The 52,660-nt window shown below is 63.8% G+C and carries 60 protein-coding genes and 1 riboswitch (1 of these 61 cut by a window edge); of the genes, 25 read left to right on the top strand and 35 right to left on the bottom strand.

Going from position 1 to position 52,660, the window contains the following annotated elements; genetic code table 11:
- Positions 1-334, bottom strand: the 5' portion of a protein-coding gene (locus tag ACSQ84_RS34170; protein ID WP_436216149.1) for a pyridoxamine 5'-phosphate oxidase family protein. The gene continues 272 nt to the left of window position 1, outside the view; the window shows 334 of its 606 coding nt (coding positions 1-334); its start codon is at positions 332-334; its stop codon lies off the left edge, out of view.
- Positions 335-454: 120 nt separating this feature from the next.
- Complete coding sequence (locus tag ACSQ84_RS34165; RefSeq protein WP_436216170.1) at positions 455-808, bottom strand: hypothetical protein; 354 nt, start codon at positions 806-808, stop codon at positions 455-457.
- A 319-nt stretch (positions 809-1,127) separates the two neighbouring features.
- Here ACSQ84_RS34165 and ACSQ84_RS34160 point away from each other — a divergent pair, with 319 nt between their 5' ends.
- Complete coding sequence (locus ACSQ84_RS34160) at positions 1,128-1,778, top strand: hypothetical protein (protein ID WP_436216148.1); 651 nt, start codon at positions 1,128-1,130, stop codon at positions 1,776-1,778.
- Between the two features lie 37 nt (positions 1,779-1,815).
- Here the strand turns inward: ACSQ84_RS34160 and ACSQ84_RS34155 are convergent, their stop codons facing one another.
- The 3 genes from ACSQ84_RS34155 to ACSQ84_RS34145 all read right to left on the bottom strand — a co-directional run bounded on the left by ACSQ84_RS34155 (position 1,816) and on the right by ACSQ84_RS34145 (position 3,898).
- Positions 1,816-2,904, bottom strand: a complete 1,089-nt coding sequence (locus tag ACSQ84_RS34155) for an alpha/beta fold hydrolase (protein ID WP_436216147.1) — start codon at positions 2,902-2,904, stop codon at positions 1,816-1,818.
- A gap of 67 nt (positions 2,905-2,971) precedes the next feature.
- Positions 2,972-3,571 (bottom strand): hypothetical protein, encoded by a 600-nt coding sequence (locus ACSQ84_RS34150; protein ID WP_436216146.1) that lies wholly within the window; start codon positions 3,569-3,571, stop codon positions 2,972-2,974.
- A gap of 81 nt (positions 3,572-3,652) precedes the next feature.
- Positions 3,653-3,898: a DUF2188 domain-containing protein gene (locus ACSQ84_RS34145; RefSeq protein ID WP_436216145.1), complete on the bottom strand. Its 246-nt coding sequence runs from the start codon at positions 3,896-3,898 to the stop codon at positions 3,653-3,655.
- Between the two features lie 134 nt (positions 3,899-4,032).
- Here ACSQ84_RS34145 and ACSQ84_RS34140 point away from each other — a divergent pair, with 134 nt between their 5' ends.
- Positions 4,033-4,299 carry a DUF2277 domain-containing protein gene (locus ACSQ84_RS34140; protein ID WP_211997302.1) on the top strand — a complete coding sequence of 89 codons (267 nt, stop codon included), beginning with the start codon at positions 4,033-4,035 and terminating at the stop codon, positions 4,297-4,299.
- 166 nt (positions 4,300-4,465) lie between these two features.
- Complete coding sequence (locus ACSQ84_RS34135) at positions 4,466-4,687, top strand: hypothetical protein (RefSeq protein ID WP_436216144.1); 222 nt, start codon at positions 4,466-4,468, stop codon at positions 4,685-4,687.
- Positions 4,688-4,775: 88 nt separating this feature from the next.
- On the opposite strand, the gene ACSQ84_RS34130 is transcribed toward ACSQ84_RS34135, so the two are convergent.
- Positions 4,776-5,282 (bottom strand): collagen-like protein, encoded by a 507-nt coding sequence (locus ACSQ84_RS34130; RefSeq protein WP_436216143.1) that lies wholly within the window; start codon positions 5,280-5,282, stop codon positions 4,776-4,778.
- A gap of 97 nt (positions 5,283-5,379) precedes the next feature.
- On the opposite strand from ACSQ84_RS34130, the gene ACSQ84_RS34125 reads away from it, so the two are divergent.
- Positions 5,380-5,571 carry a hypothetical protein gene (locus tag ACSQ84_RS34125; protein ID WP_436216142.1) on the top strand — a complete coding sequence of 64 codons (192 nt, stop codon included), beginning with the start codon at positions 5,380-5,382 and terminating at the stop codon, positions 5,569-5,571.
- 47 nt (positions 5,572-5,618) lie between these two features.
- Here ACSQ84_RS34125 and ACSQ84_RS34120 read toward each other — a convergent pair whose 3' ends face one another.
- The 4 genes from ACSQ84_RS34120 to ACSQ84_RS34105 form a co-directional block, all read right to left on the bottom strand.
- Positions 5,619-6,788, bottom strand: coding sequence for a cytochrome P450 (locus ACSQ84_RS34120; RefSeq protein ID WP_436216141.1), 1,170 nt, complete (start codon positions 6,786-6,788; stop codon positions 5,619-5,621).
- A gap of 98 nt (positions 6,789-6,886) precedes the next feature.
- Positions 6,887-7,654 (bottom strand): SDR family NAD(P)-dependent oxidoreductase, encoded by a 768-nt coding sequence (locus ACSQ84_RS34115; protein WP_436216140.1) that lies wholly within the window; start codon positions 7,652-7,654, stop codon positions 6,887-6,889.
- A 238-nt stretch (positions 7,655-7,892) separates the two neighbouring features.
- A complete protein-coding gene (locus ACSQ84_RS34110) occupies positions 7,893-8,144 on the bottom strand; it encodes a hypothetical protein (RefSeq protein WP_436216139.1) in 252 nt (83 codons plus the stop codon).
- A 173-nt stretch (positions 8,145-8,317) separates the two neighbouring features.
- Entirely contained in the window at positions 8,318-8,572 is a 255-nt protein-coding gene (locus ACSQ84_RS34105; protein WP_436216138.1) for a hypothetical protein, read from the bottom strand.
- 273 nt (positions 8,573-8,845) lie between these two features.
- Here ACSQ84_RS34105 and ACSQ84_RS34100 point away from each other — a divergent pair, with 273 nt between their 5' ends.
- Positions 8,846-9,283: a hypothetical protein gene (locus ACSQ84_RS34100; protein WP_436216137.1), complete on the top strand. Its 438-nt coding sequence runs from the start codon at positions 8,846-8,848 to the stop codon at positions 9,281-9,283.
- Positions 9,284-9,355: 72 nt separating this feature from the next.
- On the opposite strand, the gene ACSQ84_RS34095 is transcribed toward ACSQ84_RS34100, so the two are convergent.
- The gene (locus ACSQ84_RS34095) at positions 9,356-9,748 is read right to left on the bottom strand and encodes a RidA family protein (protein ID WP_436216136.1); all 393 of its coding nucleotides are present in this window, start codon (positions 9,746-9,748) and stop codon (positions 9,356-9,358) included.
- A gap of 91 nt (positions 9,749-9,839) precedes the next feature.
- Entirely contained in the window at positions 9,840-10,127 is a 288-nt protein-coding gene (locus tag ACSQ84_RS34090; protein ID WP_436216135.1) for a helix-turn-helix domain-containing protein, read from the bottom strand.
- Positions 10,128-10,609: 482 nt separating this feature from the next.
- Between ACSQ84_RS34090 and ACSQ84_RS34085 the strand changes: the two genes are divergently transcribed.
- Entirely contained in the window at positions 10,610-10,834 is a 225-nt protein-coding gene (locus ACSQ84_RS34085; protein WP_436216134.1) for a DUF6429 family protein, read from the top strand.
- An 85-nt stretch (positions 10,835-10,919) separates the two neighbouring features.
- Here the strand turns inward: ACSQ84_RS34085 and ACSQ84_RS34080 are convergent, their stop codons facing one another.
- The 7 genes from ACSQ84_RS34080 to ACSQ84_RS34050 all read right to left on the bottom strand — a co-directional run bounded on the left by ACSQ84_RS34080 (position 10,920) and on the right by ACSQ84_RS34050 (position 17,239).
- Complete coding sequence (locus tag ACSQ84_RS34080) at positions 10,920-11,438, bottom strand: hypothetical protein (protein ID WP_436216133.1); 519 nt, start codon at positions 11,436-11,438, stop codon at positions 10,920-10,922.
- Positions 11,439-11,535: 97 nt separating this feature from the next.
- Positions 11,536-13,455: a phosphomethylpyrimidine synthase ThiC gene (thiC, locus tag ACSQ84_RS34075; RefSeq protein ID WP_436216132.1), complete on the bottom strand. Its 1,920-nt coding sequence runs from the start codon at positions 13,453-13,455 to the stop codon at positions 11,536-11,538.
- Positions 13,456-13,611: 156 nt separating this feature from the next.
- Positions 13,612-14,220: a thiamine phosphate synthase gene (locus ACSQ84_RS34070; RefSeq protein WP_436216131.1), complete on the bottom strand. Its 609-nt coding sequence runs from the start codon at positions 14,218-14,220 to the stop codon at positions 13,612-13,614.
- Positions 14,207-14,989 (bottom strand): thiazole synthase, encoded by a 783-nt coding sequence (locus ACSQ84_RS34065; protein ID WP_436216130.1) that lies wholly within the window; start codon positions 14,987-14,989, stop codon positions 14,207-14,209. Before ACSQ84_RS34065 ends, ACSQ84_RS34070 begins: the two co-directional genes overlap by 14 nt.
- Positions 14,990-15,314: 325 nt before the next feature.
- Positions 15,315-15,512: a sulfur carrier protein ThiS gene (gene thiS / locus ACSQ84_RS34060; protein WP_436216129.1), complete on the bottom strand. Its 198-nt coding sequence runs from the start codon at positions 15,510-15,512 to the stop codon at positions 15,315-15,317.
- Positions 15,503-16,516: an FAD-dependent oxidoreductase gene (locus tag ACSQ84_RS34055; protein ID WP_436216128.1), complete on the bottom strand. Its 1,014-nt coding sequence runs from the start codon at positions 16,514-16,516 to the stop codon at positions 15,503-15,505. The genes thiS and ACSQ84_RS34055 overlap by 10 nt, the downstream gene beginning before the upstream one ends.
- Positions 16,504-16,642, bottom strand: a riboswitch (TPP riboswitch). Its footprint overlaps the gene before it by 13 nt.
- 81 nt (positions 16,643-16,723) lie before the next feature.
- Positions 16,724-17,239, bottom strand: coding sequence for a transglycosylase SLT domain-containing protein (locus tag ACSQ84_RS34050; protein ID WP_436216127.1), 516 nt, complete (start codon positions 17,237-17,239; stop codon positions 16,724-16,726).
- 271 nt (positions 17,240-17,510) lie between these two features.
- Between ACSQ84_RS34050 and ACSQ84_RS34045 the strand changes: the two genes are divergently transcribed.
- The gene (locus ACSQ84_RS34045; RefSeq protein ID WP_436216126.1) at positions 17,511-17,705 is read left to right on the top strand and encodes a hypothetical protein; all 195 of its coding nucleotides are present in this window, start codon (positions 17,511-17,513) and stop codon (positions 17,703-17,705) included.
- Here the strand turns inward: ACSQ84_RS34045 and ACSQ84_RS34040 are convergent.
- Positions 17,669-17,911 carry a hypothetical protein gene (locus tag ACSQ84_RS34040; RefSeq protein ID WP_436216125.1) on the bottom strand — a complete coding sequence of 81 codons (243 nt, stop codon included), beginning with the start codon at positions 17,909-17,911 and terminating at the stop codon, positions 17,669-17,671. The two genes, ACSQ84_RS34045 and ACSQ84_RS34040, sit on opposite strands and share 37 nt — an antisense overlap.
- A gap of 76 nt (positions 17,912-17,987) precedes the next feature.
- On the opposite strand from ACSQ84_RS34040, the gene ACSQ84_RS34035 reads away from it, so the two are divergent.
- The 3 genes from ACSQ84_RS34035 to ACSQ84_RS34025 all read left to right on the top strand — a co-directional run bounded on the left by ACSQ84_RS34035 (position 17,988) and on the right by ACSQ84_RS34025 (position 19,397).
- The gene (locus ACSQ84_RS34035; protein WP_436216124.1) at positions 17,988-18,365 is read left to right on the top strand and encodes a PRC-barrel domain-containing protein; all 378 of its coding nucleotides are present in this window, start codon (positions 17,988-17,990) and stop codon (positions 18,363-18,365) included.
- 94 nt (positions 18,366-18,459) lie between these two features.
- A complete protein-coding gene (locus ACSQ84_RS34030; RefSeq protein WP_436216123.1) occupies positions 18,460-18,987 on the top strand; it encodes a PRC-barrel domain-containing protein in 528 nt (175 codons plus the stop codon).
- Positions 18,988-19,184: 197 nt separating this feature from the next.
- Entirely contained in the window at positions 19,185-19,397 is a 213-nt protein-coding gene (locus ACSQ84_RS34025) for a dodecin family protein (RefSeq protein WP_436216122.1), read from the top strand.
- A gap of 279 nt (positions 19,398-19,676) precedes the next feature.
- Here the strand turns inward: ACSQ84_RS34025 and ACSQ84_RS34020 are convergent, their stop codons facing one another.
- Positions 19,677-21,245: a DUF4403 family protein gene (locus ACSQ84_RS34020; protein ID WP_436216121.1), complete on the bottom strand. Its 1,569-nt coding sequence runs from the start codon at positions 21,243-21,245 to the stop codon at positions 19,677-19,679.
- 204 nt (positions 21,246-21,449) lie between these two features.
- Here ACSQ84_RS34020 and ACSQ84_RS34015 point away from each other — a divergent pair, with 204 nt between their 5' ends.
- Positions 21,450-21,827 (top strand): helix-turn-helix transcriptional regulator, encoded by a 378-nt coding sequence (locus tag ACSQ84_RS34015; RefSeq protein WP_436216120.1) that lies wholly within the window; start codon positions 21,450-21,452, stop codon positions 21,825-21,827.
- Positions 21,828-21,948: 121 nt separating this feature from the next.
- On the opposite strand, the gene ACSQ84_RS34010 is transcribed toward ACSQ84_RS34015, so the two are convergent.
- On the bottom strand, positions 21,949-22,629 hold the full coding sequence (locus ACSQ84_RS34010; protein ID WP_436216119.1) for a L,D-transpeptidase: 681 nt from the start codon (positions 22,627-22,629) through the stop codon (positions 21,949-21,951).
- Positions 22,630-22,869: 240 nt separating this feature from the next.
- Entirely contained in the window at positions 22,870-24,180 is a 1,311-nt protein-coding gene (locus ACSQ84_RS34005; protein ID WP_436216118.1) for a TAXI family TRAP transporter solute-binding subunit, read from the bottom strand.
- A 225-nt stretch (positions 24,181-24,405) separates the two neighbouring features.
- Between ACSQ84_RS34005 and ACSQ84_RS34000 the strand changes: the two genes are divergently transcribed.
- From ACSQ84_RS34000 to ACSQ84_RS33990, 3 genes are all read left to right on the top strand, one after another.
- Positions 24,406-25,461 (top strand): glycosyltransferase family 4 protein, encoded by a 1,056-nt coding sequence (locus tag ACSQ84_RS34000; RefSeq protein ID WP_436216117.1) that lies wholly within the window; start codon positions 24,406-24,408, stop codon positions 25,459-25,461.
- Between the two features lie 39 nt (positions 25,462-25,500).
- Entirely contained in the window at positions 25,501-26,190 is a 690-nt protein-coding gene (locus ACSQ84_RS33995) for a class I SAM-dependent methyltransferase (RefSeq protein WP_436216116.1), read from the top strand.
- Between the two features lie 121 nt (positions 26,191-26,311).
- Positions 26,312-26,929 carry a hypothetical protein gene (locus ACSQ84_RS33990; protein ID WP_436216115.1) on the top strand — a complete coding sequence of 206 codons (618 nt, stop codon included), beginning with the start codon at positions 26,312-26,314 and terminating at the stop codon, positions 26,927-26,929.
- A 210-nt stretch (positions 26,930-27,139) separates the two neighbouring features.
- Here ACSQ84_RS33990 and ACSQ84_RS33985 read toward each other — a convergent pair whose 3' ends face one another.
- Positions 27,140-28,816, bottom strand: coding sequence for an aminotransferase class III-fold pyridoxal phosphate-dependent enzyme (locus ACSQ84_RS33985; RefSeq protein WP_436216114.1), 1,677 nt, complete (start codon positions 28,814-28,816; stop codon positions 27,140-27,142).
- A 34-nt stretch (positions 28,817-28,850) separates the two neighbouring features.
- On the opposite strand from ACSQ84_RS33985, the gene asd reads away from it, so the two are divergent.
- Positions 28,851-29,720, top strand: coding sequence for an archaetidylserine decarboxylase (gene asd, locus ACSQ84_RS33980; protein ID WP_436216113.1), 870 nt, complete (start codon positions 28,851-28,853; stop codon positions 29,718-29,720).
- Positions 29,721-29,871: 151 nt separating this feature from the next.
- Here the strand turns inward: asd and ACSQ84_RS33975 are convergent, their stop codons facing one another.
- Positions 29,872-30,324: an NUDIX hydrolase gene (locus tag ACSQ84_RS33975; protein WP_436216112.1), complete on the bottom strand. Its 453-nt coding sequence runs from the start codon at positions 30,322-30,324 to the stop codon at positions 29,872-29,874.
- A gap of 105 nt (positions 30,325-30,429) precedes the next feature.
- Here ACSQ84_RS33975 and ACSQ84_RS33970 point away from each other — a divergent pair, with 105 nt between their 5' ends.
- Positions 30,430-30,960 (top strand): NUDIX hydrolase, encoded by a 531-nt coding sequence (locus tag ACSQ84_RS33970; protein WP_436216111.1) that lies wholly within the window; start codon positions 30,430-30,432, stop codon positions 30,958-30,960.
- 109 nt (positions 30,961-31,069) lie between these two features.
- Here ACSQ84_RS33970 and ACSQ84_RS33965 read toward each other — a convergent pair whose 3' ends face one another.
- Both ACSQ84_RS33965 and ACSQ84_RS33960 read right to left on the bottom strand, forming a co-directional pair.
- Positions 31,070-31,390 carry a hypothetical protein gene (locus ACSQ84_RS33965; RefSeq protein WP_436216110.1) on the bottom strand — a complete coding sequence of 107 codons (321 nt, stop codon included), beginning with the start codon at positions 31,388-31,390 and terminating at the stop codon, positions 31,070-31,072.
- A gap of 269 nt (positions 31,391-31,659) precedes the next feature.
- Positions 31,660-32,412 carry a DUF2147 domain-containing protein gene (locus ACSQ84_RS33960; RefSeq protein WP_436216109.1) on the bottom strand — a complete coding sequence of 251 codons (753 nt, stop codon included), beginning with the start codon at positions 32,410-32,412 and terminating at the stop codon, positions 31,660-31,662.
- A 170-nt stretch (positions 32,413-32,582) separates the two neighbouring features.
- On the opposite strand from ACSQ84_RS33960, the gene ACSQ84_RS33955 reads away from it, so the two are divergent.
- Both ACSQ84_RS33955 and ACSQ84_RS33950 read left to right on the top strand, forming a co-directional pair.
- Positions 32,583-33,443 carry a DUF2147 domain-containing protein gene (locus ACSQ84_RS33955; protein ID WP_436216108.1) on the top strand — a complete coding sequence of 287 codons (861 nt, stop codon included), beginning with the start codon at positions 32,583-32,585 and terminating at the stop codon, positions 33,441-33,443.
- Positions 33,444-33,803: 360 nt separating this feature from the next.
- The gene (locus ACSQ84_RS33950; protein ID WP_436216107.1) at positions 33,804-35,045 is read left to right on the top strand and encodes an extensin-like domain-containing protein; all 1,242 of its coding nucleotides are present in this window, start codon (positions 33,804-33,806) and stop codon (positions 35,043-35,045) included.
- Between the two features lie 143 nt (positions 35,046-35,188).
- Here ACSQ84_RS33950 and ACSQ84_RS33945 read toward each other — a convergent pair whose 3' ends face one another.
- The 6 genes from ACSQ84_RS33945 to ACSQ84_RS33920 form a co-directional block, all read right to left on the bottom strand.
- Entirely contained in the window at positions 35,189-36,097 is a 909-nt protein-coding gene (locus ACSQ84_RS33945) for an FAD binding domain-containing protein (protein WP_436216106.1), read from the bottom strand.
- Positions 36,094-38,784: a molybdopterin-dependent oxidoreductase gene (locus tag ACSQ84_RS33940; RefSeq protein ID WP_436216105.1), complete on the bottom strand. Its 2,691-nt coding sequence runs from the start codon at positions 38,782-38,784 to the stop codon at positions 36,094-36,096. The genes ACSQ84_RS33945 and ACSQ84_RS33940 overlap by 4 nt, the downstream gene beginning before the upstream one ends.
- Positions 38,781-39,461 carry a TetR/AcrR family transcriptional regulator gene (locus ACSQ84_RS33935; RefSeq protein ID WP_436216104.1) on the bottom strand — a complete coding sequence of 227 codons (681 nt, stop codon included), beginning with the start codon at positions 39,459-39,461 and terminating at the stop codon, positions 38,781-38,783. Before ACSQ84_RS33935 ends, ACSQ84_RS33940 begins: the two co-directional genes overlap by 4 nt.
- A 176-nt stretch (positions 39,462-39,637) precedes the next feature.
- Complete coding sequence (locus tag ACSQ84_RS33930) at positions 39,638-40,111, bottom strand: peptidoglycan-binding domain-containing protein (protein ID WP_436216103.1); 474 nt, start codon at positions 40,109-40,111, stop codon at positions 39,638-39,640.
- 202 nt (positions 40,112-40,313) lie between these two features.
- The gene (locus tag ACSQ84_RS33925) at positions 40,314-40,568 is read right to left on the bottom strand and encodes a PilZ domain-containing protein (protein ID WP_436216102.1); all 255 of its coding nucleotides are present in this window, start codon (positions 40,566-40,568) and stop codon (positions 40,314-40,316) included.
- Between the two features lie 252 nt (positions 40,569-40,820).
- A complete protein-coding gene (locus ACSQ84_RS33920; RefSeq protein ID WP_436216101.1) occupies positions 40,821-41,462 on the bottom strand; it encodes a TetR/AcrR family transcriptional regulator in 642 nt (213 codons plus the stop codon).
- Positions 41,463-41,649: 187 nt separating this feature from the next.
- Between ACSQ84_RS33920 and ACSQ84_RS33915 the strand changes: the two genes are divergently transcribed.
- From ACSQ84_RS33915 to ACSQ84_RS33900, 4 genes are all read left to right on the top strand, one after another.
- Positions 41,650-42,987 carry an HlyD family secretion protein gene (locus ACSQ84_RS33915; protein ID WP_436216100.1) on the top strand — a complete coding sequence of 446 codons (1,338 nt, stop codon included), beginning with the start codon at positions 41,650-41,652 and terminating at the stop codon, positions 42,985-42,987.
- A 45-nt stretch (positions 42,988-43,032) separates the two neighbouring features.
- The gene (locus tag ACSQ84_RS33910; RefSeq protein ID WP_436216099.1) at positions 43,033-44,622 is read left to right on the top strand and encodes a DHA2 family efflux MFS transporter permease subunit; all 1,590 of its coding nucleotides are present in this window, start codon (positions 43,033-43,035) and stop codon (positions 44,620-44,622) included.
- 337 nt (positions 44,623-44,959) lie between these two features.
- Positions 44,960-46,762 (top strand): ABC transporter ATP-binding protein, encoded by a 1,803-nt coding sequence (locus ACSQ84_RS33905; RefSeq protein ID WP_436216098.1) that lies wholly within the window; start codon positions 44,960-44,962, stop codon positions 46,760-46,762.
- 62 nt (positions 46,763-46,824) lie between these two features.
- Positions 46,825-48,186 (top strand): MATE family efflux transporter, encoded by a 1,362-nt coding sequence (locus ACSQ84_RS33900; RefSeq protein ID WP_436216097.1) that lies wholly within the window; start codon positions 46,825-46,827, stop codon positions 48,184-48,186.
- On the opposite strand, the gene ACSQ84_RS33895 is transcribed toward ACSQ84_RS33900, so the two are convergent.
- Positions 48,161-49,105 carry a DMT family transporter gene (locus ACSQ84_RS33895; protein WP_436216096.1) on the bottom strand — a complete coding sequence of 315 codons (945 nt, stop codon included), beginning with the start codon at positions 49,103-49,105 and terminating at the stop codon, positions 48,161-48,163. The two genes, ACSQ84_RS33900 and ACSQ84_RS33895, sit on opposite strands and share 26 nt — an antisense overlap.
- A gap of 72 nt (positions 49,106-49,177) precedes the next feature.
- A complete protein-coding gene (locus ACSQ84_RS33890; RefSeq protein WP_436216095.1) occupies positions 49,178-49,921 on the bottom strand; it encodes a sulfite exporter TauE/SafE family protein in 744 nt (247 codons plus the stop codon).
- A 174-nt stretch (positions 49,922-50,095) separates the two neighbouring features.
- On the opposite strand from ACSQ84_RS33890, the gene ACSQ84_RS33885 reads away from it, so the two are divergent.
- From ACSQ84_RS33885 to ACSQ84_RS33875, 3 genes are all read left to right on the top strand, one after another.
- Positions 50,096-50,818 (top strand): alpha/beta fold hydrolase, encoded by a 723-nt coding sequence (locus ACSQ84_RS33885; RefSeq protein WP_436216094.1) that lies wholly within the window; start codon positions 50,096-50,098, stop codon positions 50,816-50,818.
- A gap of 19 nt (positions 50,819-50,837) precedes the next feature.
- Positions 50,838-51,803, top strand: coding sequence for an AraC family transcriptional regulator (locus ACSQ84_RS33880; protein WP_436216093.1), 966 nt, complete (start codon positions 50,838-50,840; stop codon positions 51,801-51,803).
- Positions 51,804-51,915: 112 nt separating this feature from the next.
- The gene (locus tag ACSQ84_RS33875; RefSeq protein WP_436216092.1) at positions 51,916-52,644 is read left to right on the top strand and encodes an alpha/beta hydrolase; all 729 of its coding nucleotides are present in this window, start codon (positions 51,916-51,918) and stop codon (positions 52,642-52,644) included.
- Positions 52,645-52,660: the final 16 nt, after the last annotated feature.

Raw genomic sequence — 52,660 nt, 5'->3', positions numbered from 1 at the left:
CGCGCAGCGTCTCGTCGATCCCGGGCACGAAGAAGATCAGCTGCACGAAGCCTGAGCCCTCGACGATGTTGCGAAAACTGTCGATCCGGTTGTTGCCGGAGCGGTCCGGCATCAGCAATGCCTTCGGCCCGGCGACATGGATGAAGCCGGGATTGCCGCCGCGCGGCGAGGCGTCGACGCTGCCATCGAGGCCCGACGTGGCCAGCACGCAGAACGGCGACATGCCGATGAACTTCTTCGCATGCGCGTCGATCTCGGGGCGCGCCTTCGCGATCACGCGGGGCGAGGGGGCGGGATAGATCGCGGCAAGGTCGCTGGCGGCAAAATCGGTCAAGGCATCTCTCCTGAATCAATGCGGCGCGATGGCGCGAGGATACCATCGCGATATTCCGGCAGCCACCCATTATCTTGCGGGATCTTGCGGACCGATCCTGCGATGCCGGCTGCCGGGAGTCTACACCGCGTCCGCGGGCACAAAACAGCTGATGATGATGCTGCCGCGGTGATGCACGTACCACACCACGGCCTCGCCGATCGGGTTGCCCTGATCGCGAATGACGGCGCGCTCGGGCACCGCCATCCACTGGCCCTCGATCGGCACCCAATAGGCGCCCTGGCGGACGTCATAGCTGGTGCGGTGGCCGTCGGAAATATCGCAGCAGGGCACGCCGTTCGGCGCGATCACGCTCTTGAACCAGGCGCGGATGTCGGGCGGGACGTTCTCGTATTGCCCTTTATCGACGGCGAGCGCTGCGCTTGCCGGCGCGCACAGACAGGCGAGTAGAACGAGCTGCGCGGACCTTCGCATCCAATCCTCCGCTGCGTTGCCGGTGTCGTCATGGACATCAACCACGAATCGTATCCAAGACAATTCAACCGGAGCAGGTCCGCGGATGCACGCTCAAATAATGAGCGATGCGGCACGTGCGAATTGATGCAGTGCGAAATCGGGACTTCCTGTACGCAGTTTGATGCGAGGCAGGGCTGGCTCATCCGTCGCGCGGACTGAAACAGGGACAGCACCAACGTGCTATCGACCATGCGTGCAGATTCGTGGTGAGCTGCCGGGCGCAGCAAGCTGCCTGGTACCCGGTCGAACCTCCCGTGGTTGGTGGAAGGAGCCGCGAGTGAGCACGAACCCGAAGATTGCGATAGGCCTGCTTTCGCCCGTGGGATTGCTGTTTGCGCTCCCCATATTGCTCTGGGCTTTCAGCTTTACTGAACTGTTCGGGCAGGAGAAATGCAGCATCGGTTCGATCAGCGAGACTGAATACCAGACCTTGTTGTCGCGAGCCGGCGCACAACGCTGGACAGTATGGCCTGATTTGTCGAATGGGGTGTTCTGGCCGTCGGATCGGGGCTTTCGTGGCCCGACCGCCTTATTCAACAGCAACCAGAATGATCAGCTTCTCTCGCAGATCAGAGAACTGGCCGGCCCCGATCCGTCCGTTAATCGTCAACTGGCCTCGGCTCACGCTGTTCTGCGCAGCATGGGCGCTGAATACGTCCAAACTCAGGAAGTGCCGGACATTCGCCGGGATCGTGCCGGTTCGCGCGTCCGCTTCACCTACTACTTGCCGCAGGTTCGCTTCGCGCCTGCGTGTGTTCTTTGCCTGATATGGTGGTACACGACCATTGACGTGATCTTTTCTCATGAACTTGCCGCCGGCCGACACGAATTGCAGGCAGTGAACGTTCTGCACGCGGGGCTGAAAGGTACCCCTGACAAGAGCCGGGCGCGCAATGTCCCATGGGGTAGCTGCCCTGAGTTTCGATGACGGTGGACGATTGGGACATCGCGCGCTACTCGCCGGCTCACATCGCCCGTTGCGGCGCGGTCTGCAGCAATTCCTGCAACTGCTTCTTCCAGAATGCCGCGTTGCCGGTGGTGAGATGGCCGCGCGTATCGGTCGAAGCCGGGATCAGGAACAGGCGGCCGTTCCTGACGCGCTTCATGGCGGCGTCGGTGACGCCGGTTTCCGGCGGATTGCGCTCATCGTCGGCGGCGTTGATCAAGAGCAATGTCGCTTCGATTTTCTCGAGCGAGGGAGACGGATTGTAATCGCGCGAGGCTTCCCACTGATAGATGAAGTCGTTGGCATCGGCGGTGATCGGCAGCGCCAGCCGGTCGTCCACCATCTTGTCCGCCTTCGCGCCCGTCGGGGCCAGCCTCTGATAGGCCAGCGTGCCGCCGCTGGTGGCGATGCCGTAGGCGGCGATGGCGTATTTCATCATGCGCGGCTGGGTCACGTAGTTGCCGCGGTTGTAGTCGGGATCGTTGCGGATGGTCTCCAGCATCATCCGCCGCAGCATCCAGTTGCGCGCCGCCATCTCGGTCGGCTGCGCGGCCATCGGCACCAGCACGTCCATGTACTGCGGATATTTTCCGCCCCAGATCCAGGTATGCATGCCGCCCATCGAATTGCCGATCACCAGCCGCAGATGCTTCACGCCGAGGCCTTCCTTGACCAGGCGATAATGGGCGTCGACCATGTCCTCGTAATTGTATCGGGGGAATGCCGTCTTCATGCCGTCGGAGGGCTTTGACGATTTGCCGTGGCCGAGGCCGTCCGGAATGATGATGTAATATTTCGCCGCGTCCAGCGGCTGGCCGGGGCCGAACAATTCGCCGGCAAAGGTCGGCGTCAGCATGTTGGTGGCCGAGCCGCCCGATCCATGCAGCACCAGCACCGGCTGGCCGGTGGGCTCGCCGATCGTGGTGTAGTGCAGCCGCAGCTCCATGGTCTCGCCGGAGTGGAATTTGAAATCCCTGGCGATCCAGTCGCCCTGTTTCGGCGTCGGATAATCTGCGGCGGATGCGGCAAGGGAGGTCAAGGCCAGGGAGCTCAAGGTTAGGGAGCTCAAGGTTAAGGCGGCCGACAATGTGAGTTGCGAAAACTTCATGATGATCTCCCCTGACGCGGCGCTCTTTTTTGGGGCCACTTGTCAGGGAGCCTATCACAAGGCGGTTTCACCGCACCAGATTGCCGTACAGCGTGTAATTGGCTTTCGGGCCCTGCATCACCAGCGTCCAGTGCGTAAAGTCGATCGAGGAGGTGCAGGAATTGCCGCTGCCCTGCAGGATCAGCGTCAGGATCTGCTGCCTCGCGATACCCTGCTGAAACACGCCGCTGCCTGAAGCCGGCCCTGACAGTTTCCATTCCTTGTAGAGCGTCGGTCCGTGGGCCCTGTCGGGCCGGTCGCGCGGATCGACTTCGAACACCGAGACCGTGCGGGGGCGCGTCAACGATAACGTGCCGGTATGGCTGGCGGCGTCGCGGAACGAAAGCACGAGCCTGTCCTCGCGCCATTGCGTCGAAAGCTTGTAGCTGCCGGCGGGCGTGGCGATGCCCTGGATGCCCTCGACGTCGCCTTCGCCGGTGAACAAGCTCGCCTTGTCGCCGAAACGCAGGCTTTCGATTTCCTGCTGCTTGCCGGAATCAAGCGTCACGGTGGCGACGTTGCGCTGGCCTTCATTGGTGCAGCAGGCGCAGGCGAGGGCGGAGGAAGTCTGGCCCAGGAGGTAAAAGGCGAGCGCAAGGCCCAGGCCGCGGCGGATCGGTGCGAGCATCGGAAGCCTTTCGCTGTCGCGCTACCGTTGGTCGCGGCTTTCGTCTGTTGCGTTCACCAGCCTTGAGGCCCGCGCCCCCTGCTAAGCGGTGTCCTCGACATCGGTCTCCGGGCGGTCGTTACCGGCCGCGGTCTCGGTCTGCCACTTGCCGTCAGCGGTTTCGTATTCGATCACCTCGGTGCGCCCGGGCACCCGCTGTTCGTTCGCGGCGCGCCGCGCGGCCGCGAGCGCCGCGGCATGGGTCGGATACGGTTCGGAAAAAACGCCGTTGGCGGTGTAGGCCCAGCCGCCATCGTGCTCGACGATCTTGTAGGTCACGTGGCTCATCGGGAACTCGCTATTTGCCATTGCCGAGAGGGTGAACGCGCCGACTAATCTATGAGAGAATAGTCGAAACTGTCGGATTTTGCATCCGCCGTTCGTCCTTGGAATGGCCAGCCTGTATCCCGGAGAAGAGACCCATGTGCCGCAACATCAAGACCTTGTTCAATTTCGAGCCGCCGGCGACGCACGCGGAAATCCACGCCTCGGCGCTGCAGTTCGTGCGCAAGCTTTCCGGGTTCAACTCGCCGTCGCAGGCCAATGCGGAAGCCTTCAACCGTGCGGTGTCCGAGGTTTCCGACAGCGCCCGCCGCCTGCTGGCCTCGCTGCAGACCAACGCGCCGGCGCGCGACCGCGAGGTCGAGGCCGAAAAGGCGAGGGAACGCTCGCGGGCGAGATTCGGGTAAGGCAGGCTTTTCGGGTAAGGCAGGCTTGGCGTCGCACCGTCCTCCAATTCAATTGGAGGCGTTGCTCGCTGCATTTTGTGGGTTCCGCAGCCAGCGTGACCTATCTCACAGTGCGGCCGGTCGCCCGGGCATAGGTTGGCACCATCCAATTGCCATGGAGGGTGTCATGAAGCCGACGATTCCCCTGAAGCTCAGCGCCATCGCTTTCACCGTGCTGTGGTCCGGCTGGATGCTGTGGATGGGCGGAAGCTACGAGCCCGCCATCATCATCATTCTCGCGATCGTGGGCTCGATTGCGGGTTTTCTCTGGTATCGCGTCATGCGCTGGTGCTTCCGGCTCATGCACCTGCTGCCGGATATGAGCACCGGTCCCAGCGCCGCACATTGAACGTCATGATCGGGCGCAATGTCTGCGCGCAGCGCATGTCAGGCGCCTGCAATGCCCGCTTGCGGGTCCGCGCAACTGAGCGGTGCGCTTACTTCTTGTCCTTGTTTTTGCGCTTGTGCTTCTTCTTTTCCTTGTGGCGATCGTCGCCGCCATCGGCGTCGCCGGCATCATCTCGCAGAGCCGTCTCGAGCGCCTCTCGCTCGGCGGCTTCACGTTCGGCGGCCTCGAGTGCCGCGGCTTCGCGCTCCGCCGCCTCACGCTCGCGCATCTTCCGGTGGTCTTCCCAGGCATCGAAAATCAGATGCAGCCACGGCATCACCTGCTCGATCGAGGGCAATTGGCCGGGCGGTCCGGGTTCACCGCGCGGGCCTGCCGGACCTTGCACGCCAGGCTTGCCCTGCGGGCCGGCCTCGCCGCGCGGACCTCGCGGTCCGGCTTTACCTTGCGCGCCGGCCTTGCCGTCCGCTCCAGGCTTGCCGCGCGGGCCTTCGAGGCCGGGAGGGCCGGGATGCCCCTGCGGCCCGGGTCGTCCGGGTTCACCGCGTGGGCCCTGTGGCCCCTGTCGTCCCTGCCGGGCAACCGTTTCGTCCGCCACGTGCGCGCTCCCGATGTGATTCCGAAGCGCCTTTTACCAGACGTTTCATGACGGCTTCAATTGAGTTGCCGATTGGATCAACATCAATGGAAGCGTCATGAATGCGCCGCCGTCGGACGGGCCCGCAGATGCTTACGAACGCAGCATGATCGGCACGAAGCGCGGATTCCGCGACGGCCTGGCTGGTGTGTTCGCGCGCAATTTGGCTTCCAGCCGCAACAAAAAGATTTCCGCAAGCATTGTCTTTCTCCATTGTTTCAGTGTGTATGGAGTTTGGTCGTGCGCCTGACGTTGCCCGTTCGACTGCGCGGCCCGAATTGAGATGTCTCGCTTTGCTTACGTGATCCAGGTCACTGGCAGATTGAGCAGCCCGCGAAACGCCCAACCGCCGATCCGCACCGGCTCGCTGTCGTCGAGCCGCAACCCCTTCAGCCGCGCGAAAATGCCGGGCAAGGCGACGTCGGCGACCATCGCGCGCGAGGCAAAGGCGCCGGCGCAATAATGCGGGCCGGCGCCGAAGGCGATGCTCTTTGAGGTGTCACGGCCGACGTCGAAGCGATCGGGATCGCGGAAAATAGCCTCGTCGCGGTTGGCGGAACCGAACATGAAGAACACGCGGTCCTCCGGTTCGAAATCGACGCCGCCATAGGACCACGGCTTGGCAACGCGCCGCGGCGACATGCCGATCGGCGCGATCCAGCGCGCATATTCCTCGAACACGTCGAGCCACTTTGCCTTGCCGGCCTGAACCAGCGCGAGCTGTTCGGGATGGGTCAGCAGCGCCCAGGTGGCGCCCGCGATGGCGTCGCGCGGCTCGTTCTGGCCGCCCGAGATCGCCAGCTTGATGTTGGCACGGATGCTTTCGATGTTTTGCCCTGCGGCCAGCAGCACGCTGAGGATCGAGGTGTTCGGATGCTTGGTCACCACCGGAATCATGTCGTCGATCGCAGCATCGATGCCTGCGGTGGCGGCGTGGCAGCGCGCCTCCACTTCCTTGTTGCCGCTGTAATTGGCGATGCCGTCGATCATCGCCTGCGACCATGCGTCCATGTCCTGGTAGCGCATGTTGGTCAGCCCGGTGACGTCCTTCAGGCATTCGGCCGACAGCGGCAGCGCCAGCGCCTTGCAAAGATCGGCTTTGCCCTGCGGCACCAGCTCGTCGAGGATGCGGTCGGCATGGCCCTGGAACTGGCGCACCCAGGTGTCGCGCACGGTGCGCGGCGACACCGCCGGAAACATCGCGGCGCGCTCCGACATGTGCGCATCGCCATCCTTGCGCATCATGTTGTGGCCCATCAGCACGTTCATCAGCCCCGCCGGCTGATGCGAGGAGAACACGTCGATGCGCTTCTCCTGGGTGAAGATGTCATCGCGCCTTGTGAACACGGTCGAGCCGAGCTGCGGCACGAACGCGATCGGCGCCTCCTTCCGCATCCGCGCCAGCGCCGGATAGGGATCGGCCCAGAATGCCGATACGTCGACGTCGAAATGCGGGGCGTTGGACATGATCGGGTACCGCGGTTGGGAGCAGATAGTTGCCTTGGCAAGTATGTCATTACGGGGCGTGGCCCGGCAATCGATTTTTCCCGAGTTCCAGGGCCGGCCTAAACCGTCCGGTAGCCGCCATCCACCATCACGATGGTCCCGGAGACGTAGGCGGAGAGATCGGAGGCGAGAAAGACCGCGGGGCCGACGATGTCTTCGGCGGTGCCGGCGCGGCCGAGCGGGGTGTGATCGACGAACACTTTGACCAGCGCCGGATTGCTGGCGCGCACCTTTTCGTTCAGCGGCGTTTCGATGAAGCCCGGGCCGATCGCGTTGACGCGCACGCCGTCCTTGCCGAGTTCGGCCGCGAGCGCCTTGGTGAAGCCGAGCACGCCGTGCTTCGAAGCCGTGTAGGCCGGCGAACTCGGCGTCTTCAGATGCACGAACGACTGGATCGAACCGATATTGACGATGCGCCCCTTGGCGGCGCGCAAGGGTTCGAGGAAGGCATGCGTCACGTTGAAGACGCCGGTGAGGTTGATCGCGATGATGTCTTCCCAATCGTTGATCACGGCTTCCGCCGCGCCGAGCATGCCGTTGCGGCGAGCGATGCCGGCATTGTTGACCAGGATCGAGACTGGCCCGATTTTTGAGGCGATCTCTTTAGCCACCGCAACGCAGTCGTCGCGCCTGGTGACGTCGAGGCGATAGCTCACCGCCTCGCCGCCGGCATCTCGGATTTCTTTTGTCACATTGGCCGCCGCCGCCTCGTTCATATCGAGCAGAACGAGCCCCGCGCCCTCGCTGGCATAACCCTTGGCGATCGCGCGCCCGATGCCGGAGCCTGCGCCGGTGACGACGGCGATGTGATTCTGGAGAAGGGGCATAGGTGTTTCCTCAACCGTTCTGTTTTTATGTGAGGGGCATATTAGAATGCAGATGACGCGCCGTCAGCCCCCGGCGGCTGTCGTCACGCGCGGGGCAGGTGTGTGCGGAGCATGGAGCCGGCTGCGCGAAGCGACCGGCTTTCAAAGCAGCAAGGCCGGCAGGGCGTCGCCCACCGGCCTTTCGATTTGTCGTATGTCGTAGGGTGGGTTAGGCGAAGCCGTAACCCACCGACATTTCTTACAGCTTGCAGGCGCCCTTCTTCAGCATGCCGTCCTTCATCGCGAGCGCCGCGGCGAAGGTCGGGACGGGCTTGCTGACCATCTTGTAGTTCGAGGGGATCGGCTTGGTCGGGATGCTTTCGTCCCAGATCTGGCAGGCGCCGGTGCCTTCCCAGCGGATCAGATGAAACGCGGCTTCGGCAGGACTGGTCGCGGCAAAGGCGGACACGGCGATAGCGGCGGCGGCGCTGAGAGCGGTAAGTCGGTGCATGGGCAAAATCTCCTGTTTGGAAATATCCGGCCGGCCCCCGCAACATGAGATGACGGAGGTGGCGCCCGATGGGGCGGGCATCAATTGAGTGTGGCGAAAACGTGATTGGTTCAAATTTTGGGCCGCGAAAAAGGCCGGCGGGGGCCGGCCTTGATCGAAGCGTTGACGCGCGCTCAGAACGCGCAGGTGCCGTTGCGCAGCAGGCCGTCCTTCAGCACCAGCGCGTCGCCGAAGGTCGGCACTTCGCTGTCGATCACGACGGTGTAATTGCCCGGATACGGCACGGTCGGAATGCTCTGGTCCCAGATCTGGCAGAAGCCGGAATCCTGCCAGCGGATCAGATGGAACGAAGCCTGCGCGGGGCTGGCGGCGGCGAGCGCTGACACGGCAATGCCGGCGACGGCGGCGAAGAGGCAAAGGCGGCGCATGGACGGGTCTCCTGATATCAAGGGGTTTGCGGCTCTCCCGCCGTGAAGGGGGAGGCGCCCGGGGCTTGACGCCCCGGTCAAGGATTATGTCCCGCGAGGGCGCCCTTGGTTCAAGGCGGGGCGGCGAAAATGGCCTACGGGCTCCGCTGAAATCTGCGCTCGCGCGAGCCGCGCGAATAGGCTTTGTCCATCGTATCCATCGGTTACAATCGGCAACGCGCGACTCAACGCTGCGTCGCCGCGTCCGCTCGCCACTTCCAGGGAACCAACTCCATGAAGATGCCATCCACCCTTGCCGTCGCGCTCGCAGCACTCACGGCTTTTGCCGGCCTCATGTCCTCCGTCGCCCATGCCGATGAAGGCACCATCGCGATGACGATCTACAAGGCGGGCTGGGTCATCGGCGGCTCCGGCGGCAGCGGCACGCTTAGTTTCCGCGGCCGGCGCTACGCGCTCTCCACCGGCGGGCTGGATTACGGCTTTGTGTTCGGCGGCTCGAAGACGGTGCTGCGCGGCCGCGTCAGCAACATCTACCGCCCCTCCGACGTTGCCGGCGTCTATGGCGCGGCAGGCGCGGGGCTCGCGATCGGTCGCGGCGCCCGCGCGATCGTGCTGACCAACCAGAAAGGCGCGGTGCTCGAACTCGCCGGCCAGCAGACCGGCCTGATGGCGAACGCCGATTTGAGCGGGCTCGCGATCACGCTGAGGTAGCAGGTGCGCAGGGTGGGTTAGCGAAGCGTAACCCACCATCTTTGCTTACGCGGTGGGTCCCACCCTACGATCTCACTGCAATCTCGCCAGCGACGCCACGCCCTCGATCTCGATCAGCATCTGCGGATTGGGCAGCGCCACCACCACGCAGGTGGTGCGCGCCGGATAGGGCGCCGGCCCGAACGCTTCCGCATAGAGCTTGTTCATGGTGGCGACATCGGACGCCCGCGTCAGCAGCACGTTGAGCTTGACCAGATCGCGGAACGTCGCACCGGCTTCATCAAGGATGCGCTTGATGTTGGTGACGACGTTGCCGAACTGCGCCTCGAAGCTGTCGGGCAGCGCGCCGTTCGCATCAAAGCCGGGAATGCCCGAGATGAACAAGAGATCGCCGACGCGGGCGGCAAACGACAGCGGCGGGGATTTGACGCCGTCGGGCGGGAGGAAGTGCTTGATCGCTGACATCGGTCACCTCTTTGAATGGCTGACCGCAGCCTAGCATCACAGCCGCCCCCGTGCGACCCCGCTCACGCGTGCCGTTCGTTCATTCCACGGGCTAGCTGTGCCCGGGAACGTCGAGCCCTTCGGTGGTGTACTGGCGGATCTTGTTGCGCAACGTGCGCACGGAAACGCCGAGCACGCGCGCGGCGCGGGTGCGATTGCCGTCGCACCGCGCCAGCGTCTGCACCACGAGTTCGCGCTCGACCGCCTCGACGGTGGAGCCGATCAGCATCGGCACGATTTCATGGGGCGTTAGTTCTTGGAGCGCAAGTTCCTGGGGCGCAAGGCCTTGCGAATCCGGCGACGAAAACTCCCGCGCGCCGGCGGAATAATCCTGGGTCATCAACACCTCCCCGATCAACGCTAGCCCCAAAACACGGAGCAGAAGCATCAGGAATCAACGGCCCCCAAGCCGCTGAGGGCAAGGTGGGCGGAAATGGTTAACGAAATCCTAACGGGGGGAAAAAGGGAGGCTCGCGGTCGCCGCGGCGCGCTGGCGATCGTGTTGAGGACCATCGCAACGCTCTCGCGTCGTCCCTGCGAACGCAGGGACCCATAGCCACCGGTGTTCGCTTGGCGAAGATTGCTTCACCCGTCTCGTTCAACCGAGAGCACAACGCGGTATGGGTCCCTGCGTTCGCAGGGACGACGAAAGGTGAGATTTCGGATTCACATCTCAAACAGCGAGAGGCATACGCGCGATCCGTTGGCAGCTCCTCAGGATGAGGTCTGATAAATAGCGCCGCTCGGAGTGCGCGACGCCAATTGCATTCCATCCGATCCTGAATACGATTGAAGTAGGTGGTTAGCTGCAAGAGGTTTGCAATGCCCCTCAACGCCGACAAACTCGACGACACGGCGCTGGCGCTGCTCTATCTCACGCTCCACGATGACTGGAGGGCGTGGAAAGGAATGGATTGGGGCGTGCTCGGCCGTCTGCATGAAAAGGGCATGATCCACGATCCCGTAGGCAAGGTGAAATCAGTGGTTTTCACACCGGAAGGATTGGAGCGGGCCAAGACGCTGTTTGAAGAGATGTTCAAGAAGTAGGGATGCGGCTGTGGGGCGAGTGAGGCGGAGCCGTGACCCGCCCTTGCGAAAGCGACTCAGCGGCGAGGGCGGGCGGATTACGCTACTAATCCGACCAACGCTCTGCATAACCCGCTGCATACATGATTGGCTCGACACGGTCAGTCCAGACATATCCCACTTCGGATTTCTCCAGATATCCAAGTGGGACGAGTGCCTCAAGCAGTGGTACCAGTCGACCATCTTTTCCGAAAGGAACGCGCCGCTGGGTCGAAAAACCCCAATACTCTGTTCCATAATCTCCGAATAGGTAGACGAGTGTGTACAGCAATTCATCGAACGAGGGGCCAGTTTCCCGACTGGCGACCGCAACGCGATAAGCGTCGTTCAGTTCGCAATTCAAAACGAAATTAGAGGCCCCATTTCCTTTCTCATCGAGAGCTTTAAATATCTTGAGCTTCCAAAGGCAGTCGGCGACACCTTCAAATGTCGAATCCGATAAGTGATGGTAAATTGGCTCGGATACGCCTGGAAACTTAAAGTCCCATCCTCTGGCCCAGCTGTCTGCATGCCAAGCAAGCGCTTGGGCCATCTGACCATAGGCGTTCTGTTCCGCTTCGTTCATCACCGCTACTGAATGAGAGGTTAGCTCTGCATACGTATTTGCGTGGCGGCGCCCAAATTACGGCGCCGCCATAATTATTCGGAATGAGACGGCGACGCTACAACACCCGATTGCTCTCCTTCACCTTCTCCGCGTCCAGATACACCTGTCCGCCCATCTCCTTGAACTTCTGCGACATCGTCGCCATGCCATCCTCGATCACGCCTGACATCGACATGCCGACGTCGCCACCGGCGACCGCGCGCTTGTCGGGGTCGTTCAGGGTTGCCGCGTAGTCGCGCACGTCCTGCGTGATCTTCATCGAGCAGAATTTTGGGCCGCACATCGAGCAGAAATGGGCGACCTTGTGGGCTTCCTTGGGCAGCGTTTCGTCGTGATAGGCGCGGGCTGTTTCCGGATCGAGGCCGAGGTTGAACTGGTCCTCCCAGCGGAAGTCGAAGCGGGCCCTTGAGAGCGCGTCGTCGCGCAGTTGCGCGGCGGGGTGGCCCTTGCCGAGATCGCTCGCGTGGGCGGCGATCTTGTAGGTGATGACGCCGACCTTGACGTCGTCGCGGTTCGGCAGCCCGAGATGCTCCTTCGGCGTCACATAACAAAGCATCGCGCAGCCGAACCAGCCGATCATGGCGGCGCCGATGCCCGAGGTGATGTGGTCGTAGCCCGGCGCGATATCCGTGGTCAGCGGGCCCAAGGTGTAGAACGGCGCCTCGCCGCATTCCTTGAGCTGCTTGTCCATGTTGATCTTGATCTTGTGCAGCGGGACGTGGCCGGGGCCTTCGATCATGACCTGGCAGCCCTTCTTCCAGGCGATCTGCGTCAGCTCGCCGAGCGTCTCCAGTTCGGCGAATTGCGCGCGGTCGTTGGCGTCGGCGATCGAGCCCGGTCGCAGGCCGTCGCCGAGCGAGAACGAGACGTCGTATTTGCGCATCAGGTCGCAGATCTCTTCGAAGTGGGTGTAGAGGAAGCTCTCCTTGTGATGCGCCAGGCACCACTTCGCCATGATCGAGCCGCCGCGCGAGACAATGCCGGTGACGCGGTTGGCGGTGAGGTGGATGTAGGGCAGGCGCACGCCGGCGTGGATGGTGAAATAGTCGACGCCCTGTTCGCACTGCTCGATCAGCGTGTCTTTGTAGAGCTCCCAGGTCAGCTTGACGGGATCGCCGTCGCACTTCTCCAGCGCTTGATAAATGGGCACGGTGCCGATCGGGATCGGGGCATTGCGCAGGATCCATTCGCGCGTGGTGTGGATGTTGCGGCCGGTCGAGAGGTCCATCACGGTGTCGGCGCCCCAGCGGATCGCCCACACCATCTTGTCGACCTCCTCTTCGACCGACGAGGTCACCGCCGAGTTGCCGATATTGGCGTTGATCTTGGTGAGAAAATTGCGGCCGATGATCATCGGCTCGAGTTCGGCATGGTTGATGTTGCAGGGAATGATGGCGCGGCCGCGCGCGATTTCACTGCGCACGAATTCCGGCGTCACGAACGCCGGCACCGCGGCGCCGAAGCTCTCGCCGTCGGCCAATGTGGCTTCGGCGCGTTCGAGCTGCACCTTGCGGCCGAGGTTCTCGCGGGTCGCGACGTAGATCATCTCCTTGGTGATGATCCCGGCGCGGGCGAATTCGAGCTGCGTGATCATGTGATCACCTGTCCCGCGCAGCGGCTTGTGGTGCGCGGTGAAGGCTTTTGCGGCATGGGAAGCGCCGACATTGCCATTGTCTTCCGGCTTGATGTCGCGGCCCTGGTACTCCTCGACGCCGCCGCGCTCCTTCACCCATTCGATGCGCGCGCGCTTCAGGCCGGCGTTGACGTCGATGGTGACCTCAGGATCGGTGTAGGGACCGGAGGTGTCGTAGACCGGCAGGTTCGGCTCGCCGGCGCCTTCGCTCAGAATAATCTCGCGCAGGGGAACGCGGACATCCGGCGCCTCGTCGGGCGTCACCCAGATTTTGCGCGAGGCCGGGAGCGGCCCGGTGGTGACGGCGGGCAGGGTGGTGTCGGGGTTGGAGCGGATGTTCATGTTATCCTCCGTTGAATTTCTATCTTTGCGATTCGTGCTGGCCGTCATCCTGAGGTGCGAGCACTTGCGAGCCTCGAAGGATGGAGCCGGGCCGTCGCCCTTCGAGGGCCGCTGAAGAAGCGGCCACCTCAGGGTGACGGATAACTGTCAATTTCATCACGCGGCCTTCGCATCCTGGCCGAGCCATTGCCTCACCCGCGCGTCGGGGTCGGTATTTCCGGTGACGTCGCTGACCACCGCGATCGAGTCGGCGCCTGCCGCAAAGATCTCGACGGATTGTTCGAACTTGATGCCGCCGATCGCGACCAGCGGGATGTTGCCGATGCGCTTTTTCCATTCGGTGATTTTGGGAATGCCCTGCGGCGCGAAGCGCATCGATTTCAGCGTGGTCGGAAAAATCGGCCCGAGCGCGATGTAATCCGGGTTGGCGGCAAGCGCGGTCGCCAGTTCCTCGTCGTCATGGGTGGAGATGCCGAGCGTCAGGCCGGCTCTTCGGATTTCATTGAGGTCGGCGCCGACCAGATCTTCCTGGCCGAGATGCAGGTGCTCGGCACCGGCCACGATGGCCGCGCGCCAGTAATCATTGACCACGAGCTTTGTCGTCGTGCCTTTTGTCGCCGCGAGCGCGTCGCTGACGATCTGCAGCGCCTCGGAGTCGTTGAGATCCTTGGCGCGCAACTGAATGGTGCCGACGCCAAGCGCGGTCAGCCGCTTCACCCATCTGACGCTGTCAACGACGGGATAGAATTTATCAGGATACGGCATGCCAGAACGGTGTCCCGATGACAGGGGTTGAAGGGGAGGCGAAATCGCGGGCTTCCATCAGCCCGGCTTCATAGGCGGTACGGCCGGCCTCGACGCCGAGGCGAAACGCGTTGGCCATCGCGACGGGGTCGGCGGCCTTTGCGATGGCCGTGTTGAGCAGCACCGCGTCGTAGCCGAGTTCGAGCGCCTGCGCTGCGTGCGAGGGCGCGCCGAGACCGGCATCGACCACCAGCGTGATGTCAGGCAGCCGGTCGCGCAGCAGTTTCAGCGCGTCGCGGTTGGTGATACCTTTTGCGCTTCCAATGGGCGAGGCCCACGGCATCACCACCTTGCAACCCGCATCGACCAGCCGCATCGCGACGCCGAGGTCCTCGGTGCAGTAGGGAAATACTTCAAAGCCGTCCTTGATCAGGATGGCGGCTGCTTCCACCAGCCCAACCACGTCGGGCTGCAGCGTGTCGTTGTCGGCGATCACTTCCAGCTTGATCCAGGGCGTGCCGAACAATTCGCGCGCCAGCTTTGCCGTGGTCACGGCCTCGCGCACGCTGCGGCAGCCGGCGGTGTTCGGCAGCACTGACACGTCGAGCTCGCGGATCAGCGACCAGAACGCATCCCCGGTCTTGCCGCCGGCAGCTTCCCGCCGCAGCGACACCGTGACGATGTTGGCGCCGGAGGCGCGGATCGCTCCCTGCATGATCGCCGGCGAGGGGTAGAGCGCGCTGCCGATCAGGAGGCGGGAGGTGAAGGTCTTGCCGTAGAAGTTCAGCATGGTGTTAATTCCTGTCGTCCCGGCCCCAACTTGTCATCCTCGCGAAAGCGGGGATCCAGTACGCCGGGAAGCCAGCGTTTCGACCGATAAGCCGCGGCGTACTGGGTCGCCCGGTCAAGCCGGGCGATGACAGCGGAGTTTGAGGCAATCCCAACCTGTCGTCCCTGCGAACGCTCAGATGCGCAATTGCGCATCGGGGGACCCATACCGCGTGACCTCGCTTGGTGGCACAGTGGCAGACGCCTCCCGCAACCACACTCGCCGGTGGCTATGGGTCCCTGCGTTCGCAGGGACGACGGGGGAGGAGAGTTCGTATGTACCATCCTCACCCTCCCTGCCGCGGCGTGATGATCTCGATCTCGTCGCCGTTCTTGATCGGCGTTTCGGCCCAGCGGCTTTTCGGCAGCACGTCGTAGTTCAGCGCGATCGCGAAATGCGTGCCTTCGTATTCGAGTTCGCTGAGCAGCGCGTCGATGCGGGCGGCGTTGATTTCCCGCGCCTCGCCATTGATGGTCACACGCATTGCATCACCTCATTGTCGATCACGCCGCGCTGCACGTAGGCCAGCGTCAGCTCCGCCAGCGCCGGGGCCAGCAGAAAACCGTGGCGATAGAGTCCGTTGACGGTGATGTTCTCGCTGTCGACTGATATCCGCGGCAGATTGTCAGGATAGGCCGGGCGCAGCCCGGAGCCGAACTCGACGATGCGGGCTTCGGCGAATGCCGGATGCACGGCATAGGCCGCGCCCAGCAGTTCGAGCGCGGACCGCACGCTGACGCCGGTGTCCTCGGCCTCGATCGAGGTCGCGCCCAGCATGAATTTGCCGTCGCCGCGCGGGATCACATAGAGCGGCCAGCGCGGATGGATCAGCCGGACCGGGCGCGCCAGCTCGACTTCCGATGTTTCGACGATGATCATCTCGCCCTTGACGCCGCGCAGCTCCGGTTGCGCGTCGCGCGCGGCCAGGCCGCGGCAATCGATCACGATGCCGTCGAGATTGTCCGCATCCGCGTCGCTGTTGAATTGGATTTTTCCGCCCGCTGCGGCGATGCGGGCGTGCAGTTCCGGCAGCACCCGCCGCGGCTCGACATGGCCTTCGTCGGCATAAAACAGCCCGTCACGAAACCGCCCCTCCAGCGAGGGCTCGAGTTCGCGCAACCCCTGCGCGTCGAGCCTGATGTGGCCGGTGGTGAGTTTCGCAAAGCGTTCGAAATCGGCGCGGTCGCGCGCATGCGCCACGACCAGCGATCCGTTGAACGGGGTGTCGGGAAAATGCTCGCGCCACAGATCCAGCGAGCGGAGGCCGAGCCGGCCGATCACGGGCTCGGAAGCCTCGGCCTCGCACCAGGGCGCCAGCATGCCGCCGGCCCAATGGCTGGTGGCCAGCGTCATCGCAGCGTCACTGCGCTCATACAGGGTGACGGCGTGGCCAGCCTGCGCGAACAGCAGGGCCTGCCATGCGCCGGCAATGCCCGCACCGATGATGGAGACGTGGGAATCCCCCCGCGGTCTCGAACTCTGAAACATCCCTGTCCCTTCGCCGGCATGACCCGGATCAGGTTCAAAGGGTCACCGCGGTCCCAAACCCTGCCATCCGGCAGGTCCAAGCTTGCGGTATCTCAGCTCCTCATCGGAGCCCCCCTCGGAACAGGTCTAATGTAAGCCGATGTGGGAGCGTGTCAACGCGGCTGAATCGGAACCGCACCGGTCTCTCGTGCCCCAGGCGTAAAATCGCTATTTTGGCGCTTTAGGAGTGCTCATCGGAGGCTCTACCGCCTTCGGCGGAGCGCTCGCCAGCACCGGCGCGGGAAGCGTCGATCGTTCCAGGCGCTGGCGTTTTGCGACATAGTAATAGCCGCCGGCATATAAACGCACGGCGCGGGCGTGGTCGCTGTTGGCGGCGCGCCAGGCGCCGGCGAGGTATTTGACGCCATAGGTGAGATTGGTGTCGGGATCGCGCAGGCCTGCGGCGTCGCCGGTATAGCCAAGGCCGCGCGCGGTCGCGAGCTTGATCTGCATCAGCCCGATGGTGCCGCCGCGCCCGACCAGGCCGGGATGATATTTGCTCTCGCGAACGATCACGCGGTGCACCAGTGCTTCCGGCACGTTGTTGGCGCTGGCATGGGCCGCGACCAGGCTGTCATATTGCGCGCGCTGCTGCGCCGCGGCCGGCGACGAAGCCAGCAGCGCTGCGACGACGGCGAGCCAGGAAAGGTTAGACCAGGAGAAGAGGTTCAGCATAGCTTTCATCAGAAAAATCTCGGCGGGGTGCAACCTGCGCGTTAACGATTTGCGTACCACGATTGTTGCGGAGGATCGATAGAGCGAGAATCCGACGCCATTGCGGCGATCCATTCGAAACAGGATTGCCGAAACAGGATTGCGGCGATTCGTCCGAGCATGTTTGTCGTGCAAATGATTCGGGGAAGGTCTAAAAGATTTCGCGACAGCGTGTTCAGTTTCGACAGCAAACCTGTCTATTTCAAATACAAAACAAAAAAATCAGTGAGGGAGATGCGCCATGGCCCGATTGGATTCCGGCTATTTGCCTCGTGAAAATCCCTGTGCCCAGTGCGGAACGCCGATCCCGAGGCCCGACTGGATCGAAAGCAATGCAGGCCGTACGTCCTTTCTCTGGTATTGCCGCGCCTGCGATTATCGCTTCGAGGCCGTCGCGGTCTACGAGGAATCCCACCCGGATTCACTGGCGGCCTGACGCTTGAGGTACGCCGCCGAGCGCTTGCTCTGCTGGTGAACCGGCAACTCGATCCGCACCACCATCCCATGCGGCTCGCGCTCGTGCAGCGACGACGCGCCGCGATGCGCGAGCACGATGGCGTTCGCAATGGTAAGGCTGAAGCCCGCGGCGTCGTTCATCCGCGTGCCGTATTGCGCGGCGATGAGTTGCAGCAAGGGAAGCATGGCTGTCTCATTTTGCGGTGCGGGAACCCGGCACCGGCTGGCGCGTTAAATCGTTCATTCACGTGTGGAGGGTCCGATGGCAATTGACGTCACGACCACGCCGCATCAGTTGATCGCGAGCGATCGTGTCGAAGGCACCGCAGTGCGTCGGCCGAACGGCGACATGATCGGCCATATTGAACGGCTGATGATCGACAAGGTTTCCGGCAAGGTATCCTACGCGGTCTTGAGCTTCGGCGGATTCCTCGGCATGGGCACCAATCTGCTTCCGTTGCCTTGGGGCCGGCTTCGCTACAATACCAAATTCGAAGCTTACGAACTCGACATCGACGAAGAGGAGTTGAAGCGCGCGCCGTCGTTCCGCGCCGACAAGGATTTCGATTGGGGCGATCGCGTGCAGGAAGCGGAACTGCATCGCTACTATGGCATGCCGCCTTACTGGGGCGGGTTCTGATCATGTGATCGTCTGTTCCATTTTCAAATCAGTGGAACACTTGTCCAATTGGCGGGTTTTCTCAGCATCGATTTCTGACCTGAGGAGAACCCGTATGTTAGCCAAATATACCATTGCCGGCTTGGCCGGTTCTGCGTTGCTTGCGACTGTCGCGTTCGCACAGGCGCCGACGGCTCCCGCTGAAACGAAGGCACCTGCGCCTGCGACAGCGTCGGACATGTCTTCGTCGTACCAGGGCACCTGGCGCACCTCGAAGATGATCGGGCTGAGCGTGTACAACGACAAGAATGAAAGTCTCGGTTCGATCAACGACATGCTCACCGACAAGAACGGTGACATCAAGGCCGTCGTGATCGGCGTTGGCGGCTTCCTCGGCGTCGGCGAGCATCTGGTCGCGGTGCCCATCGACAAGGTCAAGTTCACCACCGAGCCCGTCGCCTATACCGGCGCCGCAAACGCGCCCGGTGCAGGTGGCAGCGCACGGCCGGGAACGACCACGACCACAGGTGCGGCAACGACCCCCGCGCCGAAGGCGAATCCCTGGTATCCGGATCACGCCGTGTTCAGCGCGACCAAGGATGAACTGAAGGCGATGCCCGAGTTCAAGTATTCGACCAACTAAGGCCGCGGGCTTAAGTCGCGACTAGTCTGGAAAGGCCGGACGGCATTGTTGCCGCCCGGCCTTTTGTCTTGATGGCACTCGCGCTGCGCGAGCAATGCTGCAGCGCATCCTATCAGGCCCGAAATCCCGATGTTAGGCTGAAGCACGGCAGGGGCAGCTTCAAGTCCTGCCGGCAACATCAACGGGAGGACGACGACATGGCTGAGAGCGTCTACAAGGTGATTGAGCTGATCGGTACCAGCAAGGACTCCTGGGAAAAGGCCGCCGCCGCGGCCGTCGCCAGGGCCGGCAAATCCTTGCGCAATCTTCGCGTCGCCGAAGTCGTGCAGCTCGATTTACAACTGGACGCCAAGGGCAAGGTCGAAGCCTACCGCGCCAAGATGAAAGTCTCGTTCAAGTTCGAAGGATGATGCGTGAAGGGTGATGCGTAAGGTGGGCAAAGACGCGCAAGCGCCGTGCCCACTTTTTTGTCAGGAATCAGACCTCATCCCCGCGTGAGCGTAAGCTCATCGCTGGAGGAGCGGCGCCTTCGCCGCGTCTCGAAGGATGGGCACGGACACAGTGCGGGCCTCATGGTTCGCCCGGCGATGCCAACGGGTCGCGCGAATGCGCGCCCGATGACAGGCTCCGCGTCGTCCGGAGACGCGCAAGAAGCGCTCCTCACCATGAGGATTGCGCAGCCGACCGCCTCACAATCCCGGAAGCGCCGTCACAAACACATTGATGGCGCCTTCGGCTTCCGCGATCACGCGCAGCGTTTTTGAATCGAAGGCGATGTCGGCCAGCCGTAGCTTGGTGATCTCGGCCGCGACGCGAAGGCCGTCCTCGTTCTTCTGGAAGTCGGCGATCACGGCGGCGATCTTTTTCTGCGCATTGCTGGCGAACGGCTTGAGATCGACGGTGGCCTTGTCCGCCAGCGCCTTCTGCAGATGCGGCATCGCCGCGCGCGCTGCCGCGCCCAGCAGGCCGAATGCCGCTTCGGACTCGACAGCAAGCTCGATATCGGTCAGCCGCAGGGTCTGCTGCGCCTGATCGAGCGCCGGCTTGCCCCAGATATGCACATTGGCCTCGCCGCCGAAGCCGAAAAAGCTCTTCTTCTCCCTGGCATTCACCAGCAGCGAGATCAGCAGGCGGTCGCCGGAGGCCGCCACCGTGGCACGCCTGACGGTGACATCGACCGACCCCGAGCCATCTTCGGGAAACGTCTTTCCGGCGAACTGCGCCTCGACGATCCTGTTGATCTCGGTAAAGGGCATGTCGACGGGGACGCCGATCGCGACCCGGCCCGGCGTCGGCGGCACGATCGAGATGGTGGCGGGGAACGGACAACTGGGCTTGGTCTCGACCGGGGTGATGCGGGTCTCGGCCTCGATGCCGAGCGTCAGGATCAGCGCCTGCGCGTCGACGCGCGGCTGGGCGGCGATCGCCCGGGTCGGCCGCAGCTCCAGCCACAGCGCCGGCAGCGACGAACTCGTGCCGACACCCTGCAGCGGGATCGAGCGGCACGCCTTGGCCCATTGCAGCTTCGCGTTGTTCTCAAATGCGGGATCGTTGCGCATCCGCGTCTGTACCTGACTGATCTGATCGGCGACCGTCTTGTCGATCAGCGGCTTGACCTGCGCCGGCACGTTGATGCGGGCGCCGGCCATTGTCAGGCTGGTGTCGCCCAGATTGACCTGGGCGGCGAGATTGGGCTCGATGCGCCAGGCAGCGGCGATCTTCGGCCGCGCGGTAATCACGACATTGCCCTTGATCTCGGCTGACGCGTTGAGGTTCTTGATGTTCACGCTGCCGATCTGCTTGGCGACGTTGCCGCCGAGCAAGCCACCGAGCGCATCGCCGACCGCACCCGTCGCCTTTCCCGACAGCGAACCCGTGACGTTGAGGGTCCCCGTCAGCGGCGTCGTCAGCGTCAGCAGGTCCTGCCCGCCGGTCGCGGCGATCGGCCCGCGCGAGGCGGTCCAGCCGATGTCGGCGTTCTGCAGGATCTGCGAGATGGGATTTTCGGCCTTGCCGTTGAAGGCGCGCGGCGAACCGCGATCGGCGGCGTCGCGGATCGCCGACAGCGCCACCGAGATCGGCGCCATCACCGTGGAGCTGCGCGGGGCGGGAGCGAGCGGCGGCAATTCGACAAGCGCCGGCGGCTTGACCGTGCCGCTCGGCGCCAGCCAATCCATCGCCTTCAGGCTGATCAGAAACGAGACCGCGACTACCGCAACCCCGATCAAGATAGTCTTCAGATGCATCGGCAGACGCATCGTCCCCCCGGACCGATTGAACCAGCGAGCGTTTTACAGGCGCGGCGAGGGGGACGCCAGAGTGGGGTGGAACTCATCATGTTATCCATTAACGCGAAACCTCCGCCAGGCCTTGTGCGGATAAGTCAAGCAAGGCTTGGCGAGATGGCGGATTAGCGGCACGACGGCGGCAGGCGCCCGGCGATTTGCCGCGCTCACTATTAATTGCGATATCTTGATCGGGTTGCCGTCAAGACCGATTGGATTGAGATGGCGCGCGGACTTGCCGCCGGCAACGCTCTGGAAGAGATCGCCGCAGATGGCGGTGTGGCCATGTCGACCGTGCGCTCGCAACTGCGCCAGGTGCTGGAAAAAACCGGATGCTCCCGCCAGGCCGAGGTCGTGTCGCTGCTGGCCAGTCACGCTGGATCGGAATCCGGCAACGAACTAGCCGCTCGCGCGCTTAATCGCTTTCTCCATCTATTTCAGCCGCCTTCATCCGTTTGGGGGATGCGGCCAGGGCCGGCCGGCTTCACTATCGGATCAGCTTCAAGGACTGCAACAGCGGTTTGCGAGAACCCGGATTTCATGACGTATGGATAATTTCGGCTCGGCCCGCCGGTCGCTTCGACCGGCGGGCTTATTGCATTTTGAACGCAGCACGCGCGCGAAAACGGCCCCGGCGAATGCCGGAGCCGTCTCGGATTTCGACGATGGAAAAGTTTTAGCGGGTGGTGCCGAGGTCGGCGCGGCGATCCCGCATCGGCAGCACGATCACCTTGGTGCCGACGCCGACCCGCGAATAGAGGTCGCTGACGTCCTCATTGGTGAGGCGCAGGCAACCGGAGGAAACGCGGGTGCCGATCGTCTCCGGAGCATTGGTGCCGTGGATGCGATAGATGGTGCCGCCGAGATACATGGCGCGGGCGCCGAGCGGGTTACCCGGGCCACCGGTCATGTGACGCGGCAAATAGGGCTGGCGGGCGATCATTTCCGGGGGCGGCGTCCAGGCCGGCCATTCCGCCTTCCTGGTAATTGTCTGGGTGCCGGACCAGGTGAAGCCGTCACGGCCGATGCCGATGCCGTAGCGCATCGCCTGGCCGTTGCCCATCACCAGATAGAGATAGGTGTTGGGGGTGTCGATGATGATGGTGCCCGGCGCTTCGCGGGTATTGTAGTTCACCACCTGGCGACGCAGGCGGGCGGGCAGCTCGAAGCGCTCTTCGTCCTGCGAGGGAGCAACCGCCACCGGCGGCGGAGCGGCTTCGACCGGGGGCGCCATGAAGAACGGAAACAGCGGCAGCGGCGCTGCGGCGGCGGGTGCGGAAAATACGGTGGCGCCAATCGTGATTGCGCCGAACGCGGCGGCAGCGAGGCGGGTATTCAGCTTGAATGAATTGAACATCGGTCGTCCCCTTCAGTTTGCGCCCTGTCGCGCCAGTTTCAGCGCGTCGTTGAGCAAACCAGTACAGGCCAACCGTTTCAGGACATTTGCACAATGTCGCCAAAATGGTTTCGTCGCGTTAGGGAATTGTTTCAGGACGGCTTCGTCGCAGGATAGCGGCGGTGCGGCTGATGCGTGCGCAAAACATTAAGGAAATAGGGAAAATGCGTGGATTTGCTGAGAGCTGCACGCGAAACCGCGCTAGCTCTGCAGCGCCCGCAGCCGCTGTGTGTCGGGTTCGGCCGTGCCGATCGTGGCGCGGCGATCGGCCACCGCATGGCGGAATTGTTCTAGCGCCAGTCCGATCGCGGCCAGATCGCCGTCCTCGATCGCACCGTCCTCGTGACATTCCAGCGCCTCGCGCAACAGTGCATCCGCCATGCCCTGCATCTCCAGCAATTCCTCCGGCGTTTCGGCCGCACGCGCCTTCGAAATCAGGTCGAGCAGATTGTCGCGATGCTCGGCATATCGCTCGCGCTCTTCACGATTCCAGTAGTGCCGCAGCCACGCCCATGCCGAGCCGATGCCCGAGAGCACCATGATCGCGCCCCAGATCAGGTCGGTATTTCTTTCGAGAAACGTCCGCTCGTTGCCGTCGATATAGGCGGCGGCGCCCTGATGGGCCGGCAGGGCAGCGTCCTTGTCGGTGTCCGGCTTCTCGATCTGGCTTGCGGTTGGCAATTCGCGCGCGAGCTGCTGGCGGTGGGTAAAGATTTGCCGCGCGAGCGCGCCGACCGTGGTGTCGGCCAGCGATTTCGGCGCGATGATCAGGTGGTTGACGCTGACGGTGTCGATCTTGTCTTCGGGGCGTGCCGGCGATGACCCGAAGATGCTGCCGGGAATTTCCTCGGCTTCATAGATCGGGTGCTTCTTCGAAATCGTCTCCGACACGTCGATCGGAAGAAATTTCGGTTCGCCCCGGACCGCCGCGGTGGCGTTGATCGCGTCGACGGTGATCTTGCTGTTGAGCGGGCCGACCGTCATGTAGGCCTCGACGGTCTGGTCGCGGGCCATCTCGGCCAACTGATTGACGGCGAATTGGCTGACCGGCACCTTGTCGGCATTGATGCCGGCCTCGGTCAGGATCGTGCGCAGCAGCTTGACGTTGGCTTGCGTTCGTCCGACGACGCCGACGCGGTGGCCGGCGAGTTCGTCGAGGCTCTTGATCTTGGCCACCGGCGTTTTTTTCGAGCCCTTCGGCGCGATGCCTGACGGCGCCCACAGCACGACGACGTTCTTGCGCAGGATGGCAACGGACTCGGCGGTGGCCGGCAGGTTCAGATCGCCGCGCGCCACCGCAAGCTCGGCGTTGCCGGCGGCAAGCAGCGCGATGCTCTCGACGGCCCCCGGGGTAGTGATCAGCGACAGCCGGATCGCGCTGTTTTCGCGGGCGAAGGTCTGCGCCATCAGCTGGATCAGCTTCTGGTCGTCGCTTCCGGGAGGACCGACGGCGATCCGCAAGGTCACCGGCCGCAGCAGGTAGTAGAGCGTCGCGGCGGCCGCGCCGAACATGAAAATTCCGACAGCGAGGACCAGCAGCGAATAGTTTTTTCGCTTCCGGCGCGGGCGGGATGGAGCGGAATTTGCGTTCGGGTTTGACATCGTACTGTCACGTTACACGAAAAACGCCGAAGCGGCGGGGAAAAACATCCTTACAGATCGATGACGTCATACGCTTGAAATATCCATGAACGAACGTCGGGAAGTGAGAATCATGGATAACCCCGGGGTCCCGACATGCGGGTATTGATAGCAACCGACGCCTGGCATCCGCAGGTGAATGGTGTGGTCCGGACGTTAACCTCGCTGGCGCGCAGTGCGTCAGCACTTGATGCCGACGTCAGCTTTTTGACCCCGGACGGATTTCCCTCGGTCGGCGTGCCCACCTATCCGGGGCTGCGCATCGCGCTGCCGAACCGCCGCGAGATCGCGCGCCGGATCGAGGCGGCAGCACCCGAGGCCATTCATATCGCGACCGAAGGCCCGATCGGCTGGGCGGTTCGCGGCTATTGCCGCCGCCACAAGCTCGCGTTCACCACGTCCTACACCACGCGCTTCCCGGAATATGTCGCGGTGCGCACCATGATTCCGGCCAGCGTCGGCTACGCCGTGTTGCGGCATTTTCATGCGGCGGCGTCGACCACCATGGTTGCGACTGCCTCGCTGCGGCAGGAGCTGAGCGAGCGGGGTTTTCGCAAGCTCGGCTTCTGGACCCGCGGCGTCGACACCGAACTGTTCACGCCGGACCATCCGGCCACGCTCGATTTGCCCAGGCCGATCTTCATGACCATGGGCCGGGTCGCGGTTGAAAAGAATCTCGAAGCGTTCCTCTCGCTCGATCTGCCGGGAACGAAGGTCGTCGTCGGCGACGGGCCGCAGCGGGCGCAACTGGCGCAGAAATATCCCGACGCGATCTTTCTTGGCGAGAAAAAGGGCGAGGATCTGCGCTCGCACTTGGCGGCAGCCGATGTCTTCGTGTTTCCGAGCCTCACCGACACGTTCGGCGTCGTGCAACTGGAAGCGCTGGCCTGCGGCACGCCGGTTGCGGCGTTTCCGGTCACCGGGCCTTTGGACGTCATCGCCGATCATCCGATCGGCGCGCTGGACTGGGACCTGCGCAGCGCGTGCTTGCGCGCGCTCGAGATGTCGCGCGAGGCGTGCCGGAATTTTGCGCTGGGGCGTTCCTGGGAAAACAGCGCCCGGCAATTCATCGGCAATCTGGCGGCGCTGCAGCCCAGCCGCGCCACGCTGCCGGCACGCCGCATCCCCGGCACCAAAGCCGTTCAAGGCTGAACCGAAGCTGTTTTTTGAAGAGAGACGAGAAGGCAGACCATGGCAGACATCATCAAGCTTGACGGCACCAGGGCGTTGGACTTCGACCGCGAGACGGTCGAGCAGGCCTACGACCGCTGGGCGCCGATATACGACCTCGTGTTCGGCGGCGTGTTCAGCAAGGGCCGCAAGGCCGCGATCCAGGCCACCAACAAGATCGGCGGCCGCGTGCTCGAGGTCGGCGTCGGCACCGGCATCTCGTTGCCGCAATACGCGCCGCACTTGCGAATCTTTGGCACCGATATTTCGGAAGCCATGCTGCAGAAGGCCAAAAAGCGCGTCGACGAACTCAAGCTGAAGAACATCGAGGGCCTGGCGGTGATGGATGCCGAGAAGCTCGAATTCCCGGACAACGCCTTCGACGTCGTGATGGCGCAATATGTCGTCACTGCGGTGCCGAACCCGGAAGCGGCGCTGGACGAATTCGCGCGTGTGCTGCGCCCGGGCGGCGAGCTCATCATCCTGACCCGCGTCAGCGCCGACGCCGGCATGCGCCGCTTCATCGAGCAGCGCTTGCAGCCGGTGGTTCGCCCGCTCGGCTTCCGCACCGCCGAGTTCTCCTGGTCGCGCTATGCGCAATGGCTCGCCGGCGCGCGCGGCATGGAATTGGCGGAGCGTCGCCTGGTGCCGCCGCTCGGTCACTTCTCGCTGGTGCGTTTTCGCAAAACCGACATCGCCAAAGCGGCGTGACGCAACCTTTCCCGGTTGCGTCATCGCGTCGTTGCAAAGCTTCGTATGACATTTCGATGATGTCATATGCCGGACATCGAATCCCGTTAATCCTTAACCCGAAAGAATTTTGGGGGAGATCATGATCAAGAACTTCATGCAGGAATTGCGAACCCAGCGCTGGGATGACCATCGCTACTATCACCACAGCCGCATCAACCAGTCGCTGCACTTCGTCAGCGCCGCGAGCTTCCTGTTCGCCTATGTCATGCTGTTCATCGACCCCGTCGTCTCGGCGCTGGTCGGCTGGCTGGTGTCGATGACGTCACGCCAGGCCGGTCATTTCTTCTTCGAGCCGCGCGGCTATGACCACGTCAACCACGCGACCCACGAGCACAAGGAAGAGATCAAGGTCGGCTACAATCTGCAGCGCAAGGTCGTGCTGATGGTGGTCTGGGCGGCGTCGCCGCTGGTGCTGTACGTCGATCCGACTTTGTTCGGTCTGTTCACGCCTTGGACGACGTCGGCGGACTTCATGCGTCAGGTTGCCAAGATCTGGCTGGCGCTCGGGGCAGGCGGACTGCTGTTCCGCACCATCCACCTGTTCTTCATCCGCGACGTCGAGACCGGGCTGGTCTGGATGACCAAGATCCTGACCGACCCGTTCAGCGACCTCAAGCTCTACTACAAGGCGCCGATCGCCTTGATGAAGGGCGAACTGATCGACCCGGGCCTCGAAAAGCACGTCAAGCACGCCTGATAGTACCGTTCGAGTGTTTCGCAACTTCGTCATGCCCGGGCTTGTCCCGGGCATCCACGTCTTAGGGGCTTAGTCGTCTTGAATTTCCGTCATCCTGAGGTGCGAGCGCAGCGAGCCTCGAAGGATGAATCGGCCACAGGCGGGCCGTCGTCCTTCGAGGCGCGCAAGAGCGCGCACCTCAGGATGACGGTGATAGGGTTGAGTTCGCGGTCAGCTGCCGCGCGATCGCGACCGCTTCCGCGTGAACATCTCTTTCAGGATCTGCCGCTTGATGTTCTTGTTGGTGACGCCGGCGTCATGCCACCACCAGCCGTCGCGCTTCATCTTGTCGGTGGCGGCGACGAAGCGGTCGGCGACCGCGGCAAAATCGTCGTCGGTATAGTTCAGGCTGAAGATCAGCCGGCCGGTTCCGACCCAGCTCAGCGCCAGCCCTTCGGCGCGCAGGTAATATTGCAGCATCCAGTTGTAACGGGACGGCTCGGTATAATGCACCATCCAGATCGACGACAGATTGCTGACGCGCACCGGAAGGTCCTGCGCCGCCAGCCGGTCGTTCAATTGCCTGGCGCGGGCGTTCCAGGTCTCGTCGAGCCCGTTATAGACCGAATTGAAATTGGGGCTGGCAAGCCGGCCCAAAAATTCGTCCATCGCCGTCATGACGTAGGGATGCGAATTGAAGGTGCCGCGGGCAAAGCAGATGTCGGCGGGACGGTCGTCGCGAAACCGTCGCATCAGGTCGTTGCGGCCGCAGACCACGCCGACCGGCAATCCGCCGGCAAGGCTTTTTCCGTAGGTCACCATGTCGGCGCGGACGCCGAAATATTCCTGGGCACCGCCGGCGGCGAGCCGGAAGCCGACGAAGACTTCGTCAAAAATCAAGACGATGCCGCGTTCGGTGCAGACCGCGCGCAGCTTCTGCAGCCATTCGGTATAGGCGGCGCGATCGAACTTGGCGGACCGCGAACTGTCGACCAGCGCCGAATCGCCGGGCGCGTTGGCATTCGGATGCAGCGCCTGCAGCGGATTGACCAGCACGCAGGCGATGTCGCGGCGCGTCTTCAAGACGTGCAGCGTCCGCTCCGACATGTCGGCGAGTGTATAGGTCTCGTGCGGCGAGACGGGGTTGCCGACGCCAGGTTGCACGTCGCCCCACCAGCCGTGATAGGCGCCGGCAAAGCGAACCAGATGCGAGCGTTTGGTGTGGTAGCGCGCCAGCCGCACCGCCTGCATCACCGCCTCGGTGCCGGACATGTGGAACGAGACTTCGTCGAGGCCGGAAATCTCGCAGAGTCGCTTGACGTTGTCGGTAATGACAGGGTGATAGGGACCAAGCACGGGTCCGAGCGCATGCGCGCGCTTTTCCGACTCGGCGATGCACTCCTTGTAAAAGTCGTTGCCGAAGATGTTGACGCCGTACGAGCCGGTCAGGTCGTAGGAAACATTGCCGTCGACATCGGTGACGGTGACGCCGGCCGACGACGCCACGAAGGCGCTGGTCGAAAGATGCTCGCGCACCAGCCGGCTGTACTGGAACGGCACGCGGTAGGCTTCGGTGAATTGCAGGTCGGAGATTCGCTCCGCCGCCTCGGCCGTCATCTGCCGGCCCTTGGGGTAACGATGCTGGTAGGCGCCGGCGAGCCGGAAGAATCCGTCCTGGCGCTGCGTCGCGACGTCGGCCGGTGCGCCGTCGGAACGGAAGAAGTCGCCGATATCGAATTCGTAATGCGGCAGCAGCCGCGCGACCATCTTGGACATCTTGGAATGCCCGGCCAGCGAGCGGTGCTTGGCGCGCGACAGCGCCAGCCGCGCCTGCAATTTGGGGAAGGTCACCGCGGCGCCGGCAATCGCAACGGCGGACAGCGACAGAATCGAAAGGGGCGAATCCATGCCACCAGCGCTAGCTAATCCATCTAACAGATTAATGACAATCCGGGGCCTGATCTCGGCCTTTACCCAGCAGGAAGACCTCAATTTCCTGCTCACCAACCGCATCCCCCGGGCGGCCGTCACCCGGTTCATGGGATGGTTCAGCAAGATCGAAAACCCGCTGGTGCGGGACGCCTCGATCGCCTGCTGGCGGCTGTTCTCCGACCTCGATTTGTCGGAGGCGAAGAAGACCGAGTTCAGGAGCCTGCACGATTGCTTTACGCGCGAGCTGCGGCCGGGCCTGCGCCCCGCCGATCCAGATCCCACTGTCGTGGTGAGCCCGTCCGACGGCATCATCGGTGCCTTCGGCCGGATCGAGGACACAAAACTGTTCCAGATCAAGGGCGCGCCGTATTCGCTGCTCGATCTACTCGGCGACCCTGGTTTGGTGGAGCGCCATCGCAACGGAATGTTCCTGACGCTGCGGCTGACCTCGAGCATGTATCACCGCTTTCATGCGCCTTATGACGCCACGATCGAGCGGGTAACGTTCATCCATGGCGACGTCTGGAACGTCAATCCGATCGCGCTGAAGCGCGTGGAGCGGTTGTTCTGCAAGAACGAGCGCGCAGTGCTGCAAACCCGGCTTGCGTCCGGCGAGGCGCTGACGCTGGTGCCGGTCGCCGCGATCCTCGTCGCCAGCATCCGCCTGCATTTTTTGGATGTGACGCTTAACGCGCAAAGCCGGGGACCGGTGGACTTCCCCTGCGATGCGCGCGTGCAAAAGGGCGACGAGCTCGGCTGGTTCGAGCACGGCTCAACCATCATCGTGCTGGCGCCGGAAGATTTTGAGTTCGCCGACAATGTCGCCGACGGCGCGCGTGTTCGTGCAGGGGAGGCGTTGCTGCGGAAGCCGGCTGGATGAGTTTGCTGCCTAGGACATGCGTCATCCTGAGGTGCGCGCTCTTGCGCGCCTCGAAGGATGAGTACGACCCCGTGGCCCATCCTTCGAGGCTCGCTGCGCTCGCACCTCCCGAGCGAACGCAAGTGCGTTCGTCCGGGGATGACGGGCGCGCTCAATCATCTAAACGCGTCTCCCCCTGGTTCGTCTTGCCCGTCATCGCGAGCTCGGCCAATCGGGGATAGTCGACATCCACCATGTTGGCGAGCCCGCGCATTTCGTCGATGCTGAACCATCTCAGTTCCGTGTGTTCGTCGCACACATTGGCCGGGTCGCCGCCTTGCCAGGCGGTCACGGCGTAGACGTGATGCAGCGCATCGCCGTAGCGTGCCGGCTGCCGTTCCCTGACCGCCGCAACTAGTCGAAACCGGATAGGTGTTACCCCGGTCTCTTCCCGAACCTCACGGATCAAGGCGTTATCAAGGCTCTCGCCGTCTCCGACATGCCCGCCGATCGTATCCCAATGGCCTGGCCAAGCCTTTTTAGAGGGCGCGCGCAAGCCGAGGAGAACTTTGCCGTCGGGCCGGATAAATAGTGCACCGACGGTTTTGGCGGTTTTTTCTTCCATGCGGCGTCTCGGGATGACTGGCTCTGCATCGTGCACGGACAGTAGCATCGCCACGTGAAATTCTCTATGTGTGGAGGATTCCAACGACGATCGGAGCGGATGGCGATGGCGCGGACGCCTGTGCTGGCGGCGGGAGGCATTGTGTTGCGGCAGGCGGCAACGCCGCTGGTCGCCGTGGTGCGGCTGCGCAAGCGCGACGAATGGGTTCTGCCGAAGGGCAAGCTCGATCGTGGCGAAACGCCGCGCGACGCGGCGGAGCGCGAGGTCAATGAAGAGACTGGGCACGACGTTTCCGTGCACGAGTTTCTCGGCACGCTGGTCTACGAATCCCGCGGCGGCTCCAAGGTCGTGCATTTCTGGCGGATGGAGGCGGGGGCCGAGCCGGTCCGCAAACTGATGCGCGACGTCAAGGCGGTGGAGTGGCTGCCGCTTGCCGACGCGGTCGACCGGCTGTCGCGCGGCTATGAACGCGCGTTTCTCGAAAACGTCGGGCCGATCGCGGTGGCTGCGGGGGGTATCACGCAGAGCGGCACCGCGGTCGATCGCGCGCCGGAGCCCGTGCGTGTTGAAACGATTTCGCGGCCGCGCCGCAGCCTCGTGCAGAAGATGCGGGACTGGTTTCGCCGTGCGGCGTGATCTCGCTCCTTCGTCATGGCCGGCCATGACCGAAAACGAACAAGCGCCACGTCCGGGAATGCCGGGCATGGCGCTTGTTGATGTTATCTAAAGTTATCTAAAGTGCCGATCAGCCGCGCTTGTGCGGGGTCAGGTTCAGCGGCTTCGACGGCTTGGCCGACGGCGCGTAGCTGACGGGCGTCGCGGCCGGCGGGGCGTAACGGAATACGGCCTTGCAACCGTCGCTCAGCGCCGCGCGCTTCTGGATCATGCAGGCGGTGACGCGATCGACGTCCGGGATTTCCGAGCTGCAAAGCCGCATCGCATCGCCGGCGCACATCTGCTCCTGCTCTTGCGTGTAGGCCTGCGACACCGTGGTCAGCATGCCCAGCGCCAGCGTGGTCGCGATCAGCAATTGGCAGTTACGGATGGTCGAACGTGCGAAAGCCATGGAGTGTCCCTCTTGCAGGTTTGGTGGGTGGTGCGCCCGAGTTGCGCGCCGGGTGGCGCCTCGTTGGGCAAGAGAAATACGCGGGCCTGGTTTCCGGATTTTTTCGTCGGGGGGTCAAAACGGTTTCGTCGCGGGGGAGAATTGTTTCGTCGCGGACGTTCTAGCTGTGTCATTCCGGGGCGATGCAAAGCATCGAACCCGGAATCTCGAGATTCCGGGTTCGCACTTAGTGCGCCCCGGAATGACGGGGCGCTATTTGATGTAAAATATCAGCTCACGCGCTTCCAGGTCTGGCCGCCGCAGAACATGCCGCCGAAGGCACAGCCCTGCACGCGCAGCGAGCCGTTGCTCTTCAGCTGCATCGTCGAGTCGTACTTGCGGCCGCTGTTGGGATCGTTGATCCGGCCGGCCCATTTCGAGCCCTGCGGCCGCATGTTGATCAGGATCTTTTCGCCGGTCTTGACGGCGTAGCCGCAGAGATTGTCGCCGCACTGCTCGATGCGGACGTTGCCCTTGTTCTCTTCGGTGGCCCAGACGCCGATCGGCGAGTTCGGATCGGATGCGGGTGCAGCGGCAACCGGTGCCGGTCCCGGTGCTGCGACCGCGACTTGAGCCGGTGCCGGCTCGGGAGCTGGTGCAAGCTCTGGGGCAGGAGCGGGCGCCGGTTGTGCGACGTCGGTCGGCGCGGGCGCCGCGGCGTAGGTCGTCGGAGCCGGGGCGGGGGCCGGCGTCGAGGCGACCGGAGCAGGCGGCGGGGGCGGCGCAGTCGCCTGAACCGGCGCCGGGGCGTATTGGGGTTGGGCCGGCTGGGCCGGCGCCGACGCCATGTCGTCATCGTCGTCGTAGCGCTTGTTCTTGAGGCCCTTGAAACCAGGCGCGGTGATGTTGATGCACGAGAGCGAGGCACAGCCGCGCGGCGCGTCGATGTGGATGCGCTGGCCTTCGATCTGGAACGAGATGCCACCGGCTTGGGCCGAGGTGGTGGCCAACAGCAGGGCTGCGAGGATGTAGAGCTTCTTCATGAGAGCCTCCTGGGCGGCGTTGCGAATTGGGTTGCGATGAACTTGCGCGGACCCTATGCCCGGCCGGCGGCGTCTTCTGTGACGTAGCTCACGGTGGACCCAGGTGACTCACATCACATCCAGGGAACCGCCGGCCGCCTAGCTTTTGCGCGTAACCCGGGGAGGGCCCGATGAAGCGCTTCTGTTTTCTCGCCGCACTGATGCTGCTCAGCCCGACCGCGCAGGCGGGCGACTCGATTTCATTCGTGGTCGGCGGCCATCGCATTCATATCGACGCGTCCCGGCATTGCCGTTCGACCTCCTGCGCCTCGGTTTCGATCTCCGGCATCTCGCGTAGCCGAGCTCGGTATGACGACCGTGGCCATGACGATGATGATCGCTATCGCGATGATCGCAGGATTAGTGAGTCAACGCGGACGCTTCCCATCGCACCGGCGGTGGCTCCGCCGCCGGTTCAGCCCGTCGCCGTTTCGCCGCCGGCCGTGTACAGGCCGGCCGCCGCCGCGACGCAAATCGTGCCGGCGCCGCCGCCCCCTCCGCCAGCAGCGCTGGCTGTGCCGCCCGCGCCACCACCGCCTGCGCCGCTGCCGCCGGTTGCGAAGCCGGCCGAGCCTGTGCGCCCGGCGCCGGTTACCGTGCCGCAGATTTCCCGGATCATGAATGATGTCGCTGACGCCGCCGACACGCCTGTTGGAGACTGGCAGACCGAAGGCAAGGGATCGGTTCGTATCGCCAAATGCGGCAATGCCCTGTGTGGTTACGTGCTCAATTCATCCTCAAACGATAAAGGCGAAGCGATCCTGATCAACATGAAGCCGAAGAGCGAGAAGCAGTGGACCGGCAACGTCTACAGCCAGGCCAGCGGCGACACCTATTACGGCACCATGGACATGAAGGGCCAGAACACGCTGCGCGTCGAAGCCTGCGCGCTTGGGCGGTTCTATTGCTCGGGCAACAACTGGAGCCGGATTACGACAAGTCAGGAGAGCCTGATGTCGTCGCGGCAGACTTCTGCAGCACCACGGTCATAAATTATCGCGCACATAAAAAGGCCCGATGGCCGAACCACCGGGCGAATAGTCTTCGATTGGCTTCAAGCCTGGAACGGGAATCCTAGAATAAGCCGATCACAATGGCGCCGACAAAGGCGAATGCGACGTATGCGGTTACAACGCTCAGTCTGCTGACCATGGTCATGTGGTGAATATCCCCTGGTTCACGTCGTGCCCGCACATAACGCCGAACGCTAACAAAGCGTTCCCCGCCAAAAAAGTCAGTGTTGCTGTCCATCCCTGCCTGTCCACAGCCGGCGGCGGGCTGGCAACATGGTAAATGATTCATGAAAACAACGTGTTGAAGACTTCTTAAATAAATTCGCCGAACGTGCGCGCATGACGCGCGGAGTTCGTTTGTATCTCGTCGGCTCCTTCGTCCTTGTCTCCTTGGCGGGCTGCGGCCGCGGACTTTTTCAGTCCGCCGAGCGTGAACCGTGGCGGGCCGAGGCCGAGGTCGCATGCCTGAAGTCCGGTGCGGTCAAGGAGACCCCCGAACTGGTCCGGATCGACCCGATTTCCGGTCCCGGCGCCTGCGGCGCGCAATTCCCCCTTAAGGTCGCAGCACTCGGTGAGGGCAGCCCGAGTTTCGGGTTTGCCGACGATTTGCGGCCGCCCGCCAATATCGGCAACCAGCCGCGCTGGCCGGTCCGGCCGGCGCCGGTCGCCGCACCGTCGCAGACCTATTCCGATACGGCGCTGCGCCAGCCAAGCTACGGCGCGCCATCGAACGGGCCGGTGTCGCTGACCGCGCCGGGCGTGCCGCAACAGGATGACGAAATCGATCTGCCGGCCGAAGGCGTGCCGCAATCGCGCGACCCGCGCCGCGGCGGCTCCTATATGGCCGCGCCTTCCGCCGCAGCCCCTGCCTATCCGCCGCGCGAGCGTTACCCGTCTTCCCCGCCACCCTATTCACCCGCCCCCTATTCGCAGGCGCCCGGCAGCGCACCCGCGCCGCGGCTCGGACCGACGCTCGGCGATCCCGTCAACGCGGTGGGTCCGGTCGCCATAAAACCGACGGCGACGCTGGCCTGTCCGATCGTCTCGGTGCTCGATCGCTGGCTCGCCGACTCGGTGCAGCCGGCCGCTCAGCGCTGGTTCGGCGTGCGCGTGGTCGAGATCAGGCAGATCTCGGCCTATTCCTGCCGCGGCATGAACGGCAATCCGAACTCGCATATTTCCGAACACGCTTTTGGCAACGCACTCGACATCGCCTCGTTCACGCTGGCCGATGGCCGGCGCGTGACGGTGAAGGGCGGCTGGCGCGGCATGCCGGAAGAGCAAGGATTTTTGCGCGACGTGCAGGCCAGCGCCTGCCAGCAGTTCAACACCGTGCTGGCGCCGGGCTCCAACCGTCATCACGAGGATCACATCCACGTCGATCTGATGCGCCGCTCCAGCGGGCGGGTGATCTGCCAGCCGGCGGCGGTTTCCGGCGATCAGGTCGCGGGAAGGGCCGGCGGCCGCAATCCCTACGCCTCATCGCGCGAGCCGTATGCGACCGGTTCGCTCGGCGGCCGGAGGCCGCACCGGCACTCCTCGAGCAAGATCAACGAAGAAGACGAGTTCGACGACCACTAGGCGAACTGCCGTAGGGTGGGCAAAGCCACGGGGTCGCGCGAATGCGCGCCCGATGACAGGCTCCGCGTGCCCACCATCGATCTGCACGCGCGGTTGAAATGGTGGGCACGGCGCTTGCGCGCCTTTGCCCACCCTACGAAACCTTACGCCGCCAGCTTCTCCAGCAAATCCCGCACCACACCTTCCAGCAGATCGAGCTTGTAACCCGTCATCGGCAGCGGCTTGGCGCCCGAGGTCGCGAGCTTTGCGGCCACTTCGATGTTCAGCGCATTGGCCGCTTTGCCTTGTAACGCGGCTTCCGCCGCCTTCAGCCGCAGCGGCACCGGCGCGATGCCGCCGGCGGCAAGACGGATGAACTCGAACGTGCCGTTCTTCACGACCGCGCGGGCGCAGACTTCGACCAGCGGCCATTCCGCATGGGCGCGGCTGATCGCCCGCTTGTAGAACGCGCGCTCGCCTTGCAGCGGCTTGGGCAATTCGATGCCGCGGATCATCTCGCCCGGCTGCAGCAAATGGTCGGCCGTACCGTTCGAGCCGTCGCCGAGCACGTCAGGGATCGACAGCCCATTCCTTGTGTAGGTGATCACAGCCGCGTCATAAGCGAGCAGTGCCGCCGCCATCGTGGAAGGGTGCGCCGCCACGCAGGGGCCGAGATCGAAGGCGACGTGATAGAGATGATTGCCGTCGCGGGCCGGGCAATCCGTGCCGCCCTTCTTCAGGCAGGCGATATGCGGATTGCGAAAATACCAGCAGCGCGAACGCTGCGCGATGTTGCCGCCGAGCGTTGCCAGATGACGGATCTGCGGCGTCGCCAGGCCCGCCGCCGAGGCCGTTATGCCCGGATAGGCGGCGGCGATGCTTCGGTCGGCGGCGATCGCGGCGATTGTTGTGCAGGCGCCGATGCGCAATGTGCCGTCGGTGCCCCAGTGCATGCCGGTGATATCGGATGCCGCCACGATATCCATCAGCGGGCCCTTCGAGACGCCGCTGCGGCGGCGTTCGGAGATATCAGTGCCGGCGGCGCGGAATTCGGTCGTCATGGCCGGTGTCATGCGGCGGCCCTCCCTTTCAGCGCGGATATCAAACGATCGGGCCGGATCGGCAGCTCCATCGGCCGGATGCCGGTAGCGTTGTAGATCGCATTCGCCACCGCAGGTGACGTCGGCACGGTGGCGACCTCGCCGATGCCGACGCTGCCGCCGAGCACGTGATCGAAACCCGCTTCGTCGAAATGCACGTCGATCACGGGCGTGTCGGCAATCCCTGGAATGCGATAATCCTCCAGCCCGCCACTCAGCGTATCGCCGGTTCGCCGATCGATCTCGCGCGCCTCGTAAAGCGCGTAGCCGATGCCTTGAATGACCGAGCCGGTCGCCTGACTTCGCGCCAGCGCGGGTGCGGCGATCTTGCCGACCGCAATGCCGGTGTGGACGTTGACGACGCGAACATGGCCGAGCCAAGTGTCGACTTCGACCTCGACCACCTGCACTGAACTCGGCACCCCGGCGCCGATCGCCATGTTGGACATCCAGCGCATCATCTTGCCGAAGATCCAGCCCAGAATACCAACCTGCTTCAGGGGCGACTCAATGCCCGGCGCCATCCGCCTGCCGTCCTCCGGCCGCACGCCGGAGGCGGTGAGATCGGGCGATGCCGCCAGTAATTCGCGCCACGGCGCATTGGAGCCCGGCGCCGGCTTTCGCTTTGCGTTCTTCTCGATCGCGGCCTTCAGCTTTTGTATCGCCAGCAGCGTCGGCGGCACCACCGAGGCGGTGGTGCGGCTGCCGCCGGAGCCCGGGCCGACCGGCAGGTTGGAATCGCCGATCTGAACTTCGATCTCGTGCGGTTCGAGGCCGAACTCGCGCGCCACCGTATTGGCGATCACGGTGCGGCTGCCGGTGCCGATATCCTGAATGGCCGTGCGCGCGATCAGGCGGCCGCCCTTCACCGACACTTCGACCTTCGAGCCGGGCTGCCAGAGATAAAGCCAATATCCGGTGGCGACGCCGACGCCGCGGCGGTAGCGGCCGCTCTGCTCCGCCGCTGACTTCCGGTTGCGCCAGACATCGAGCCCTTGCGCCCACTCATAGAGCCGCCGCCGATTGGGATCGGTATCCCAGCGTTTGCGCAGCTCGATCGGATCGACCTTCATCCGCAGGGCGGCTTCGTCGATCGCCTGTTCCACCGCGAACGCCATCGGCGGTCCACCGGGCCCGCGGAACGCCGCCCCCGGCGGCAGATTGCTGATGACGTCGTAGTCGGCGAGTTCCTTGGCCTGCGCCGGATAGATCAGCCGCGCCAGTGCGGCGATGGTCGAGTTCGTCGCAGCACCGGTGTCGGCATAGGCGGTCACCGAGAGCGCTTTCAGCTCGCCCTGTTCGGACGGCAGCAGCGCGATCTTGACCTCGGTCGCCGGCCGATAGCCGGTCACCGAAAGCTCTTCGTGGCGGTCGAAGGCGACGCGCACCGGCGCCCTGGCGGCGCGCGCCAGATCGATCGCGATCGTCGTCTCGGCGCCGAGACTGGCTTTTGAGCCAAAGCCGCCGCCGACATGATCGGCGATGACGCGAACCTTGTCGTGGTCGAGCTTGTAGCGCTTGGCAATCAACTCCATCAGGTGGAACACGCTCTGCGTCGAGGCGTGCACAATAAGGCGGTCGCCGTCGAAATGCGCGACTGACGCGTGCGGCTCGAGACAGCTATGCGATTGCGTGCCGGTCCGGAACACACCTTCGAACAACAGCGGGTCTTTTGCCTGACGCGCGCTCTCGACCCAGCTCCGCACCTGCTTGGGCTTCAGCGAAAACGCCGCCGACGGTCCGCGGACGTTGGCTTTCCACGGCGCCGGCGAGCCGCCGCCTTCGGAGACGTTGCCGGCCTTCTTGCGATCCGCCTTCTCGAACACGACCGGCGCCTCGGGCTTGCGGGCTTCATTGAGCCCGATCACCGCGGGCAGCCGTTCACTGGTCATCCTGATCGCGGCGATCGCGGCCAGCGCGGTCTTGCGATCTTTCGCCGCGACGGCGGCGATGGGCTGGCCGACAAAGCGGACGATCCGGTCTTCAGCGAGCAGCGAAATCGCGGCACCGACGCCCGGCAACGCCAGCGCCGGCGCGAGATCGAGCTCGCCGATTTTGCCGTGCGCGATCTGCGAGCGCAGGATGAGGCCTTCGAGCTGTCCGTCGTGCCTGACATCGACGGTGTATTTTGCCGCACCCGTCACCTTGTCGCGCGCCTCGACGCGCGGCGAGACGATGTCGCCGCCGTCGAACTGGCCGGTGCAGGCCGCGGCCACTGCGCTGAAGATGCCGTCATAGGCGCCGCAGCGGCACAGATGCCCCGACAGTGCCGCGCCGATCTCCTCGCGCGACGGCGTTGCCGTTCCCTTGGTCGCGCGCCAGTGATCGTGAAACGCCGCGGCCTCGACGACAAAACCTGGCGTGCAGAACCCGCATTGCAACGCGTCGTGCACCATGAAGGCCTTCTGAATCGGGTGCAGTTTTTCCGCGCCGATGCCCTCGACCGTCGTCACCGTCTTGTCGGCCGCGGCGCGCGCCGGCATCAGGCAACTCGCGACCGGCGCACCGTCCACCAGCACGGTGCAAGCGCCGCAGACGCCGGCTCCGCAGACCAGCTTGGTGCCGGTGAGGTCGAGATCGGTTCTCACCACGTCGATCAGCATGGCGTCGAGGTCGTCGGGGAGGGGGGCGACACGGCCGTTGATCGTCATCGTACTCATCTGCGATCTCCTGATTTGCGGGCGGTTTTGCTTGCGACAGGTTTTGCGACAGGTTTTCTTGCGGGCGTCTTTTTTGGACGTGGTTTCGGTGACGGGCTCACGGCGCCGGCCACCAGCGTGCGCACCATGATTCCGAAATCCCGCAGGAGAGCGTCGGCCGGCTGCATCGCCGGATAGGCCGATTTGGTGCCGTTGAACGCCATCTCGACGCATCGTGCGAAATCGGGCGCAGTCATGTCCTTGATCACGAGGCGCTGCTTGCGGCAGACGCGTTCGATCGTGTTGGTCAGCTGCCTGGCGTAGCTGGCAGCGTACTTCTGATAGAGATCGCGCGCCTGCAGGAGATGTTCGGAGAACAGCTCCTCGATATGGGGCGAACCCTCAAGCGGTGCGATCAGCTGCCCGATCCGCGCCGTGATCTCGGCGATCAATATGTCGGCGAGACTGCCGCCGGCCTTCTCCGTGGCCTCGCCCGCCGCGATCTCGGCGGCCAGCGCATTCTCATGCAGCCGCTCGATCACGGCGCGGAACAGTTCTTCCCTGGATTTGAAATGATGGTACAGCGCCTGCCGGGTCAGGCCGGCTGTTTCCGCGGCCTGTTCGATCGACGAGCGCCGAAAGCCCTGCCGGCGGAACACCAGGATGGCGGCATCGAGAATGCGGTCGCGGGGCTTCATTTGACGAATTTGACAAAATGCGACGAAATGTCAAATGACGGATTTGTGTTAACGGCGCAGTTCGCATCCTGGCTTGGTAGCCCGCATGAGCGGAGCGAAATGCGGGAATCGAAACCCGGATGTCGCTTCGCTCATCTGGGCTACGCGTGGCCGTTGATGGAAGATGTTTGGGAGGATTACCGGCGTCCGAAAATTCCGCCGACCACGCCGCCGACGACACCGCCAATGACGCCGATCGGGCCGCCGCTACCGCCGCGACGGCGGGCCCGACGGTCGTTACCGCGGACGCCTGCGTTCGCCGTCGAGACGGACTCGGTCATGAGTGCCTGATGCTGCTGCGCGTTGAGGAAGCCGCTCTGGGGATAGTCGCGCGCGGCCTGCCAGCGCGTGATGACGGCGCGGGTTGCCGCGTCGAACTTTCCGTTGGCCCTGGTGTCGAAGCCGAGCCGGGTCAGCCGGCGCTGCACGTCGCGGCGCTTGCGCTTGTCGAGGCCGATCCGATCCTCGGTTTCCTGGGTTGCTTCGTCAGCAGCGGTCGCCTCATCGGCGGTTGCGGTCAGATCGCGTGTTGTCGTGCTTGGACCTGCCTTGGCAACATCTGCGCAGACCAGAATTCCCAGAACCGACAATGCAAGGATCAGGAAACGCATGGCCTGTTCTTCCCCGGTCTCAAGGTCTCAGCCGTAAACCCAAACCTTCCGGCGCATTTGAATCAAAGGTCGACTTTGGTTTCGCCGCGCTGGCAACTTTTGGCCCGGGCAGTTGTTCCACGGTACGCGTCGAATATTGCACCGCGTCGGACGCAACGATGGCAGCCGTCGCGGCGATCAGCGAACCACGGACCGGTTTGCCCTAAACGAACTTGATGCCGATCAGGTCGCCCTTCTTCCAGGCGACCTTGCAGGCCCTGCCGGGCGATGTCCGGTCGAACTTCAGTTGGAAGTGCGGCTTGACGAATTGCGGATCTTCGACCCGCAATCGCGCGCCGCCTTCGGAGATATCGATGACGGTGCACTGGCGCGCGGCAAAACTGCCATCGATGGTCATCCATGCCGGCTGGTTGGTTCGCCTGCGAGAGGGGCGGGACTTTCGACCGAAAATTGCCATGGCGCATTCCTCCCGCGGGTCAAACGCGGTGAGGGGGCGCTGGTTGCAGATGCGGACAAGTTGAACGAACGCGAGCGCATGCGGGAATGCGCGAATGCGACCTTGCGTCCTCAATCTAGTGTCGTCACCCGCGAAGGCGGGTGACCCAGTATTCCAGAGACGGCAGTGATGGAGTCGAAAGGCCGCGGCGTACTGGATCCCCCGCATGCGCGGGGGATGACAGTCTCGGTTCGTCGTAGACGACGCGCGCCTTCAGTCCACCTTCGCCCGATACGCCGTCAGAAACACCCGCGTGGCGCTGTCGACGACGGTTGCGATCTGCTCGGGCGACGGCGAGGGCTTGGCCTGGAAGATGAAAGCCTGAAACAGCGTCGCCTGGGACATCTGCATGAATTGCCAGGCCGCGAGTTCGTAATCGTCGATCACGAGCTCGCCGAGCTGCGCCCGCGCCTGGAGATAGCCGGCGAGGCGATTGACGGTGCGGGCCAGCACATTGTCGTAAAATCTGCGCCCGACGTCCGGCATCCGCTCGGCGATCGACATCACGGTGCGGATCGCCGAGCCGCCGCCAGGCCGACAGAGCACCTGGATGTAGGCCCGGCCAAATTCCGGCAGGGTGATGTCGGCGGCGCGTGCCGGATCGAAATTGAATGCGGATTTGCCTTGTTCGATCGATTCTTCCTCGACGATGGCTTCGAACAGGCGGTGCTTGTCGGCGAAATAGACGTAGAGCGTGCCCTTGGAGACGCCGGCGGAGCGGGCGATCTCGCCCATGCTGGCGCCGTCGAACCCGAGGTCCAGGAATACTTTGCGCGCCCCATCGAGAATCTGGCGGCGCTTCGAGGAATCCTCGTCGGCGAGGACATGAAGCGGGGTCGATGGGCCTGCAACCATTGGTTTAGCTTCCCGGGAAGATTTCAACCGGACATGACGCGCGGTAAGGATTTCCAGCTTTATGGTCCCCTTCACGCAAATGTATCTTGACCGAACGGTTCGGTCAATGTCATTCTGCAAATGACGGTGCCTTCGTGGCCGGCTTTTGGCGCGCGCGTATCGCAAATTGTCATGGGGAGGCCAGGGTATGGCCGCAGCGAGAGACCAGGCCGCGCGCGTTGTTCGACAAGAGCCGGAGGCGGTTCTTGTTAGACAGGAGCCTGCGGCGGCGACGGCCGAAGGCGAAGCCGCGCGCGACCCCGCGCAGTTGGCGGAGCAGCTTCGGCACCACGTTGCGGAAGAAACCAGGCGCCAGCCGGCAACGGCTCCGGCCGGGCCGGCAACCGATGAACCGGCTGCACCGTCTTCCGATGCCGCCAGGCCGGCGGCGGCGAAATCCGGCAAGCGCAAATTCGTCATGATGGGCGTGTTCGCGTTGCTGGCGCTCGCCGCCGTCAGCTACGGCGTCTACTACACGCTCATCGGGCGATTTTATATCTCGACCGACGACGCCTATGTGCGCGCCAACAACACCACGTTGGGGGCGCGGGTCGCCGGCCATATCGCGGCGATCATTCCATCGGACAATACGATCGTTCGCGCCGGCGACGTGATCTACAAGATCGATGACGGCGATTACCGGATCGCGGTCGATGCCGCGCGCACCAAGATCGCAACCCAGCAGGCCACCATCGACCGTATCGGTCGCCAGGTGGCGGCGATGGAAAGCGCGGTCGAGCAGGCCAGGGCGCAACTGGTCTCCGCGGAAGCGGCGCTGAAGCGCGCCGGTCTCGACTTCGACCGCCAGCAGGCGCTGAGCACCAAAGGCTTTGCCTCGCGCGCCACCTTTGAAGTGTCCGAAGCCGGCCGCGACCAGGGCGTCGCGCAGGTGAAATCGGCGCAGGCGGCCTATGATGCTGCGCGCGACAATGTCGAAGTGACCAGGGCGCAGCAGAACGAAGCCCGCGCCCAGCTGGCGGAGTTGCAGACCACGCTCGCCAAGGCCGAGCGCGACCTCGCCTTCACCGCGGTGCGTGCGCCGGTCGACGGCACCTTCTCCAACCGCATCGTCAACACCGGCGATTTCATCCAGGCCGGCCAGCGCCTCGGCAATGTGGTGCCGCTCAACGACGTCTTCATCGACGCTAATTACAAGGAAACCCAGCTCAAGCGGATTCGCCCCGGTCAGCCCGTGACGATTTCCGTGGACGCATACGGCCATCGCAAGTTCGCGGCCGTGGTCGACAGCATATCGCCGGCGGCGGGCTCGGTCTTCACGCTGCTGCCGCCGGATAACGCCACCGGCAATTTCACCAAGATCGTGCAGCGGCTGCCGGTACGGATCCGTGTGCCGAAGGATGTCGCCAGGCAAAACCTGCTGCGCGCGGGCATGTCTGTCTACACGACCGTCAACACCCGCGACGGCGCCGCCGATGCAGACAACGAGGCCGACCTCGACGCATCGCCGCTGCTTCATCCTAAATAATGTTTTCAGCGCCGGGGCAAACCCGGCGCGCGTCCCGGGCAGATCATGGCAGACGCCACCACCGCCTCGCCGCCGATGATAGCAGCCGCAAGCGTGCCGGACGAGCGCATCCCGCCGCGGCGGCTGTTTGCGTTCCTGATCATGGTGTTCGGGATGTTCATGTCGATCCTGGATATCCAGATCGTCTCGGCATCGCTGGCGGAGATCCAGGCCGGGCTTTCGGCGAGCTCGAGCGAAGTATCGTGGGTGCAGACCTCGTATTTGATCGCCGAGGTGATCGCGATCCCGCTCTCCGGTTTCCTGTCGCGCGCGTTCGGCACGCGGCTCTTGTTTGCGATCTCCGCCTCCGGCTTCACCATCGCAAGCTTCTTCTGCGGCTTCGCCTCGACGATCGAGCAGATGATCGTGTGGCGCGCGCTGCAGGGATTTCTCGGCGCCGGCATGATCCCCACCGTGTTCGCATCCGCCTATACGGTGTTTCCGCGCTCGAAATTCTACATCGTCGGCCCGATCATCGGCCTGGTCGCGACGCTGGCGCCGACGATTGGCCCCACAGTCGGCGGCTACATCACCGACCTGATGTCGTGGCACTGGCTGTTTTTCGTCAACATCATTCCGGGCATCGGCATCACCATCGGCGTGCTCCTGCTGGTCGATTTCGACGAGCCGAACTTCAAGCTGCTCGATCATTTCGACTGGTGGGGCCTGCTGTTCATGGCGGGCTTCCTCGGCTCGCTGGAATATGTGCTGGAGGAAGGCCCGCAACATCAATGGCTGCAGGATACGTCAGTGGCGGTCTGCGCTGCCGTCTGTCTCGTCTCCGCGGTTGCTTTCTTCTGGCGCGTGCTGACCGCGCATGAGCCGATCGTCGACATCCGGACATTCGGCGACCGCAATTTCGGCATCGGCTGCCTGATCTCGTTCTGCGTCGGCATCGGGCTGTACGGCCTGACCTACGTCTATCCGCGCTATCTCGCCGAAGTGCGCGGCTACAGCGCGCTGATGATCGGCGAGACCATGTTCGTCTCCGGGATCGCCATGTTCCTCACCGCGCCGATCGTCGGCCGGCTGATGACCAAGGTCGACATGCGCTACCTCATCGCGTTCGGGCTTTGCACCTTCGCGCTCGGCTCCTACATGATGACCTGGATCACCCGCGAATATGATTTCTACGAACTGCTGGTCCCGCAGATCCTGCGCGGCATCGGCATGATGTTCGCGATGGTGCCGACTAACACCATCGCGCTCGGCACGCTGGCGCCGGAGCGGGTCAAGAACGCCTCCGGCCTGTTCAACCTGACGCGCAATCTCGGCGGCGCGGTGGGGCTCGCGCTGATCAACCAGATGCTGAACGATCGCACCGATCTGCACATCTCCCGGCTGCACGAACGCGTGAACTGGGGCAACGCCACCGCCGTGGAGACGCTCAACATGTTGACCCAGCGCATGCAGGGCATGGGCGACGCCGCGCGGATGGCGATGAAGCAATTGTCGCAGATCGTTCACCGCCAGGCGGTGGTGATGGGCTTTGGCGACGCCTTCTTCACACTGACCGTGTTCTATGTCGGCCTCAGTCTTCTGGTCCTGTTGCTGAACAAACCGCCGGCGCTGGCGGCGGGGGGCCCGGGGCATTGATTGCGCATTGATTGATTTCGCGCGCTCACGCGGGTGTCATGTTGCAAATCACCCGTGATGGATTTATAAGCGTGCGCATTGTCGCTCGAACCGGGGAGGATTTGCATGATTTCGTCTTATTCGCAGACCGCCCGCTCGCGTTCGATGCCTATGCTGGACGCTGTATCGGGCCTTTGAGCCCCAAATTCGCCGGCGCTGATCGGGCCTGACGTCCCGATCTCCAAATCTTCCCAACTAGTTACCGATTTTTCAACGACGCTTGCGTTTGGCCGTTCGCCGTTCGCGCGTCCTACAAATGGAGCCGGCGTGCGCGCAGAACGCGGTGCCGGATGAGGCCATGACCGTTCAAACCAACAAGCGTCCCACGGCGATACGCGTAGTGATTCCATTCGTGTTCCGCCACTGGCTCGAACAGCCCGGCCGCGCCACCGTTGTGGCCGGTGGTTTGCTGGGTGCGACCGCGGCCGACCTGTTCATGCCGCTGTTCTCCGGCCATCTGGTCGACGCGCTGACGCAAGGCGCATCCGATCCTGCGGCGCGGCGCGCGGCGTTGATCGCCTTTGGCGGCATCGTGGCGCTGGGCGCGGTGTCGATGATCCTGCGGCTGATCGGCCTGCAGGCGATCGTGCCGTTCACGCTGAAGATCATGTCCGACGTGTCGCGCGACGCCTTCATGCGCGTGCAGCGCTTCTCGACCGACTGGCACGCCAACTCGTTTGCCGGCTCGACGGTGCGCAAGATCACCCGCGGCATGTGGGCGATCGACCTGCTCAACGACACCATCCTGATGGCGCTGGCGCCGTCGTTGACGGTGCTGTTGGGCTCGATGATCCTGCTCGGGCTGCACTGGCCCTCGCTCGGCGCGGTCATCGCGGTCGGCACGGTGATCTATGTCTCGATGACGATCGCTTTTTCGATGAACTACATCGCCCCCGCCGCGCGCGTCTCCAACGCCTGGGATACCAAGGTCGGCGGTACGCTGGCGGATGCGTTGACCTGCAACGCGGTGGTGAAGTCGTTCGGCGCGGAAGGCCGCGAGGACGAACGGCTGGCCGGCGTCATCGGCCGCTGGCGCACGCGCGTGCGGCGGACCTGGATACGCTACAACTACACCTCGACGGCGCAGCTTGCGGTGTTGCTGTGCTTTCGCACGTCCGTGATCGGCGGCGCGATCCTGCTGTGGATGGCGGGCCGCGCCACGCCGGGCGACGTCACCTATGTCTTGACCAGCTACTACATCATCCATGCCTATCTGCGCGATGTCGGCATGCACATCAACAACCTGCAGCGTTCGGTGAACGACATGGAGGAACTGGTTGCGATCCATGCCGAGCCGATCGGCATTGCCGATGCGCCGGATGCCAAGCCGATCGACATCCAGGGCGGCCGTATCGTGTTCGACGCGGTGACGTTCCATTATGGCGGCCATCGCGATCCCCTGTATGACGGCCTGTCGGTGGACATCCGTGCCGGCGAGCGCGTCGGCCTGGTCGGGCGTTCCGGCTCGGGCAAGACGACATTCGTAAAACTGGTGCAGCGGCTCTACGACATCGGCGGCGGCAAGATCCTGATCGACGGTCAGGACATCGCCAAGGCGACGCAGCATTCGCTGCGCAGCCAGATCGCGATCGTGCAGCAGGAGCCGATCCTGTTTCACCGGTCGCTGGCCGAGAACATCGCCTATGGCAGACCGGGCGCCAGCATCGCGGCGGTCGAGCAGGCGGCGCGGCTAGCCAACGCGCACGAGTTCATCCTGCGGCTGCCGAAGGGCTACGGCACGCTGGTCGGTGAGCGCGGCGTCAAGCTGTCGGGCGGCGAGCGGCAGCGCGTGGCATTGGCGCGCGCGTTCCTGGCGGATGCGCCGGTGCTGATCCTGGACGAGGCGACTTCCAGCCTCGACTCGGAGTCCGAAGGCCTGATCCAGCAGGCGATGGAGCGGCTGATGAAAGGCCGTACCTCGATCGTGATCGCGCACCGGCTGTCGACGGTGCGCAGCCTTGATCGGATCCTGGTGTTCGATCGCGGCGAGATCGTCGAGCAGGGCACCCACGCGATGCTGACGGCCCGCGCCGGCGGTATCTATCGCGGGCTGTTCGAACGGCAGGCGACGGAGTTCGGCCGCATCTCGGCGGCGGAGTAAAGGCATTTGCGGCGCGTGGATCCCGGATGTTCCGGGGCCTGCGCGCCAAGGGCGGGTTTGAAATGAAAGACCTTACGCAGGGCTCCATCGTCAGCCACATCCTGGGCATGGCGCCACCGATCGTCGCCGGCTTGATCACGATCATGATCTGCCAGCTCGTCGATCTGTATTTCGTGGCGGGGCTCGGCGACGCCGCCGTCGCGGGCGTGGCGGCGGCGGGCAATCTGGCATTTCTCATCAACGGGCTGATGCAGGTGCTGGGCGTCGGCACCGTCGCGCTGATTGCGCATGCCGTCGGCCGCAAGGATCAGGCCGACGCCAATCTGGTGTTCAACCAGTCGCTCGGCCTGGCAGCCGTATGCGGGCTGCTGACATGGGTTGTGGGATCCGCGCTTGCCGGTGGTTACATGCGCATGGTGGCTGCCGATGAGGCCACCGTCGAGGCGGGCACGAAGTATCTGCTCTGGTTCATGCCCGCTCTGGCGTTGCAATTTGCCACGCAGGTGATGGCGGCCGCGCTACGCGGTACCGGTATCGTGCGGCCCAGCATGATCGTGCAGGCGCTCGCGGTGATCATCAATATCGCGCTTGCGCCGGTCCTGATTTCCGGCTGGGGCACCGGCTATCCGCTCGGCGTCGCGGGTGCGGGCCTTGCGAGTTCGGTTGCGGTGCTGATCGGCGTGCTGATGCTATGGATGTATTTCCGAAAGCTGGAGCACTATGTCGGCGTCGATCCCGCGCAACTGCGCCCGCGGCTTTCGCAGTGGAAGCGCATCCTCAATGTCGGCCTGCCGGCCGGCGGCGAGTTCGCGATCATATTCGTCTGGATGGGCGTGATCTATTACGCGTTACGCGACTTCGGCGCGGCGGCGCAGGCCGGTTTTGGCATTGGGACGCGTGTGCTCGGCCTCATTCAGATGCCGGCACTGGCGATCGCGCTCGCCGCCGGACCGATCGCCGGGCAGAATTTTGGCGCCGGCAACGCCGCACGCGTGAGGGAAACCTTCACCAAGGCGGCGCTGATTGCCACGGTGGTGATGATCGTTTTCACGATCCTTGCACAATGCTGGCCCGGGTTGCTGCTCGGCGGCTTCGCGAGCGACGGTCAGACGATCGCGGTCGCCGTCCTGTTCCTGCAACTGGTCTCGCTCAATCTCGTCGCGCAGGGATTCAATTTCGTGTGCTCCAGCATGTTCCAGGGACTGGGCAACACCAAGCCGGTGCTGCTGAGTTCCGGCGTACGCTTGATCACCTACGCCTTGCCGGTGCTCTGGCTGTCCGCAAGACCCGGTTTTCGCATTGAGTACGCGTGGTACCTGTCGAACCTGTCGACGACGCTGCAAGCCGTATTGAGTTTGTGGTTGCTGCATCTGGAATTCAGGAAACGCCTGCCGCCGCTCAAGTTGGCTTTGCCGGCGGAGTGACGCCTGGAACAGACGTCAACTCCGAATGATCGGGCACTTTGTGTCCGCGCGTGCGCGTCGAGATCGCGACGGTCGCGACCACGCCGGCGGCGAACAGCACGATTTGCGGCGTGATGGTCTCGTCGTTGAAAGCCGCCGCGAGCGCAAAGACCACGAAGGGCTGCAGCAATTGCACTTGCGATACCCGCGCGATGCCGCCCATCGCCATGCCGGCATTCCAGGCAAAGAAGCCGATCCATTGCGAGAACAGCGCGACATAGAGCAGCCCCAGCCAAGGCTTCAGTGGAATGTGGGCGACATCCGCCGGCATCGTCAGTACGGCCGCCGGGATCGAGAGCGGCAGTGCGATCACCAGCACCCAGCTGATGACTTCCCAGCCCGGCATCTGCGCGGTGAGGCGGCCGGAGAACGCATAACCGATCCCGGACGCGACGACCGCCGCGAGCAGAAACAGATCGCCGGCCGACAGCGCGCCGCCACCTTGTCGCAGCGCAAACGCGATCACCAAGGCTGCGCCCGCGAACGAGGCGATCCAGAACAGCGGCCGCGGCCGTTCATGGGTGATCATGACCGCGGCCAGGGCGGTCGCGATCGGCATGATTCCGAACACCACGCCGCCATGCGAGGCGTCGACGGTCTGTACCCCCACCGACATCAGGAACGGGAAGAGAATGGCGACGCAGAGCATCGTGATCACCAGTTGCGGCCACAGCGCGCGCGGCGGCAACGGGCGTCGCAGCACGACCAGCAAGACCAGCGAACACAGCCCGGCGATCACGGTGCGCAGCGAGGTCAGTGCAATCGGATCAATCGCCGACACCGCGATCCGCGTCGCCGGCAGCGTGCCGCCAAAAATCAGCACGCCGACAAAACCCAGCAACAGACCGAGGTGTGCGCGCGAAAAAGTTGGAGAGTTCATGATGCGACTGATTAACCGCTTTGCAGTTCAGCGTACAGCAATCTACTCGGAGCACATGGCGGCCATGCGCCGCTAACTCGGAGCAATGCTGCTCCACACCAATCCGAGCCCGGACAAAAACAGCAGGCCCAGCACGATGTCGTAGAAATTGCGATCACTGAGGGCGTGATAAACCCGCATTCCGATCCGCGCCCCGATCAGTGTGCCCGGCAGCGCCAGCACCGCAAGCCAGAACACCTCCGCCTTGACGAAGCCGCTGGCGATCTGCAGCAGCAGGGCGGCGCCGAGCACAGTACCGTTGAAGATCTGGAACACGCCGCGGCGCTGATCCTTGGTCCAGCCGCGCACGCTCGCCCACAGGGTCGGCAGCGGGCCGGACAGGCCGGCGAGGCCGCCAAGGATGCCACCGGCAAATCCGACAGCGGCGTCCGCCGGCCGGCCGCCGAACCGAAACGCCATCGGCTTGCGGATGAAAAACAGCGCGGCCGGAAATGCCAGCAGCATCACCCCGACGCTCAGCTTGAATGTTTGCGGATCGGCCTGCGCGACCAGCAGCGCCCCGATCGGCATGCCGGCGAGCCCGCCAATAACGAACGGCGCCGCCAGTCTGAAGTCGAGCACCTTCCACATGGTCGGCAGCGTCGAGATCTGCGAAGAGACCGAGCAGATCAGCACCAGGGGGACGGCAACCGAAGGCGGCAGCACATAGAGCCAGATCCCCAGCGCCATCAGCGCCGTTCCGAAACCGGCGAGGCCGGATACGAACCCGCCGGCAAGCGCGCCAAAAAGCAACAGCGCGTAGGTGGAGGTTTCCAATTTTTTCTTTCCCACCGTCATTCCGGGGCGATGCGCAGCATCGAACCCGGAATCTCGAGATTCCGGGTCTGGTCCTTCGGACCATCCCGGAATGACGTTTGTTGAATTGAGCGCGACATTTACACGACGGCGCCAGCAGGTACTATCGCAATTCAAGCCTTCAACAATAACTTCATGGAAACTGCCCCGATGAACGCAACCTCTGCAAAGACCTTCCTTGTCTGTCACGGCGCGTGGTCGGCGGGCTGGGCGTGGAAGAAGGTGCATCCGCTGATGCGTGCCGCCGGGCACCGCTTGATCACGCCGAGCTACACCGGGCTTGGCGAGCGCGTACATCTGGCCAACCCCTCGATCGATCTCGAAACCCATATCGAGGATATGCTCAACGTCATCAAATACGAGGATCTGCGTGACATCGTCCTGATCGGCCACAGCTATGGCGGCATGGTCGCGACCGGCGTGGCCGATCGCGACCGCGATCGCGTCGCGCAACTGATCTATGTCGACGCCTTCGTGCCTGACGATGGCCAGTCGCTGTTCGACCTGAACACGGTGGCGGTGCAGAAGCTTGCGGATAGCGGTGACGGCTGGCGCGTGCCGCCAAATCCGACGCCGCCCGACACCGCGGAGGCCGATCTCGCGTGGCTCAACGCGCGCCGTGTCGACATGCCGATCAAGTGTTTCGAGACCAGGCTCAAGCTGCAAGGCGGCAGGCTGACGCTGCCGCGCAGCTATATCTACGCCACCCGCTTTCCGCCGGCCGATACGTTCGGGCCGTTCGCGAGGAAGACGAAGAGCGATCCGGCATGGCGCTATTTCGAGATCGACGCCAGCCATTCGCCGAATGTCACCGCGCCGGAAGCGCTGATGGCATTGCTGGACAAAATCGTGGCGTAAAACAGGGGAGGTCGGAGCTATGGCGGCCAGGACGACGGCGGTCATCGAGAAATGGTCGACCGGCTTGGTCGAGCCGGAACGACGTCTGGACTATTGGATTGGCGCCGTCTGCGAATGCTTTCTCGAGATGGATATCACGACGCCAGTCAGGTCGGACTTCGACTGCTCGGTTCAGCGCGGGCAGCTGGACACCATCGGGGTCAATCGCGTCGAGGGCTCGGCGCAGCACGTCTACCGCAGGAAAGCCAGCCTGGCGCGCAGCGCATCGAACTTCTACTATTTGCTTTGCAAAACCGACAACGACTGGACGGTCATGCAGAACGGCCACGCGTCGCGCCTGCAGCCCGCCGATCTCGTGCTGCTGGACTCCCGGCGCTGCTATGAATTCAATTTTCCGGTGACCGCGAACACGCTGTCGCTGGAGTTGCCGATCGCATGGGTCGATTCATGGATCACCGATCCCGAGCGGCGCATCGGACAGCGTATCGACGGCCGTGCCGGCTGGGGCGCGGCGCTCAGCGCCTTTGCTTGCCAGTTGACGCCCCAACTGGCGATCGAGCGGCCGCTGCCAGCGCGGGTTCTGACTGACCAGCTTGGCGCGCTGCTGGCACTGGCGTTTGAGAGCGAGATTCCGGCCACGCCGTCCGAGGCGCGCGACGCCACGAAGCTGCTGGACCAGATCGGCCGTGCCATTCGGCTGCTCTACGCCGAGCCGGGTTTGACCGCTGCGACCGTCGCGGGGCATCTGCGTGTCTCCGAGCGCACGCTGCATCGCTGTCTCAACAAGTCAGGCCTGACGTTTAGCGGACTGCTCAACGAGTGCCGGATGGCGGCTGCGCGCCGGATGCTGAGCGAGCCGAGGTTCGATCACATCGGCGTCGGTGGAATCGGGTTGCGGGTCGGTTTGCCCGATCCATCGCATTTCATCCGGCAATGCCGCCGACATCTCGGCATGACGCCGGGCGCGTTCCGGCGGCACCGCTGACCCGTTTCTGAAATGCCGCTGGCGTAAATCGTCAATGGCCGTGGCCGGATTCAGCCATCCGGGGAATGTTATTCCTATCAATCTCTGATTTTTCAAAATCGGGGAGATGGGAATGACGGACCTGTATGTCCTTGTTCACGGGGCGTGGCACACCGGTGCCGAGATGGAAGCGGTCGCAGGGCACTTGCGAAAAGCCGGTCATGTCGTGCATTGCCCGACGGTTGCCGGCAACAACAAGGACGACGACCGCGACAGGATCGGGCTCGATCAGGCGATTTCGTCGGTTGTTGCCTACATTGAAGCGAACAATCTGCGGGACATCCGGCTGGTCGGCCACTCCTATGGGGGAATGCTGATTTCGGGCGTCGCCGACCGTTTGACGGACAGGATCAAGCGCCTCGTCTATGTCAATGCCTTCGTCCCGCTGGACGGGGAGTGTCTCAACGACATGGTGCCGCCGCACTATGTGGGGCTGTTCGATGCGGTGGCTGCGGCCAACAACAACGCCGTCATGCTGCCGTTTGAAATCTGGCGCGATGCCTTCATCAACGACGCCGACCTCGAACTGGCCAAGTCCGCGTTCGCCAAACTCAACCCGCATCCCTACAAGACATTTACCGACAGGATCGCACTAAAGCGTCCGCTGGCGGAACTGCCGATCGGCAAGTCCTACGTCAATTGCCGGCAGGACATCGCCATGCCGCACAGCCTGCCATGGCATCCGCGATTGTCGGAGCGTCTGGGCCTGTTCCGCCTCGTCGAGTGCGACGGCAGCCACGAAATGTTCTTCAGCAACCCGGCGCGGCTGGCACAGGCGATCGGCGAGGCGGCCCGCGACTAGAGCCTTTCCGTTCCGA

The organism is Bradyrhizobium sp. LjRoot220 (genome assembly GCF_964252915.1).
Lineage (GTDB): Bacteria > Pseudomonadota > Alphaproteobacteria > Rhizobiales > Xanthobacteraceae > Bradyrhizobium.
Note: the sequence above shows the minus strand (reverse complement) of the source record. Positions and strands in the feature narration are given on the sequence as shown.

Excerpts from the sequence above, each read along its gene's own strand:
- ACSQ84_RS34165 (WP_436216170.1), bottom strand. The coding sequence starts at position 808 with ATGCGAAGGTCCGCGCAGCTCGTTCTACTCGCCTGTCTGTGCGCGCCG.
- ACSQ84_RS34155 (WP_436216147.1), bottom strand. The coding sequence starts at position 2,904 with ATGAAGTTTTCGCAACTCACATTGTCGGCCGCCTTAACCTTGAGCTCC.
- ACSQ84_RS34150 (WP_436216146.1), bottom strand. The coding sequence starts at position 3,571 with ATGCTCGCACCGATCCGCCGCGGCCTGGGCCTTGCGCTCGCCTTTTAC.
- ACSQ84_RS34145 (WP_436216145.1), bottom strand. The coding sequence starts at position 3,898 with ATGAGCCACGTGACCTACAAGATCGTCGAGCACGATGGCGGCTGGGCC.
- ACSQ84_RS34140 (WP_211997302.1), top strand. The coding sequence starts at position 4,033 with ATGTGCCGCAACATCAAGACCTTGTTCAATTTCGAGCCGCCGGCGACG.
- ACSQ84_RS34135 (WP_436216144.1), top strand. The coding sequence starts at position 4,466 with ATGAAGCCGACGATTCCCCTGAAGCTCAGCGCCATCGCTTTCACCGTG.
- ACSQ84_RS34125 (WP_436216142.1), top strand. The coding sequence starts at position 5,380 with ATGAATGCGCCGCCGTCGGACGGGCCCGCAGATGCTTACGAACGCAGC.
- ACSQ84_RS34120 (WP_436216141.1), bottom strand. The coding sequence starts at position 6,788 with ATGTCCAACGCCCCGCATTTCGACGTCGACGTATCGGCATTCTGGGCC.
- ACSQ84_RS34115 (WP_436216140.1), bottom strand. The coding sequence starts at position 7,654 with ATGCCCCTTCTCCAGAATCACATCGCCGTCGTCACCGGCGCAGGCTCC.
- ACSQ84_RS34110 (WP_436216139.1), bottom strand. The coding sequence starts at position 8,144 with ATGCACCGACTTACCGCTCTCAGCGCCGCCGCCGCTATCGCCGTGTCC.
- ACSQ84_RS34105 (WP_436216138.1), bottom strand. The coding sequence starts at position 8,572 with ATGCGCCGCCTTTGCCTCTTCGCCGCCGTCGCCGGCATTGCCGTGTCA.
- ACSQ84_RS34100 (WP_436216137.1), top strand. The coding sequence starts at position 8,846 with ATGAAGATGCCATCCACCCTTGCCGTCGCGCTCGCAGCACTCACGGCT.
- ACSQ84_RS34095 (WP_436216136.1), bottom strand. The coding sequence starts at position 9,748 with ATGTCAGCGATCAAGCACTTCCTCCCGCCCGACGGCGTCAAATCCCCG.
- ACSQ84_RS34090 (WP_436216135.1), bottom strand. The coding sequence starts at position 10,127 with ATGACCCAGGATTATTCCGCCGGCGCGCGGGAGTTTTCGTCGCCGGAT.
- ACSQ84_RS34085 (WP_436216134.1), top strand. The coding sequence starts at position 10,610 with ATGCCCCTCAACGCCGACAAACTCGACGACACGGCGCTGGCGCTGCTC.
- ACSQ84_RS34080 (WP_436216133.1), bottom strand. The coding sequence starts at position 11,438 with ATGAACGAAGCGGAACAGAACGCCTATGGTCAGATGGCCCAAGCGCTT.
- thiC (WP_436216132.1), bottom strand. The coding sequence starts at position 13,455 with ATGAACATCCGCTCCAACCCCGACACCACCCTGCCCGCCGTCACCACC.
- ACSQ84_RS34070 (WP_436216131.1), bottom strand. The coding sequence starts at position 14,220 with ATGCCGTATCCTGATAAATTCTATCCCGTCGTTGACAGCGTCAGATGG.
- ACSQ84_RS34065 (WP_436216130.1), bottom strand. The coding sequence starts at position 14,989 with ATGCTGAACTTCTACGGCAAGACCTTCACCTCCCGCCTCCTGATCGGC.
- thiS (WP_436216129.1), bottom strand. The coding sequence starts at position 15,512 with ATGCGTGTGACCATCAATGGCGAGGCGCGGGAAATCAACGCCGCCCGC.
- ACSQ84_RS34055 (WP_436216128.1), bottom strand. The coding sequence starts at position 16,516 with ATGTTTCAGAGTTCGAGACCGCGGGGGGATTCCCACGTCTCCATCATC.
- ACSQ84_RS34050 (WP_436216127.1), bottom strand. The coding sequence starts at position 17,239 with ATGAAAGCTATGCTGAACCTCTTCTCCTGGTCTAACCTTTCCTGGCTC.
- ACSQ84_RS34045 (WP_436216126.1), top strand. The coding sequence starts at position 17,511 with ATGGCCCGATTGGATTCCGGCTATTTGCCTCGTGAAAATCCCTGTGCC.
- ACSQ84_RS34040 (WP_436216125.1), bottom strand. The coding sequence starts at position 17,911 with ATGCTTCCCTTGCTGCAACTCATCGCCGCGCAATACGGCACGCGGATG.
- ACSQ84_RS34035 (WP_436216124.1), top strand. The coding sequence starts at position 17,988 with ATGGCAATTGACGTCACGACCACGCCGCATCAGTTGATCGCGAGCGAT.
- ACSQ84_RS34030 (WP_436216123.1), top strand. The coding sequence starts at position 18,460 with ATGTTAGCCAAATATACCATTGCCGGCTTGGCCGGTTCTGCGTTGCTT.
- ACSQ84_RS34025 (WP_436216122.1), top strand. The coding sequence starts at position 19,185 with ATGGCTGAGAGCGTCTACAAGGTGATTGAGCTGATCGGTACCAGCAAG.
- ACSQ84_RS34020 (WP_436216121.1), bottom strand. The coding sequence starts at position 21,245 with ATGCGTCTGCCGATGCATCTGAAGACTATCTTGATCGGGGTTGCGGTA.
- ACSQ84_RS34010 (WP_436216119.1), bottom strand. The coding sequence starts at position 22,629 with ATGTTCAATTCATTCAAGCTGAATACCCGCCTCGCTGCCGCCGCGTTC.
- ACSQ84_RS34005 (WP_436216118.1), bottom strand. The coding sequence starts at position 24,180 with ATGTTCGGCGCGGCCGCCGCGACGCTCTACTACCTGCTGCGGCCGGTG.
- ACSQ84_RS34000 (WP_436216117.1), top strand. The coding sequence starts at position 24,406 with ATGCGGGTATTGATAGCAACCGACGCCTGGCATCCGCAGGTGAATGGT.
- ACSQ84_RS33995 (WP_436216116.1), top strand. The coding sequence starts at position 25,501 with ATGGCAGACATCATCAAGCTTGACGGCACCAGGGCGTTGGACTTCGAC.
- ACSQ84_RS33990 (WP_436216115.1), top strand. The coding sequence starts at position 26,312 with ATGATCAAGAACTTCATGCAGGAATTGCGAACCCAGCGCTGGGATGAC.
- ACSQ84_RS33985 (WP_436216114.1), bottom strand. The coding sequence starts at position 28,816 with ATGGATTCGCCCCTTTCGATTCTGTCGCTGTCCGCCGTTGCGATTGCC.
- asd (WP_436216113.1), top strand. The coding sequence starts at position 28,851 with ATGACAATCCGGGGCCTGATCTCGGCCTTTACCCAGCAGGAAGACCTC.
- ACSQ84_RS33975 (WP_436216112.1), bottom strand. The coding sequence starts at position 30,324 with ATGGAAGAAAAAACCGCCAAAACCGTCGGTGCACTATTTATCCGGCCC.
- ACSQ84_RS33970 (WP_436216111.1), top strand. The coding sequence starts at position 30,430 with ATGGCGCGGACGCCTGTGCTGGCGGCGGGAGGCATTGTGTTGCGGCAG.
- ACSQ84_RS33965 (WP_436216110.1), bottom strand. The coding sequence starts at position 31,390 with ATGGCTTTCGCACGTTCGACCATCCGTAACTGCCAATTGCTGATCGCG.
- ACSQ84_RS33960 (WP_436216109.1), bottom strand. The coding sequence starts at position 32,412 with ATGAAGAAGCTCTACATCCTCGCAGCCCTGCTGTTGGCCACCACCTCG.
- ACSQ84_RS33955 (WP_436216108.1), top strand. The coding sequence starts at position 32,583 with ATGAAGCGCTTCTGTTTTCTCGCCGCACTGATGCTGCTCAGCCCGACC.
- ACSQ84_RS33950 (WP_436216107.1), top strand. The coding sequence starts at position 33,804 with ATGACGCGCGGAGTTCGTTTGTATCTCGTCGGCTCCTTCGTCCTTGTC.
- ACSQ84_RS33945 (WP_436216106.1), bottom strand. The coding sequence starts at position 36,097 with ATGACACCGGCCATGACGACCGAATTCCGCGCCGCCGGCACTGATATC.
- ACSQ84_RS33940 (WP_436216105.1), bottom strand. The coding sequence starts at position 38,784 with ATGAGTACGATGACGATCAACGGCCGTGTCGCCCCCCTCCCCGACGAC.
- ACSQ84_RS33935 (WP_436216104.1), bottom strand. The coding sequence starts at position 39,461 with ATGAAGCCCCGCGACCGCATTCTCGATGCCGCCATCCTGGTGTTCCGC.
- ACSQ84_RS33930 (WP_436216103.1), bottom strand. The coding sequence starts at position 40,111 with ATGCGTTTCCTGATCCTTGCATTGTCGGTTCTGGGAATTCTGGTCTGC.
- ACSQ84_RS33925 (WP_436216102.1), bottom strand. The coding sequence starts at position 40,568 with ATGGCAATTTTCGGTCGAAAGTCCCGCCCCTCTCGCAGGCGAACCAAC.
- ACSQ84_RS33920 (WP_436216101.1), bottom strand. The coding sequence starts at position 41,462 with ATGGTTGCAGGCCCATCGACCCCGCTTCATGTCCTCGCCGACGAGGAT.
- ACSQ84_RS33915 (WP_436216100.1), top strand. The coding sequence starts at position 41,650 with ATGGCCGCAGCGAGAGACCAGGCCGCGCGCGTTGTTCGACAAGAGCCG.
- ACSQ84_RS33910 (WP_436216099.1), top strand. The coding sequence starts at position 43,033 with ATGGCAGACGCCACCACCGCCTCGCCGCCGATGATAGCAGCCGCAAGC.
- ACSQ84_RS33905 (WP_436216098.1), top strand. The coding sequence starts at position 44,960 with ATGACCGTTCAAACCAACAAGCGTCCCACGGCGATACGCGTAGTGATT.
- ACSQ84_RS33900 (WP_436216097.1), top strand. The coding sequence starts at position 46,825 with ATGAAAGACCTTACGCAGGGCTCCATCGTCAGCCACATCCTGGGCATG.
- ACSQ84_RS33895 (WP_436216096.1), bottom strand. The coding sequence starts at position 49,105 with ATGAACTCTCCAACTTTTTCGCGCGCACACCTCGGTCTGTTGCTGGGT.
- ACSQ84_RS33885 (WP_436216094.1), top strand. The coding sequence starts at position 50,096 with ATGGAAACTGCCCCGATGAACGCAACCTCTGCAAAGACCTTCCTTGTC.
- ACSQ84_RS33880 (WP_436216093.1), top strand. The coding sequence starts at position 50,838 with ATGGCGGCCAGGACGACGGCGGTCATCGAGAAATGGTCGACCGGCTTG.
- ACSQ84_RS33875 (WP_436216092.1), top strand. The coding sequence starts at position 51,916 with ATGACGGACCTGTATGTCCTTGTTCACGGGGCGTGGCACACCGGTGCC.